This is a genomic window from Prochlorococcus marinus XMU1408 (genome assembly GCF_003208055.1).
In the GTDB taxonomy this organism is placed as follows: domain Bacteria; phylum Cyanobacteriota; class Cyanobacteriia; order PCC-6307; family Cyanobiaceae; genus Prochlorococcus_B; species Prochlorococcus_B marinus_A.
Window position 1 is genome coordinate 56,015 of record NZ_QJUE01000006.1, and the last position, 57,671, is coordinate 113,685.

Consider the following 57,671-nt stretch of genomic DNA (forward strand, 5'->3'; position numbering starts at 1 on the left):
AATACTTTAAATTAGGAATATTTTTGATAATCTTATGTATAAATTATAAGTTAATAGTCATTATCTGCGACACAAATACCTAGACATCTTATCCCGTTACTAGAGGTTCTTCCACAATGATTGCATAGGACTTTTTCTTGTTGATCTTTACTTTCATTATCATTGTGATTTTCTTCATTGCTATGTTTTTTTTCTAAAGAAGATTCTTGAAAGCTATTTAATTTATTCATGTAAGATAATGATATTAATTTTCTTTATTAGAAATAACTTTAATGTAGTCATGACTAAGAAAAAAATGGGAATTGGTTTTGGAACTTGGGCTTGGGGAAATAAGCTTGTTTGGGGCTACAAAGCTGAAACAGATGATATTTTACTTAAAAAAACTTTTTTTGATGCAATAGATGGAGGATTAGATCTTGTTGACAGTGCAGATTCATATGGGACTGGAAATTTATTTGGACAAAGTGAAAAACTTATCGGCGATTTCCTAGAAGAATTACCCAAAAGAAAGCTCAAAAAAATTACCATCGCTACAAAGCTTGCCCCCTTTCCATGGAGAATAGGTCGCAATGGTCTAAATAAAGCTTTTCAAGAAAGTAATCAGCGTCTGAAAGGGAATATGAAAAGAGTGCAGCTTCATTGGAGTACTTATCGCTATGCACCTTGGCAAGAAGAGCAATTACTTAATGGCCTAGGAGATTTATATGAAGAAGGTTTAATTAAAGAAATTGGGCTCTCTAATACTGGTCCAAGAAGACTCAGTTTTTTATTCAAAAAACTGAAAAAAAGAGGAATTAAAATTAATAGTATCCAAATGCAACTTTCGTTATTAACAAAACCATCTTTAGACGATGAAAATATCAAAAATATATGTGATGAAAATGAAATTGAATATTTAGCTTATAGTCCATTAGGGCTGGGAATCCTAACAATTCCACCTAATCAATCACCCAAACCGAACACATTCTTACGACAAAAATTATTCGAAAGAATACTGCCAAAAACTATAGAATTGAGAACATTGATGTCGAATATTGGAAAAAGATATTCAGCATCCCAGGCACAAGTTGCATTGAATTGGGTAAGATCTCACGGAGCTAAGCCAATAGTCGGGATTCGAAATCCGTTTCAAGCTAAAGATGCAGTATCTGCATTTAATTGGTCTTTAACTAAAAGTGAAAAAGAAAGTCTGGATTTTTACAGGAATAAATGTCTAGCAAATATGCCTCAAAATCCTTTCATTAGTCCCTAATAAAAATTCAAGTATCAGGACTGACAATCACTTTCATTGAATCTGAGGAAGTTGGAAGACTAATCACTTTTGCTGGTGGAATAGGCTGTGAATTTGTATTTTTTTCAATTATTTCTTTTTCAGGCTCTTTTTCATCTTTAGCACAAGCTTCTAATGCTTCTCGCAACAAAGAGTCAAAGGTTGCACCTGGCAATCTATGCCTAGCGACCTCAAGGAATGTGAGTGGTAAAGACTCTGAAGCCGCATCTTTTAATGCAGGATTATTTTTTCTATGTTCTTGTTCGTCCTGAATGGCTCGTATAAATCTGAGAGTTACTTCATGCTTAGTCGAAGCTTTTATCAAAGTATCGTTATCTCTTTGCCCATTAGTTGCTTCTTGTTCAAGGTCATTAATTCTACTCTCTAAACTTGTTAGCACTTCATCAGCTTCTTTCCCAATGTGTGAAAGTTGTCCGTCAGACAAATTTGGTAAATCCGCTACATAGACTTTTCCATGATCTCTAAGGGTTAAGAAAGTTGGTCTTGGGCCACCATTCTGTCGCATTCCCGAATCTACTTGACCTCCTAAAGGCCTTTTAGGAGGTGTTGGACCTGCAGAACTTCTCCTACGCGTTAGACGCTGTTGATTTTCAAAAGGCATAGAGCTAATTAAGATCTAACTTCGCATTACCCGAACTAATATCCGGCTTGCGTTTTTTTTACATCTTACTGTTTTTTTTCCGTTATAGAAAATCTTTTTTAACCTTCATTTAATTTGTTCAAAAACTTTACTTCAGAATTTTATAAAATTACGCTTAAAGCCTCACAAAGGTATTCCTAAAATCTCGAGATTGTTTGAATTATTCTGACTTTCAACAACTTGACCTATTTCCCAAGCTTCAAAACCATTTTTAATACATATTTCTAAAGCAGAGTTCACTTTATTTTTAGAGATAATTAAACAAAAACCGATCCCCATATTAAAAGTATTCCAAAGATCAATTTCAGGAATATCTCCAGTATTTTTTAACCAATTAAAGATTTCAGGTATTTCCCAAGTAGTTATATTTATATGTGGTGATAATCCGGAAGGAAAAATTCTAGGGAGATTCTCTGGCAAACCTCCACCTGTGATGTGAGTCATTCCATGAATTGGTAAATTTTCTCTCAACAATTGCTCAACAAGTTGAACATATATTGCGGTTGGTTCCAGCAAAGCTTGCAGCAAGTTCCTTTTGTTTTTCCCATAAAGAGTATTTTCATTCACATTAGCCATGGAAAGAACTTTACGAACAAGACTAAAACCATTGCTATGAACACCATTACTTTTAATCCCAATAATCTTATCTTCACAATTAATTTGCGTGCCATCTATTAAGTGATGATTTTCAACGATCCCAACACAAAAACCTGCTAGATCATATCTTCCACTTGGATAAAAACCTGGCATTTCAGCAGTTTCGCCTCCCAAGAGAGAACAATTCGATTGAGTACAGCCAGCTGCGATCCCCTCTATTACTTCAGCCAAAGCATCAGGAGTCAAAGTTCCACTTGCTATGTAATCAAGAAAGAATAAAGGTCGAGCACCATTTGTTATTACGTCATTGACGCACATTGCGACTAAGTCTATTCCAACACCAAAATGACAACCACATTGCTGAGCTAATTCTAATTTTGTACCAACACCATCTGTCCCTGATACCAAAACTGGACTTTCATAACCTTTTGGAATTCTTATACATCCTCCAAAACCTCCTAACCCCCCTATGACCTCACTTCTATGAGTTTTTTCAACGCATGATTTAATTCTCTCCACAAAGGCTCTTCCAGCAGTAACATCAACTCCCGCAGTTTTGTAATCCATCAGTAAAAAGCTTTCTTATTCAAAAGATATGAACCCTAATATGAAATCCATATGGGATCAGTATGCAATCAACCTATTTCATTTCAATCATAAGTTGATGAAATTAATTTATTTACCAACATAGTGGTACAAAAAATCTTCCAAACTAATGCTGAATTAAAAGATTGGCTTAGTGAACAAAATTCAGCAATAATTTTCATCCCAACAATGGGAGGACTTCACCCTGGCCATCAATATTTAATTGAGAAAGCAAAAGCAAGAAAAACAAAACCAAACCAAATTATTCTTGTAAGTATTTTTATAAATCCATTACAATTTGGAAAAAATGAAGACTTCAAAAAATATCCCAGGAACATAAGCAAAGATGCTGAATTAGCTTTTAATGCTGGGGCAGATGCAATTTGGACTCCAGATTATTTTGAAGTATTTCCTGGGGGAGAAAATTCACATTTTAAAATTCAAGTTCCTCAAACATTAAACAATCAACTATGTGGGGCTGAGAGACCAGGGCATTTTGATGGAGTTGCTACAGTTATTATTCGTCTCGTCAAAATCATCAGACCAGAGAAACTAATCCTAGGAGAAAAAGACTGGCAACAATTGATTATCATTAGAAGGCTATTTCAAGAACTATCTATACCTATAAAAATTGAATCCTATTCCACACAAAGAGACCAAAGTGGATTTGCTTATAGTTCAAGGAATTCTTATCTGAGCGATTCTGAAAGATTAAATGCTCAATCATTACCAAGTGCAATCAAAGTAGCAAAAACAGAATTTGAGAAAGAGAAAATAATAAATCTCAAGAAAATAGCTTCTATACTTAAAGAAAATCATTTACAAATTGAATACCTAAAAGTCGTAGATCCATTTTCATTAAAAGAAACAGAAAATATAAATGGTCTGTGCCTTTTAGCAGCAGCAGTAAAATGTGGATCCACAAGGCTAATTGATCACACTTTTCTTATGCAACGAAAACCAATTATTGCAATTGATGGGCCAGCCGGTGCAGGTAAAAGCACAGTAACTAAAGCATTTGCCAAAAGACTTGGTTTCATTTATTTAGATACTGGCGCAATGTATCGAGCGGTGACTTGGTTAATAATAAGCAATTCGATTAATCCAAGTGATCAAGCGCAAATCAAAAATATCTTGAAAGATTCAAAATTAGAATTTCAAAGCTCAAACTTTGTTGACCAAAAAATATTAATAAATAATATTGACGTAACAGAGAAGATACGATCCCCAGAGGTGACTTCAAGGGTTTCTGAAATTGCCAAACAACAATTTGTAAGAGAGTTACTCACAAAACAACAACAAGTAATTGGAGAGGGTGGAGGTTTAGTTGCTGAAGGAAGAGACATTGGCACAGCTGTATTTCCAGATGCAGATGTAAAAATCTTTCTAACAGCTACTCCAAAAGAAAGAGCAAAACGAAGATCTATTGATTTAGAAAAAAGGGGTTATGAATACTCAAGTATTGAAGATCTTGAAAAAGAAATTGAAGAAAGAGACAAGCAAGATAGTGAAAGAGAAATCGCCCCCTTAAAAAAAGCTCATGATGCTGTAGAGCTTTGTACTGATGGAATGAACATTGAAAAAGTTTTAGAAGAACTAACTTATATTTTCAGATCAAAGATTCCAGAAGAGGTATGGGCTACACCTAATCTATAAGACTATCTATTAATTCATCTATAGCATCATTCAATAAATCTAGAACCTGTTCAAAGCCGTTCTGTCCACCATAATAAGGATCAGGGACTTCTTCTAATTGAGAGTTTTTTGAATAACTTAAAATCAGCTTTATTTTAGAATTTACTGGATTCATATCATCTTTAGTTAATGATTTAACAGCATCAAGATTATCTTTATCCATAACAAGAATTTGATCAAATTCATATAAATCATTTTCCTCTATTTGTCTTGACCTACTTGTCAGCTCTATTCCTCTAGATAATGCTGTTGCACGCATTCTTTTATCAGGAAGGTTTCCGACATGCCAACTACCAGTACCTGCGGAATCAACGACAAACAATTTTTCTAAATCTCGTTCTTTAATTTTTTGATTAAAAATTCCTTCAGCTGCAGGAGAACGACAAATATTTCCCAAACAAACAAAGAGAATTTTTTGAACCATTTTTTTTCTTTACTTTATTTTATTTTAGGTCAAAAAGAATGTTATTTATATAGTTTTCAGTCCATTGCTCACCAAAAAAGCCTCTTAACATCCCTCTTGCAGGATCTTTTTCCGCTCGATATCGCATATATTTTTTCTGACCATTTAACAATTTAAAAGATCTTTCCTTAGAAATCATCTTTGCATCTCTAACTAAGTCTAAGAAACAATTCAAGTATTCATCAAAAGCAGGTTTAATTATCTGACTAATTAATTTGTCACCTTCATCTCCTAATGGAATCCTAGACCAAAGAAAAGCTGGAGAAAAGTATTGTCTAGCCTCAGAAGGAATATCACCTCCTGACGGAAGTTTAGATTGCCATTTAGCATGTATTGGTATTAATTTATCCCAAACATATTGAGTATGCTTTGCATCATCTTTTAAAGCAGGTTGAAGATCTAATGCAATAAGATGTCCATTTGGAAGTGTTACAAAATCAGCTCCAAAAAAAGGTAGATCATAATTATTTAACGGTGAAGCGACCAAATTCATGACGGAAGTGATTTCACCTGCTTGCAGGCAAGCACATCTAGCCTTTCGTATTTTTTCCGTCTTTAAACCCCATGTTTCCAAAATAACTTTTTTAGGATTAGAACTTGAACCAATCTCAGATTTTCTAAAAAGAAAATCATTTTCTATAGGATAAAATCTAGGCTGAAAAATAGAAAAGCCCTTAATAGTTTCATCTAAGAAATAAGACCAGCGCCAATTAGAAATTGAAATAGGCTCAAGACTATTATTTCGGTTGCTTTGCATTTAAAGACTAAAATAAAGAATTATTATTTTCTTGGCTTAATGGAAATAAAAACTCTTGCATATATTTTTCAGACCATTCTTTACCAAAAAAACCAGAAAATAAACTATGAGCAGGATCTTTTTCAGAACTGTATTTATCATAATCTATATGCAATAAACTGACCTCTTTAGATTTAATATAATTTTTATTAGCTTTAGATAAATCAAGATTTACCCAATAACATTTAAGAAAAGAGCTAAAAACCTTTGGTAAAATATTCTCTACTTCAAAATTACCACCTTTGCAAAATAGAGCCCATGGAGAAAAGTATTTACTTGGATCATATATATTACTGTTCATATCATAATTAAATTCATTAAAGTATTGTTTGAGGCTTTTTAAACCATCAAAGTATCTATCAAAATATTCTTTATCTTGTACAAGAGGCTGAAAATCAAGAATAGCAACTAGCTTTTTAGTTTTTTCAAACCACAAAAGATCAATACCCATAATTGGCATATCATTTTGATCATTAGGATAAGCAACTGAATTTAATACTTGAAGACGATCCCCTGCGTCCAATCTAGTCACTCTCCATCTTCGAAATTCTGGAACATCCCATAACCAGCTATTCAGTTTGCAATTACCGTTTTTAGAAACACGTTCACAAAATTCATTCGGAACAATCAAGTTTTTACCACCATGTTCAAGAATATTTGTTGTTAATTCACTTAAAAGATCATCAAACATATACTGTCATCTCCTTAGAAAATTTAATACTTTACTCACACTTAAAGTGATGAAATCAGTTAAAAACAATAAATTCAAAACTTTTGCACTATCTTAATAGATATTGAGCAATGGCTTTGTCCAAGTATGGATTTCATTACTCTGTACTACCTTTTCGCTTTTTGCTTGCAAAAAATCTAAATAAAACTTTTCCTATCGCTGCAATTAAATTTCCTTCCAATTCATTGAAAATATCCATATTATATTTAAAAGATCTATTAGCCTCTTCAATAATTGAATCTGCTATCTTTTGATCTATCGGAAGATTATCCAAAGTATTTCGATACTTAATTTTAAATTCTTTTTCATCTCTGATTTCCTCAAAAATATAAAAGCTCAGTCCCTCATCACCTGGAAGATTCATGGCTTTTTTAGTGATAGTTTTCAAAAGCTGTCCGCCAGACAAATCACCTATATATCTACTGTAATGATGCCCAATTAAAAGTTCAGGGTTATCTTTAGCAATTTCTCTAATTCTTGCTTCATATTCAACAGCTGGCTTAGAGGGTTTTACCAATTCAGACCACTGACTACCAAAGTAGAACGACAGGTCTTGTTCCAATTTTTCCTTCCTAAAAAGCTCTTTAAATCCAATCGGAGAAATTATCGGATGTGAGTTTTCACAAAGTTTTTCTATCTCTTCCTCCATCGCAGAGTAAACAAAATATAAATCAGCTAATAAATTTCTGTATGAGGACTTATCAACTACTCCCTTGAGAAAACAACTTATAAAACCTGTATTTTCAGCCATCGTATGAGACTTTTTAGTCCCTTCACGAAGTTGCCTAGCCAAGGCTACTGCCATGAGTTCAAAATCATTTAATCAAAACTTACCACTTAGACATAAGCTCAACATTAGATCTATTAATCGCTGAATAAAAATTATGGAAAATTTTGAAAAGCTTACTGCCCCATCCGAAGGCCAAAGAATTACTTTTGCTGATGGAAACCCAGTTGTTCCAGACCATCCAATTATTCCATTTATCAGAGGTGATGGAACAGGTATAGATATTTGGCCTGCTACACAATTAGTAATCGATAAAGCTATAGAAAAAGCTTATGGAAACAATCGATCCATTGAATGGTTCAAAATTTATGCAGGTGATGAAGCTTGCGACTTATATGGAACTTATCAATACTTACCGAACGATACTCTTGAGGCGATACGAACTTACGGGATAGCAATCAAAGGACCTTTAACCACACCTGTAGGGGGAGGAATTAGATCTTTAAACGTATCTCTAAGGCAAATTTTTGATTTATATTCATGCGTTAGACCATGCAAATATTATGAAGGGACTCCAAGCCCTCATAAAAAGCCGCAAGATTTAGATGTAATTGTATATCGTGAAAATACTGAAGATATATACATGGGCATTGAATGGGAATCTGATGATCCCGAATGCATAAAATTGATTGATCAACTCAATAATGAAATAATTCCAGCTAGCCAAAAATTAAAAAACAGGAAAATTCCTAACGGATCAGGAATAGGAATTAAACCAGTTAGCAAAAGTGGTAGTCAAAGACATATCAGACGAGCAATTAAACATGCTCTCAAGCTTGAGGGGAACAAAAGACATGTGACCTTGGTTCATAAGGGAAACATCATGAAATTTACTGAAGGAGCTTTTAGAGATTGGGGATACGATTTAGCAACCACGGAATTTAGGAATGAATGCGTAACCGAGAGAGAAAGTTGGATTTTAGATAATGTAGACAAAAATCCTCGAATCACACACGAGGAGAATGCTGAATTAATTGATCCAGGTTATGCCTCTTTAACGGAAGAAAAAAAGAAAGCTATTTGTGATGAGGTTTCTTCAGTTCTTACAAGCATTGGGAATAGTCATGGCAATGGAAAATGGAAAAGTATGGTGATGGTTGATGACCGAATAGCAGATAGTATTTTTCAACAAATTCAAACTCGTCCTCAAGAGTATTCCATACTTGCAACTCTCAATCTAAATGGTGATTACATATCCGATGCGGCGGCGGCAATTGTTGGTGGTTTGGGGATGGCACCAGGAGCAAACATTGGAGATAAAGCGGCTATTTTCGAAGCCACTCATGGAACAGCTCCAAAGCATGCAGGCTTGGACAGAATCAATCCAGGTTCAGTAATACTTAGTGGAGTAATGATGTTGGAATATTTAGGTTGGAATGAGGCAGCAAAATTAATTACAAATGGATTGAGCAAATCTATTTCAGATAAACAAGTTACTTACGATCTGGCAAGATTAATGGAACCACGCGTAGAGCCGCTTAGTTGTAGTGATTTTGCTAAATCAATTGTTGAAAGATTCTAATTAAATATTATTTAGAGTCTTTCAAAAATTAAGAATTTGACTCCATTAATCTAAATGATTCTAAAAGTGTGTTCTCATTGCCTAGGTTACCTGGGAAAGTAACTACTGGTAAATTATATTGATCAGAATTACTTGTTACTATTGACAACCCTGGTAATATTTGGCCTTTTAAATCTACATGATTAAAATTTAATCCTTTTTGTAGTAAAAGTTGTGTTGTAATACCTCCTTTACTAATAATGTAACCCAACTTACTAGTTTTTTTCCTAACTAGAATTGCCATAAACTCTGCAAGTTCAAGTCCAAACTTCATTCTTATAGAGTTAGATGAAAATTTTTTCTCTTCTCGAGTTGTATATAAAACAGGTATTTTTTTATTATCAAAAATATTATCTATTTTGGATAATAAAATGGCCTCCAATTCTAAAATTTCCTGTTGACCATCTTTCATAGCAAATATATCCGCTAATTTGCTGACAGGTATTTCCAAACCTTCACAGGAATTATCTTTCAATAAAACCTCTAATTGATCTGTTGCTAATTGCACATGAGAACCAACAATTATCAAACCTGGCTTATATTCAAACTCATTATTTTTTGATTTTAAAGATACTAAATCTGCAGGACTTTTATAATTAGGTGGTAAGCCTGATAGAGAATTGATAAAGCTTGCTGCTGTTCTAAAAAGAAATCTTTTTTCTTGAGAAACCACTTTAATAGCCTTAGCCAGTGTTTCTAAATGGCGGGGTAATTTAGCATCCACAACTACGGAAATATTGTTTTCTAATTTAGATAAAAAGCTTAAAAGAGATTTAAAACCGTCTTCATTATTAAAAGCCATATCTAATTGTTTGATTTCAACGTGCAAGATATTTTCAGCCTGTATCTCTCCCAAACTTTTTTCTTCAATCCATTTAGCTAAATCACTAGTAGAAAATCCAAAAATTTTATCACGGCCAAAATCAGTCTTATGAACTGGTATTCCATTTAGATAATGAATACCGTTTTCAGTTGTTCTTCCACCTTCCAAAAAAGCTGGAATGTGAAATGTTGCATGAAATGGTCCTAATTCTTCCGCAAGAATTGCAGGCTCCAAAACGCCATGACCACGTAATGTTGAATCACCTCTACTAATATAAAAATAATCATCTTTGGAATATCCTTGTCTTAAAAAAAACTTCTTAATAGATGAGCATATTTCTCTCGTTTTCTTCACAGCCAAAACTGAAGATAAAGATCTTGTGTTCGCAAGGATAAATATTAAAGGCGAAGATTTTGTAAAAGCTTTCTCTAGAGTTTGTTCATCCCAGTTTAATAATAATGGGCATCCATAAACAGTTTGAGATCCAGTTGGATCATCATCAAAAATAATTATTTTCATGAAAAGTTAATCTATTGTTTTTTCAACTTTTTATTCGAATCTCTCCCAACTTTCAGGAACTTGAATATAAGATTTATTTAAATCGGCAACAGACGCACATCCCAATAGTTTCATGGTTCTAACTATATCTGTTTGAAGAATTTCTATAGCTCTAGCAACGCCTTCCCCCCCTGCAGCAGCAAGTCCATATGCATAGGCTCTACCTATCAAAACTCCTTTCGCGCCAAGACATAATGCTTTAACGATATCACTACCCCTGCGAATACCTCCGTCTATCAAAACATCTATTTTCCCATCTACTGCAGCTAAAATTTCGGGAAGAACACGTATCGTAGGAGCAACACTATCAAGTTGCCTTGCTCCATGGTTAGAAATAACGATCGCATCAGCTCCTAACTCTGCCGCTTTTTTGGCGTCATCACCTATATGTATACCCTTAACAATAATTTTTCCACCCCACGCCTCGCGTATCCATTGAAGATCCTCCCAAGTAACAACCGATTGTTCTAAAGCAGGTCCAATTGCCGTGTATCCCATAGGGCCATCATCAAGTTGAACATTTGGAAAACTCATTAAACCGCCATCACTTAACCATTGAGTCATCCAGCATGGTTTTACTAATATTTGGGGAATATAAGGAAGCATCTCAAAAGGATTCATAGATAAAAGCTGTTGAGTTCCTGATCGCATATCTCTTTCCCTTAAACCAGACACAGGCGTATCAATAGTTACAACTATTGCCGAGAATCCAGCTTCTTTAGCTCTAGCAATTGTTTTTAAGGCGACTTCTTTACCACCCAGTAAATAAAGCTGATACCAAGCTGGACCGGTAGTAGCAGCTTTAACATCTTCTAGCAAACAACCTGAGAGAGTCGACAAAGTATATCCAGTTCCTGCTTTCCCTGCCTCTCTAGCTGCAACCACTTCTCCCTGGGGATAAAACATTCTGCTGCTACCTACTGGTCCTAACAAAAAAGGAAGTTGAAATTTCTGATCTAAAATAGATATTCCAAGATCACACGAGGGAACAGAGACTGCACATCTAGGTCTAAATAAAATTTCATTATATGCGTTGCAATTTTGTGCAAGTGTTTGTTCTCTATCAGCACCACTATCTATATAGTTAAAAACCATTGCCGGTAGACGTTTTTGGGCTCTAGACCTGAGGTCATCAATATTTAGTACGCCTGGAGAGGAAACATCTGCTCCTAACATTATTCATCACAAATTCATGAATGATGAATCTATTATATATTGATCATAGATGCAAAAACGAACAAAATATTGAAATACTTGTAATACAAAAAGTTATTAATTAAATTTAATTAGTTACAGATTATACTCATCAAAAACTTAAATAACTAAAAAGAATTATGCTTAAAAGTGGTAAATAATTCTACATATTCTTCTGATTTAATTTCAAGTTTTCTATCTCCAGTAACCAATGAATTCCTTGGGCTAGTCCAGGGCTCAAGACAAACCATTTGTCTAGGTGGATCAGTCCATATTACTGTTGTATCCATTGGCTCTTGATGAATTAATTCAATTAAATTTCTAGACAAACAATCGAAAAGTTTCACCGAACGAGAAGGGTAACAAAGAAAATCAACTCCTTTATCTAAAATTTTTATTTGGTCAGAGGCATTAGTAACTTTCATATTAGTTTGATCAATGCATTTTTCAGGCAACCCATCTATCTTTATTTTTTTTGTATTTGATACATGGAAATATGGATGCAAGCCAAAACTAAAAGGCATAGAATCTTGACTCTGATTATAAACCTTTACAGATATTTGAAGACTTTTTTCTTTCAAGCAAACATCCATCAATAGAGTAAAGAAGAAAGGAAAACAAGAACGTGAATCTTTTGTATCACTTAGTTTTAGCCTAATTCCTAATTCATCTTTTAATAAATCAATTGACCAAGGTAAATCTCTTGCGAAACCATGCTGTTTTAAAGAATGCTTCTTACCACCAATTAAATAGCTCTCAGATAAATCACCGCATATGGGGAATAGGATAGGTATTCCACCTCTGACACTTTTATCTTTATCTAAAAAACGCTCTAAATCAAAGTACAACAGTTCTTTCCCTTCGCTTTGCCATTCAGTAATCAATCCACCTCTCTCAGGGACAATTCTTATTAGTGAATCGAAATCAGAGTCTGAATATTCCCAGTGAGGATAAGGGTTTGTTTTCTTTAAGAAACTGACAGTCATTGATCAAAGCTGATCAATCCATTCTAAAAGAGCGGAATTAACCTGATCAGGAACTTCATCATGTGGACAATGACCAGCATCTAAAATAACTTCTTTTGTATTTTCAGGAGTGTGTTTTTTGTAAGTAGCTCTTTTACCAGGTGCATTCATCCAAGGATCTCGATTACCCCAAAGTAACAGCAATGGGGACTTCAACTGAGCGAATAACTCATCAAGTGGTCTTCCCTGGGGGCCAGCAGGATCAAAAACACTTTTGAAGACGTTAAAAGCACCTTTATCCAAAGAGGGTTTTCGGATGGCTTCCACTAGCTCATCATCAACGTTTGAGGTATCAATATAAACTTGATTCAAAGTACGTTTAATTGTTGAAGGCTGTCTAAGATTTTCAAAAATAATCCTTTGCAATAAAGCATTTTTTAGAAAGATTCCCGCAACAGTCTTTCTGGCTGTAGCCCAAAATCCTGTGGTTGTTTTTTTATCCTCACTAAAATAACCAGCAGCATTTAATAAAACAACACCTGCTGCATCAGCACCTAAATCAGCACCACTAGCAAGCGCGGCATATCCTCCTAGGGAGTTACCAACAAGTATTGTTGGTCGCCCAATCTTCTCTTTAACATATGAGACAATCTGATCTTTCCACAGAGGACCTCCATAGGCAAGACCACCAGGTTTAGAACTTTTACCAAAGCCAAGAAGATCTAGAGCATGAACTTCATACTGTTCTCCAAGTACTGGTAAGTTATGCCGCCAATGTGTTGTAGATGCACCAAAACCGTGAATTAAAAGAATTGCTGGTCCTTTTTCTTTATCAGTTTTATTTTTATGATCTTCGGGAATAATGCTCAAGCTATGAACAGAATGACCTAAGAATTTCCAATCAGAAAGATTTTTTTCTATTACTGAGGAAACCATTTAAGAATAGACTGACATTGATAGATCCTAGTAAATCATTGATACAAATAGATTAGTGATTTTATTTCGTTTTTTCGAAATTTCCTCACCTTTTTGAAAAAGAATTTTCAAATTTTTTCTAAACTAACCCAACTGGATCAGCTGCGACCTCGTCAGGAATAGAATTTCCACCTGAAGGGGGTTTATCTTTCAAAACCACTCTAAGTAAAACAGGCGCTAAAAAAGTAGTTCCAATAACCATTAACAATATTGCTGCCTCTAGAGAAGGGGTAAGCAAACCAGCACTTGTCCCTAATCCTAAAAATATTAATCCGACCTCACCTCGAGGCATCATTCCCAAGCCAACTACCAATCGATTTGTTGGTTTATCAATGACAAAGGACCAACCAGCCGCAATCTTTCCAACAATTGCCACAATAAATAAGAACCCAGCAACAATAAGAGCAGATCGACTCTCAGGATCAAGAGGATTGATTACTGACAGATCCATACCTGCTCCAACAAGAACAAAGAAAATTGTTGCGAACAGCGATACCAAAGGCAAAACAGATTGTTGAATTGCATGATTATTTTTTGAACTACTTAGTATCAATCCGGCTGCGAAAGCACCCAAAGCAGCTTCTAGACCAATAGCAGTAGCAACAAAACAGCTTAGAACTAAAATCACGAACGAAGCTACAACAACAGCTCCAGGAGCTTTAAGTCTTTCAAGCAACCAATCAAAGGCTGGAGCTGCTGTTCTACTCAAAGCAATTGCAGCAATAACAAAAACTGTTGCAGCTAGTACTAATTTGACAATGGGAGCAATTTGCAAAGATCCTCCCGTAGCAAGTGCAACTACAACGGCAAGAATTACAATTCCAAGTATGTCATCTAGTACTGCAGCGCCAATAACAATTTGACCCTCGCGAGTTTTTAAATATCCAAGTTCACCAAAGACACTCGCAGTAATACCTATACTTGTAGCAGTCATAGATGCACCAGCAAATATCGCAGGAATGATATCTACTTGGAAAATAAACATTAATCCAAAAGTTCCAAAAGCAAATGGCAAAATCACTCCTGCCATTGCAACAGTGAACGCCTGTGCTCCAACTGCTACAAGTTCCTCTAATTCACTTTCCAGACCGGTAAGAAATAACAACGCATAAAGCCCTAATGTTGCTACGGCTTGTAATGATGGAAAAGTTTCAAAATAAATATCTGGGACTGCTTCTTTAGGTACTGAAGCAAGAGTACTTATTAGAGATACAAAACCTTGATTTAATTCGGCATGAGCACTTGGTGGCAGTAATAGATGTAAACCTGAAGCACCAATTAAAACACCTGCAAGAAGCTCTCCGACAATTGTGGGTAAACTAAGCCGAACTAAGATTTCCGCCAAAGTCCTTGCAGCGACAAAAATCATCAAGAAATTAATGACACCTATTAAAGTTTCCGCGACCTCAACATCATGTGTATTTAGTGCTGAGACTAGAGGAGTTAATACCATCAGGTTTTTTAGAAAAGCCTTTTCTTTAAAACATAAATTACCTAATCACAGGGCATATTTGGCTTAAGTATCAAAGGTGACTTAATTAATATGGTGTGGATCTGAAGTTACTAACAGATTACTAAGAATATATTCGCTAGCGTCCAGAAACATTTGATGCCCTTATGAGCAGCTCCCAGTCAATAGATCTGCGTCTGCCCACCCCAGGATGCTATGCCGATCCTGTTAGGGCTGGCATGGATGCCGATGCAGTCTTCGATGGAATGACTGAACATCTCTTTTTCACACTAGGAAAACTCGCTACATCAGCCAGTCTTAGAGATCTGTACATGGCTTTGAGCTTTGCTGTTAGAGATAGGTTGATGAGTAGATATTTAACCAGTCAGGAAACAATTCGAGCTAGACCACAAAAAACCGTCGCTTACCTTTCTGCTGAATTTCTGATCGGACCACAACTAAACAATAACTTATTAAATCTAGGAATAAAAAAAGAAGCAGAAGAAGCTCTCAAAAGGTTTGGGATTGAATCTCTTAATGACTTATTGGAAGTAGAAGAAGAACCTGGGCTTGGTAATGGAGGTTTAGGGAGACTCGCAGCCTGCTATATGGAATCACTTGCAAGTCTTCAGGTCCCTGCAGTGGGGTATGGAATAAGGTACGAATTTGGTATTTTCAACCAATTAATTAGAGATGGTTGGCAGGTAGAAGTTACTGATAAATGGCTAAAGGGAGGGTGGCCCTGGGAATTACCACAACCTGATGAAGCTTGCTTAGTCGGTTTTGGTGGACAAACAGAGAGTTATACCGATGACAACGGTAACTATCGCTCTCGATGGATCCCCAGCGAACATGCAATAGGTGTACCACATGATGTTCCTGTTCTTGGTTACAGAGTCAATAGCTGTGATCGCCTTCGATTATGGAGAGCTGATGCAACAGAAAGTTTTGATTTCTACGCTTTCAATATAGGAGATTACTACGGTGCTGTTGAAGAGAAAGTAGCTTCAGAAACTCTCTCTAAAGTTCTTTATCCCAATGATGGAACTGATGAAGGAAGAAGATTGCGCTTAAAGCAACAACACTTCTTTGTAAGTTGTTCCTTACAGGATATGCTTCGAAGTTTAGAAAAGCGATCTATTGCTGTTGAGGAGTTTCCAAATCATTGGACAGTTCAACTTAATGACACTCATCCAGCAATTGCAGTAGCAGAGTTAATGAGACTATTAATTGATCAACATAGATTGGATTGGGATAAAGCCTGGGAAATCACCAATAGATCTGTTGCCTATACAAATCACACTTTGTTACCCGAGGCTTTAGAAAAATGGGATCTGAGCCTATTTAGAAATTTATTACCTAGACATTTAGAACTTATTTATGAAATCAATAGACGATTCTTGCAACAAGTAAGGCTTAAGTATCCAGGTAACGATGTGATTTTAAGGAAACTTTCAATTATTGATGAAGATGGTGGAAAAGCTATTCGAATGGCACATTTAGCGACAATTGGAGCTCATCATGTAAATGGAGTAGCTGCACTACATTCAGATTTAATCAAGAGACAATTATTACCTGAATTTGCAGAGCTTTGGCCTGAAAAATTTACTAACGTAACTAATGGAGTTACTCCACGCAGATGGGTTGCTTTAGCAAATCCTGAACTTTCTAAACTTCTTGACAAAGAAATTGGTCCTAATTGGATTACCAATATGGATCTATTACGTGAGTTAGAAAAAAAAGAAAATGATTCTAATTTTCTAGATCTTTTTGCTTCTGCGAAGCTTTCTGGCAAACGGAAATTAGCTGGTTATATTCACAGACAAACTGGAGTTCTTGTAGATCCATCGAGTTTATTTGATGTTCAAGTCAAAAGAATTCACCAATACAAAAGACAGCACTTAAATGCTTTGCAAGTTATTGCACAATATCTAAGAATAAAAAATGGAATAACCAAAAACATTGCACCACGCACGATAATTTTTGGTGGCAAAGCTGCGCCAGGTTATTTCATGGCAAAGTTAATGATTAGATTTATTAATGGAATAGCAGATGTAGTGAATGCTGACCCTGATATGGATGGATTACTAAGGGTTGTTTTTCTGCCTGACTACAATGTGAAATTGGGTGAACAAGTTTATCCCGCAACCGATCTTTCTGAGCAAATTTCAACAGCCGGTAAAGAAGCTTCAGGAACTGGAAATATGAAATTCGCCATGAATGGTGCTTTAACAATTGGAACACTTGATGGGGCAAACGTAGAAATCAGAGAAAGAGTGGGGGCAGAAAATTTCTTTTTGTTTGGAAAGACTGAATCAGAAATAATGGAATTAAGAGATCAAGGTTATTGCCCTAATAATTTTATTCAAGAATCCAATGAACTTCAAGAAACTCTTAAATTAATAGAAGTTGGTCATTTTAGTAACGGTGATAGTGAGCTGTTTAAACCAATAATTAATATTTTGACAGGTAATGATCCTTTCTTTGTTATGGCAGATTTTGATGACTACCTTCGTGCTCAAGATGAAGTTAGTCAAGCTTGGAAAAAGAGTCAGAAATGGAATCGCATGGCTTTACTAAATACTGCAAGATCGGGCTTTTTCTCTTCGGACAGATCCATTAGAGAATATTGTCAATCTATATGGAAAGTTAAACCTTTACCTGTTGAAATAAGTTGTGAAAAATAAGTTTCTATTTGTCAGGCAAATCTGGTGTTTGATGCAATAATCTATTCAATCTTAATCGATCAATATTTAATGGGTCTGGAGCTAATTCTCCAGAAATTTCTCTAAATTTATCTTCAATTTCTTCAGGAACTTTGACATCAAATATTCTTTCCATTAGAGCTTCAACCGAATATAGATGAGCATTAATATTCTCCAGATCAGAAATTACTTTTGTAAGAGATTTTTCTTTTTTCTCAATAGTTACCTGTCTAACAATTTCTTCAGGTTTATTGGATGAATTTGAATTCAGTTGCTTTTGTAAATCCTCTAAGACCCTGCCACATAAAGTTCTAAAAGACTGAAGAGCCGCCCAATTAATTTCTTGCTGTTGTCGCAGTGTTGGGAACTCTCGAATTAAACGGTCGTGTTCTCTATAAAACCTGAGGCAATCTGGACATTGGCATGGTTCTTCAGACACCTTCATTAAGGCAGCTTAAACCCATCATTGCATCTATTAGGCCGTCATAGGAGGCTCATCCTTAAAAGAGTCTTCTCCAGCATCATTTCCACCTAAATCAGAGCTTTCAGGTAAAGGTATTTCAATGCTCGAAACTACTTGAATTACATCACGCAATCTCATTGAATCCGCGAACCATCCCATTGCTTGTTCAGTATCACGCCTTCCCTCAGCATCATTAGCCTGATCCTCATGCGCCTCAGCTAGAAGTGTTAACCAACATAAACATCTAGCTTGCACAACTGATAAATCTAAATCATTTGGTTGCGATTCAGATATGTGTTCACTCTCTTGTTGAACAAGTAACCTTAAGCGAAGATCGTGAAGCTGGGCCATGTTGACTGATTCACTACACCAACGCTAGCGAGAGAGTAAGGATTTTGCACACCCACTACATATAGGACTAGATATTTTTATTTTTAATTCGCATTTAACACGGGGCTGGCGGGACTTGAACCCACGACCTACGGTTTAGGAAACCGTCGCTCTATCCAACTGAGCTACAGCCCCCTTTAATTAATTATGCCTTGAGGCATGATGGAGTTGAAAGCAGGGGAGGTAATCGCAATTGAACTTCAGCAAAAGCTGAAGAATTCTATTGAGGAAAGTCCGGGCTCCTATTTGGCCAAGCTTGCTGGGTAATTCCCAGTGCGGGTGACCGTGAGGATAGTGCCACAGAAATACACCGCCTAATGCTTCATGGGGAAATCCCAACAAGCATGGCAAGGGTGCAAAGGTGCGGTAAGAGCGCACCAGCAGCATCGAGAGGTGCTGGCTAGGTAAACCCCGGCCAGGAGCAAGGCGAGGAACATTGGATGGCCATAGACCAAGTTCCTAATGAGAGCCGCTTGAGGCTATCGGTAACGATAGTCCCAGATAGATGATTACCCATTCACTTTTTAAATAAAGAAGAATGAACAGAACCCGGCTTATGACCTGCTTTCACTTTCTTAATGTTCAATAAAGAAACTAGACTCAGAATTTTATTAATTTGTCAATTAAATCGTACGCCTTGAATAATTATGGAAATTTCAAATCAAAGAGTAGAAGAAATAATCAATTTTATCAAAAATTTAAATTTAGATAAAAAGTATCAAAAAGAATTTACTCATGAAAAAATCAAAAATCTTTCATACATTAATGAATCACTTACTCATAGTTCAGCAAATAATAAATTTAATTATGAAAATCTTGAATTTCTTGGTGATGCCGTCTTAAGACTCATTGCATCAGACTTCATAAAAAATCAATATCCTCATATGCAAGTTGGAGAAAGATCTGAACTTAGATCTCATCTTGTGAGTGACAAATGGCTAGAGCAGGTTGGGGAAAAAATAAATATTAAAAGCGTATTAATTATTGGCCCAAAAGCTCTTAGAGATAAATCAGCAAGCGCAACTATTCAAGCAGAAGCAACTGAGGCATTAATAGGAGCGTTATATGAAAGTATCAAAATTTTAGATCCTATTAAAAATTGGCTTAATCCATTCTGGGTAGATAAAAGTAAAAAAGTTTTAGCTGATCCTCACAAGCAAAACTACAAATCAGCCCTTCAGGAATGGACTCAAGCGAAAGGATTATCAATTCCCACTTACAAAACAATTGAAATCAATAAAAAGCACAATAATCCTAAGAGATTCTTTTGCACTGTTTACATTCAAAACATTTCAATAGCTGAAGGTTGGGGAAAGTCGATGAAACAAGCAGAGAAAGAAGCAGCTAATGAAGCATTAACTGCTGTAGAAAAGAATGTACTCAAGCTATAGTTAATGTCTCTTGAAAATAGTGATTAGCTTTTCAAAAGATCTTTCAAAGGTAAGGTGAGCAACTTATCCCAATTGCCTCCTTCAAAAAGCACTGCTGCTTTATCTCCACTTATTCTTTGAACAAATCCTACATAACCGTTATAAATTGACTCTTGATTGTTAACAGTGACTGTTGTACCAGGGAGAATCGGTTCTTTTAAATCAGTCATAATTGAGAATATTGAAATAAACTACTAGAAAAATTGTAATCATAAAAATGAACGAAAAAGATAAGTGGATTTCAATAGGTGAAATTGTTGCTCCCCAAGGTTTAAAAGGTGATGTTCGAATTAAACCTAGCAGCGACTTTCCAGAACGGTTTACCAAACCTGGAAAACGTTGGATTCAAAAAGCCAACGAATTGCCTATAGAAATCAAATTAATTAAAGGAACACTTATTCCCGGTAAAGCAATCTACGTAATTTCTATTGAAGGTGTATCAAGCAGGAGTTCAGCAGAAGAAATTATTGGTTGGAATTTAGTCGTCCCAGTTGATAGTAGACCATCTTTGAGAAATGATGAGTATCATTATTTCGATTTGATTGGTTTGGAAGCAAGAGAAGGGCCACAAAAGTCTTTAATTGGTCATGTCACTGACTTGATTAAAGGGGGTAATGACCTGCTAGAGATAGAGTTAGTAGAAGGTAAAAAAGTTTTGGTACCGTTTGTTAAAGAAATTGTGCCAGAAATAGAAATCAAAGAAAAATGGCTACTAATCAATCCACCTCCAGGTCTATTGGAACTTTAAATTCATCAAGATCTTTAATCTAATATACAAATATGAACAAAATTGTTCTTCAATGAGATGACTGATAACCCAATAATCCCAGTAATTCTTAGTGGTGGATCAGGAACAAGACTTTGGCCACTTTCAAGAGAAAGTTACCCAAAACAATTTTTAGCACTTGATTCAAGAACCAATAAAACTCTTTTGCAGAAAACATATGAAAGGCTTATTGGAATAGAGGGATTACAAAAGCCAATATTGATATGCAATGAAGATCACAGGTTTATAGTTGCAGAACAATTCAGAGAAATAAAAACAGATCCACAATCAATAATACTCGAACCCATTGGAAGAAATACTGCTCCAGCGATAGCAGTTGCAGCTCTTAAAGCAATTTCTTTAGGTAAAGATCCTTTACTATTAATTTTAGCGGCTGATCATTTAATAGAAAATATAATTGAATTTAAAAGAGTAATTCAATCCGCAAAAACTTATGCAAAACAGGGAAGATTAGTCACTTTTGGTATTGTGCCAACATGCGCAGAAACTGGTTACGGTTATATCGAAGCAAAAGAATCTACTCATGAAAAAGATACAATAAATGGTCTTGACATAAAAAATTTTATCGAGAAGCCAAATAAAGCTAAAGCTGAAGAATTAATCAAAGATGCACGTTATACATGGAATAGCGGTATGTTTCTTTTCAAAGCAAGTACTATAATCAATGAATTAGAGAAATTTGCACCAGAAATAATTAATTATTGCAAAATTTCTATTGAAAAAAATATAGTTGATCTTGATTTTCTACGATTAGAAGAAGAATCATTCAAAAAGTGTCCAAAGTTATCAATTGATATAGCTGTAATGGAAAAAACAAAATTAGGTACCGTTCTTCCTTTAAATGTTGGATGGAGCGATATTGGAAGTTGGAAATCATTATGGGATATTAGTCAAAAAAATAACGATGGAAATTATATAAATGGAAGAGTAGTAGCTGAAAAAAGTAAAAATTGTTATTTAAAAAGTGAACAGCGCTTAATAGTAGGTTTAGGGATAGAAAATCTAATAGTTGTAGATACAAATGATGCTATCTTAGTTGCAAATAGAGAACATTCTCAAAATATTGGAAATATCATTAAAAGTCTAGATTCATCTAATTTTCCAGAAGGTAAAATGCATAAAAAAATCTTTCGACCATGGGGGAATTACACTACAATTAGTGAAGGAAGTAGATGGCAAGTTAAGCTAATCGAAGTCAAGCCGAATGCTTCTCTTTCTTTACAAATGCATCATCATAGAGCAGAGCATTGGATTATAGTTAATGGAACTGCCTTAATTGAAAAGGATGGTGAAAAAGAACTTTTAAGTGAAAATCAAAGTACATTTATTCCCTTAGGTTGTAAGCACAGGTTAAGTAACCCAGGGTTAATGAAACTTGAACTTATAGAAGTACAAAGTGGTACTTATCTAGATGAAGATGATATCATTCGTTTTGAGGATTCTTATGGCAGAATAAAAAACTAAACTAATAATAAGTTCAAAGTTTAGTTATACAAAATTTCTAAAATTTTATTAGATATTTTTTAATTTTAGTTCTACTCAACAGTGACACTTTTAGCTAAATTTCTAGGCTGATCAACATCAAGGCCTTTATGCGCAGCTATGTGATAACTAAATAACTGTAAAGGTACAACGGTTAACAAAGGACTCACCCATTCACTAACTTTAGGAATAGAAAATAATTCATCAAACATTTCTGATTCTGGTCCACACGGCGCAACTCCTATTAGACGAGCATCTCTCGCCTTGGCCTCTTGTGAGTTACTCAGAACTTTTTCATAAACCACTCCTGGAACAGCAATTGATATTACTGGTACATGTTGATCTAACAGTGCTATGGGTCCATGCTTTAGCTCTCCAGCGGGATATCCTTGAGCATGGATATAACTTATTTCCTTAAGTTTGAGAGCACCTTCAAGAGCAATTGGGTAATTTATTCCTCGACCTAAGAAAATTACATCTTTTGTTTCAGCAAATAAATGTGCTATTTGCTTCGATAAAGCATCATGTTTTTTGATGAGGTCTGTTAATTGTTGAGGTACTAATCTCAAATCATTAGAAAGAGCTAGGATTTCTTGACTACTTCTTTTGTGATTATTAGACGCAAATAAAAGAGTCAATCCATAAAAAGAAAGCATCTGGCCTAGAAAAGTTTTTGTTGCAGCAACTCCTATTTCAATACCTGATCCGATATCAATAACATTCTCTAATTCACGAGCTAATGAGCTATCAAGTCTGTTAGTAATTCCCAATTGATGAAAAGAAAAATTAGCATCCTTAAAAGAATTTCTTCTTTCCTTTTCCATTCTCAATGCCGCTAAAGTGTCTGCTGTTTCTCCTGACTGACTAATTCCTATTGTCAAAGTATTAGGAGAAACTGGAGGGGGGGCATAACGAAATTCACTTGCGAAATAAACTTTAGTAGGAACTCCTGCAAACTGTTCCAGCAAATAGGCTCCAACCATCCCAGCATGTCTACTAGTACCACAGGCAAGAATTTGGATTTGCTCTATCTTCTCTACTAAAGATTTATCAATTGGCAAAGGAAATGAATTCTCCGATGACAAGTCCATAGGCAAATATCTATCTATCCATAATTGAGCTGTTTCTGGCTGCTCATAAATTTCTTTAAGCATAAAATGACGAAAATTTCTTTTATCCGCAAAAAGTTCAGTACCCTTTAAAAGCGATGGTGCTCTATGTTGTCTCATACCATCAGCATCATAAAGTTCAATTCCTAATGGAGTTAATAGAGCTATTTCATGATCTTTTAAAGGCAAAAATGTACGCGTAAATCCAACTAAAGCAGGGGTATCACTAGCACAAAAAAACTCGCCTTCACCAAAACCAAGAACTAATGGAGCTTGTCTTCTAGCAACTACCAAAGCATCAGGTGCCTTAGACCAAATTACTGCTATGGCATAAATACCCTCTAGTAAACAGAGAACCTTTTGAACAGCTTTTAATAATGTTTGTCCATTAGCATCCTGTCCTTTTTCTAAAAGATTTTCTATTTCTAAACCAATTAAATGTGGAATTATCTCCGTATCGGTTTCTGAGATAAATTTAATTCCCTTAGATTGAAGGCTTTTAGACAAATCCCTATGATTTTCGATAATACCGTTTTGAACTGCAGCAATTTGGCCTGTAAAATCAACATGAGGGTGAGCATTGATCTCATTAGGCTTTCCATGAGTAGCCCATCTAGTATGTCCAATCCCTAGGTGACCTTGTATTGGTTTTTTTTTAATTGAATTTGAAAGATTGATTAGCTTTCCTTTCGATTTTCTAACACTAAGTTTTCCAAATTGATCGTTCTTTGAATTTTGAATTGTTGCTAATCCAGCCGAATCATAACCTCTATATTCAAGTTTTCTTAGTCCATCAATAAGAATAGAGGAAACTTCTCTTGTTCCAATAACGCCAAATATTCCACACATGGTTTTAAATTGTTATCCCAAAATTATTTATATTTAACAATAAACCTTCGTTAAGAATAATAATAATTTTATTTAATATGCCAAACCCATACTTCTAGTTGTTTCATCTCCTAAATAAACCCTGATACTAAGGAAATCTGTTGGGCAAGCCGTTTCACAACGTTTACATCCAACACAATCTTCTGTCCTTGGAGATGAAGCTATCTGAGAAGCCTTACAGCCATCCCAGGGGACCATTTCAAGAACATCTAAAGGACAAGCCCTTACGCATTGGGTGCAGCCAATACAGGTGTCGTAGATTTTGACGGCGTGTGACAAATTTCTAACCCATATTTCCTTGATGTATAAAACTATACCTACGTTTCGCTACATAAAAAAAAATAGTTGCAATGCCGTCACTTTTGTTAACTCGACACTTGACCCCGTAGGATTGGAAGTCAGGTCTAAAAGGTTATGTCCCAGGAAGCAATCCTTGAAAAAGTTCGTTCTATCGTCGCAGAACAACTTAGCGTTGAAGCCGGTGAAGTAAAACCGGAATCAAATTTCCAAAACGATCTCGGAGCCGACTCTCTCGACACTGTCGAACTAGTCATGGCTCTCGAAGAAGCATTTGACATAGAGATCCCTGACGAGGCTGCAGAAGGCATTGCCACTGTCGGAGATGCAGTCAAATACATCGAAGACAAACAGTCTTGAGGTTTACATGATGGAGAAACTCCATCGAGTTGTTATTACTGGTCTTGGAGCCATAACACCAATTGGCAACGACCTCGAAAGTTACCTCGAAGGGCTTCAAAATGGGCGCAATGGGGTAGATCAAATAACACTCTTTGATGCATCATCTCATGCATGCAGATTTGCAGCAGAGGTGAAAAGTTTTGACCCAACTGGCAAATTAGAACCAAAAGAATCCAAAAGATGGGATCGTTTCTCAAAATTTGGTGTTATCGCAGCTAAAGAAGCCCTGAGAAATTCAGGTCTAAAGATTGACGATTCAAATTCTGCAAGAATTGGAGTAATTATTGGTTCTGGAGTTGGCGGTTTGCTGACTATGGAAACTCAAGCTCATGTTTTGAACAACAAAGGAGCTAGTCGAGTTAGTCCATTTACTGTTCCCATGATGATCCCCAACATGGCTACAGGCCTTGCTGCGATTGCACTGGGTGCCAAAGGGCCAAGTTCAGCAGTTTCAACTGCTTGTGCTGCGGGATCAAATGCAATTGGTGATGCTTTTAGACTTTTGCAATTAGGTAAAGCCGACGCAATGGTTTGCGGTGGAGCGGAAGCAAGTATCACGCCTTTAGGAGTTGCAGGTTTTGCAAGTGCTAAGGCGCTATCTTTTAGAAATGAAGATCCATCTACAGCTAGTAGACCATTTGATTCTCAAAGAGATGGGTTCGTAATTGGAGAAGGAGCTGGAGTATTAATTTTAGAAACTCTTGACCATGCATTAAAAAGAGACGCAACAATACATGCAGAAATAATTGGTTATGGAACCACATGTGATGCTCATCACATCACATCTCCTACCCCAGGTGGACTAGGAGGTGCAGAAGCCATGAAACTTGCATTAAATGATGGAAAAATCAATCCTGATCAAGTCGATTACATCAATGCTCATGGAACAAGTACTCCAGCAAATGACAGTAATGAAACTTCGGCAATTAAAACTGCATTAGGGAATCATGCATACCAAGTTCCCACTAGCTCAACAAAATCAATGACTGGTCATTTATTGGGAGGTTCAGGAGGAATAGAAGCCGTTGCTTGTGTTTTAGCAATAAAACATGAAATAATTCCGCCAACAATTAACTATTCCAATCCCGACCCAAATTGTGATCTTGATTATGTTCCCAACAAAGCAAGAGAAAAGAGATTAGGCGTCGTACTATCTAACTCTTTCGGGTTTGGCGGTCACAATGTCTGTCTAGCTTTTAGACAAATGATCTAATCAATTTCGTCTTAATTGTCCACTCAAAAATCTTTCCACTAAATAAAAATGGTTGCTCTGACTAATTCTCTAGACACGCTATGCATCAATAGCATCAGAATGCTCGCAGTTGACGCAGTTAATAAATCAAATAGTGGTCACCCAGGGCTTCCCATGGGGTGTGCACCTATGGGTTACGCATTATGGGACAAACATCTTCGTCATAATCCAAAAAATCCAAAATGGTTTAACCGAGACAGATTCGTTCTTTCTGCTGGACATGGGTGCATGTTGTTGTATGCCCTTTTGCATTTAACTGGCTATGACTCTGTAACGATGGAGGACATAAAACAATTTCGACAATGGGGTGCTAAAACTCCTGGTCATCCAGAAACTTTCGAGACACCAGGAGTAGAAGTAACTGCTGGACCATTGGGAGCTGGAATTTCAAATGCAGTGGGACTCGCAATAGCAGAAGCGCATTTATCAGCCAAATTCAATAAGCCTGATTCAACAGTTGTAGATCATTACACATACGTAATTATGGGTGATGGATGCAATCAAGAAGGAATAGCTTCAGAAGCCTGTTCTCTTGCTGGTCATCTAAAGCTTGGAAAATTAATCGCTCTATACGATGACAACAGCATCACAATTGATGGCAGAACAGATGTATCTTTTACAGAAGATGTATTAAAAAGATATGAAGCTTATGGTTGGCATGTTCAAGAAATACCTGAAGGAAATACAGATGTCGAAGGCATTTCTAAAGCTATAGAAAAAGCAAAAGCAATTACCGATAAGCCATCAATTATAAAAATTACTACAACCATTGGATTCGGATCTCCAAATAAAAGTGATACAGCTGGGGTACATGGAGCAGCTCTTGGAGCAGAAGAAGCAGAACTTACAAGAAAAGAACTTGGTTGGTCACATGAACCTTTTAAAATTCCTCAAGATGTATACGACCAATACCGTCAAGCTATTGAGAGAGGAGCCCAACTTGAGTCAGACTGGAATCAAACACTTGCTGATTACAGAGAAAAGTATCCTAATGAAGCATCTGAATTTGAACGAATGCTTCGAGGGGAGCTCCCTCAAGGCTGGGACAAAGATTTGCCTAAATATACAGCGGATGACAAGGGCCTTGCTACAAGAAAACATTCTCAAATATGTTTAGGTGCTTTGGGACCTAATGTTCCTGAATTAATAGGGGGTTCTGCGGATTTAACTCATTCAAATTACACAGATATCAAAGGTGAGACTGGGTCTTTTCAATATGAAAGTCCTGAAAAACGTTATTTACATTTTGGCGTAAGAGAACATGCTATGGCAGCCATCTTGAATGGTATTGCATACCACGATAGTGGTCTAATCCCATATGGTGGAACCTTTTTAGTTTTCGCTGACTACATGCGAGGTTCGATGCGTCTTTCCGCGCTAAGTGAGCTAGGTGTTATTTATGTTTTAACTCACGATTCTATAGGTGTTGGCGAGGATGGACCAACACATCAACCAATAGAAACCATTCCATCATTAAGAGCAATGCCAAATATGCTGGTTTTCCGTCCAGGAGATGGCAATGAAACTAGTGGAGCATATAAAGTTGCAATTAAAAATCGTAAAAGACCAAGTTCTTTATGCCTAAGTAGACAGGGCATGGCCAATCAGCAAAATTCATCAGTAGAAAAAGTTGCTTTAGGTGGATACGTACTTGAAGATTGCGATGGTAATCCTGATCTAATACTGATTGGTACTGGTACTGAACTTGATTTATGCGTGCAAGCAGCGAAAAAACTAACTTCAGAAGGTAAAAAAGTGCGCGTTGTTTCTATGCCATGTGTAGAACTTTTCGAAGAACAAAGCGAAAGTTATAAAGAAGAAGTTTTACCTTCTAACATCAGAAAACGCCTAGTAGTTGAAGCTGCAGAAAGCTTTGGATGGCATAAATACATTGGACTTGATGGTGACAGCGTTACTATGAATAGCTTTGGAGCATCAGCTCCAGGAGGAATATGTTTGGAGAAATTTGGATTTACAGTTGAGAACGTACTAGAAAAATCTAGAAATCTTCTCAATAAATAATATTCAATTTAACTACCATCAATTAATCGAAATATAACTAAGTTAAACAAAGAACTAATTTTCTTTGTTTAACTTAAGAGGTGTTAATTCTGCTGCACCTTTTAACTTGATTTGATTATCCAATTTATCCAGATCTTCATCTGATATTTTTGTATTCATTGGACAATGATTAGGACCACACATTGAACAAAATTCTGCCTTCTTGAAAATTTCTTCAGGCAATGTTTCGTCATGATATTGCTTAGCTCTCTCTGGATCCAGAGATAATTCAAACTGTTTATTCCAGTCAAATTCTTTTCTAGCCTTACTCAGTTCGTCATCTCGATCACGAGCTCCTGATCTATGTCTCGCGACATCTGCAGCATGTGCAGCAATTTTATAAGCAATTAATCCTTCCCTCACATCCTCAGGATTTGGTAAACCAAGATGCTCCTTAGGCGTTACATAACAAAGCATCGCGGTTCCATACCAACCTGCCATCGCCGCACCAATGGCACTTGAAATATGGTCATAGCCTGGAGATATATCTGTTACTAATGGACCTAGAACATAAAAAGGAGCTTCAGAACACTCCTCCATTTGCTTCCTAACATTAAATTCAATTTGATCCATAGGTACATGACCAGGCCCTTCGACCATAACTTGAACATCATGCTCCCAAGCACGTCTAGTTAATTCACCAAGGGTTTTCAATTCAGCTAGTTGTGCTTCATCTGAGGCATCATGCAAGCAACCAGGTCTTAATGAATCTCCTAAAGAAAAAGTGCAATCATATCGTTTAAATATTTCACAAATATCATCAAAACGAGTAAACAAAGGGTTTTGCTTGTAGTGATAAAGCATCCATTGAGCAAGTATTCCCCCTCCTCGACTAACTATGCCCGTAATCCGACCTTTAACTTTGGGTAAATGTTCAATCAATAAGCCTGCATGAATAGTTTGATAATCAACACCTTGCTGACAATGCTTTTCTATTATGTGTAAAAAATCATCCTCAGTTAGCCTTGAAATAGAGCCATGAACACTTTCTAATGCTTGATAAACAGGCACTGTCCCAATAGGGATAGGGGAGGCATTAATAATTGCAGTTCTTACTTCATCTAAATTAACCCCTCCAGTTGAAAGATCCATAAGAGTATCTGCTCCATACTTAACTGCTAATTCAAGCTTCTTTAATTCTTCATTTACATCACTTGCATTTGGCGAAGCGCCAATGTTTGCGTTGACTTTACATTTGGAGGCAATACCTATTGCCATGGGTTCTAAGTTCGTATGGTTAATATTTGCAGGAATAATCATCCGACCTCGCGCGACCTCTTCCATAACTAAAGACTCTGGAAGATTCTCACGTTTTGCCACATAAATCATTTCCTCAGTGATTTCGCCTTTGCGAGCAAAATGCATCTGAGAAACATTAGTTTTACCTTTTCTAGAAGCAACCCATGAATTACGCATGAACTAAAAAGCTATTGAATAAACCAAGGGAGCAATATGCAAAAGATCACAAGATTTCACTTTCCTTACGCTGGTTCAAACCAGATCAGGTTCAGAGGGTGTGATCTCAGCCATAAAGCAAAGCGATATGGCACCCCTAGTGATACATACAAATTAGCTCGAAATAGCGAACTAAACCCTAAAGTTTTTATTGATAAAAACTTTGCTCATTAAAATTTTTATTCATTCATATCTTTTTTGATTTCTTGAAGTAACATTCTTCTCCTTCTAAGTCTTCTAACTGTTCCATTCACAACCAATCCACCTCCAACTACTAAAGCAGGTATCGCTTGAATTTTATCTTTGCCCTCTCTATGTAAAAATCCTGTGATTGCTAATAAAATAAGCAAAGGTGCTGAAATCGAAATGAGAGGGTTACCTAGTCTTTTCATAGAAATAAATCAACTAAATGTTTTAAGAACTTTCAGTAGACATAATTATCGCTTGAGACAAAATTTTTATTCCTAATTCAAGGCTTCTTTCATCCAAAGAAAAATAACTGCTATGCAATGGAGCGCAACCTTTCTCTCCAGCCACTCCCAAGCGAAACATTGTTCCTGGAACATCTTGCAAATAGAAAGCAAAATCTTCAGCTCCTAATGAAGGATTTTCTAAATAAACAATATTTTCTTCATCGATAAAGGTCTTCGCACAAGAAGATAATAAATTAGTCAACTCTGGATCGTTATAGACTGGAGGTGCGATCGACTTAAAATTCATATGTACTTCAGCTCCGTAATTAGAAGCGATATTTTTTACTATTTTCTCAATCCATTGAGGCAATTGTTCATATAAATTACTATCAAGACACCTTACTGTTCCTAAAAGTTTTACCCTCTCAGCAATAACATTAAAAGCATTTCCACCTGAAATTTTTCCAAAACTAATAACTACTGGTTTAAGCGCATCTAAACGTCTACTAATAGCCTCTTGAATTCCACTAATAACTTTTGCAGCGACCCAAATGGAGTCAACGCCTTCATGAGGCCTGGCTCCATGCCCTCCTTGACCAATAATATCTATCTCCAATTCAGCAGCGGCGGCAGTAAAAGTACCACTTTTTATTCCGATTTTCCCAACTGACAAATCAGGATAAACATGCACGCCAAATAAAGCTTTTACATCTTCAAGAACCTTTTCAGCTCTCATCCAATTGGCTCCTTTAGCAATCTCTTCAGCAGGTTGAAAAATAATTCGGATTCTTGAATTTGTAAATTTTTTGTTTGCTAAAACTTTTGCCACTCCCAAACCGATACAAGTATGCAGATCATGTCCACATGCATGCATCAAGCCTTGTATTGAAGAGGTGTAATCTAAACCTGTTCTCTCCTCTATTGGCAAGGCATCCATATCAACTCTTAAGGCAACAACTGGTCTGTTTTTCTGCCCCATTTCAGCAACTACTCCAGTCCTACCAACTGCTTCTTTGACTTCCCAACCTGATTTTCTAAGCTCCCCTGCAACTAAAGCAGCAGTTTGATATTCCTGACCACTTAGCTCAGGATGAGCATGAAGATGACGCCGTAATTCAATCAAATCAGGCAGTATCTCTTTAGAAGAGACATGTATTTTTTCGCCTAAATCCTTCATTTATCCTCTAAAGCAAGAAATGAGATCAAATCATTTGTCGGACCTGGAGGCCAGCGGCGAATATTCAACAGCCATTTTTTGTCACGGTATCTTATATCTAGTCCAGCCGTTGCTGCCCAATTACTTTCAGCTTCACCTATAAAACCTTTTCGCCATAGAAGCGCTGTAAGTGCTGCTCTTGCATCTGCGAATAATGGGTATTTACGAATTAATATTCGAATTTTTTTTTCTGCAAGTTCTAGATCATCTAATTGATAGATTGCCAGTGCCTCACTCGACTTAGCCATCGCAACTCCATTGTTTGAAGAAGCAGCTTTAGAAAACAATCTCTTCGCTTCAATCCAATTATCCATAGATCCCATAACGTTGCCTAGGTTATATAGAGCTGAAACATCTTTAGGATTCTTCTTTAAAATGTAGTTGTAATCACTACTAGCCTCCTCCCAAAGCTTCAAGGCTTCCTCCGCAATTCCACGATTTAAGTATGGGTCCAAATCATTAGGAGAAATTTCTATAGCTTTGCTCTGATCTCTAATGGCACCTTCCGGATCTCCAAGAGCAAGAAGAATATTACCTCTGTTACTCAGAGCAGCCGCATCATTGGGATTTCTATTTAAAAATAAATTCCAATCTTTTTCAGCTTGAATAAAATCACCATCTTTACTTTCTTGAAGGGCTTTCTCAAATAAAAATTCAGGAAGTTCCTCAGCCTGAATTGCCAAAGGTTTAAATATCAAAAAACTCACTGTAAAAAATAAAATGAAAGCTTTACCGATACTTTTTTTGCTCATTTATCTATCTTTTTGGATGAAGTTAACAAGTAATGTTTTTCAGCTGCAGGAGTAACGACCCTGCCTCTAGAGGTTCTTTGTAAAAAGCCAATTTGCATTAAGTATGGCTCAACGACAGTTTCAAGAGTAGTTACATCTTCCCTAAGCGCAGCTGCTAAAGTTTCAACTCCTACTGGTCCTCCTCCATAGTCATTCACTAATAGGCCCAGATAAGATCTATCAGTAGCATCTAATCCTCTTTGATCTACGCGATACAAATCAAGTGAATCGTTCACAACTTTTACATCAATTAAGTTTGAGGAAGAATAAACTTCTGCAAAATCTCTAACTCGTCTTATAAGTCTATTAGCAATTCTGGGTGTTCCTCTACTCCTTCTAGCCAATTGCTTAGATGCATCTTCTGTAATTGATAAATTCATCAAACTTGAAGATCTTTTAATAATATTTTCTAGATCGAAATAGTTATAAAAATCTAATCTTTGTGTAATCCCAAAGCGATCTCGCATTGGAGAACTCAAAGCAGCTGGCTTAGTAGTAGCACCAACCAAGGTGAAGGGAGGAATTTCGATCGATCTCATTCTCGAAGAAGCACCTTTACCTACTGTTAGATCCAACCTTCTATCTTCCATCGCTGGATACAAAAGTTCCTGTGAAATTCGATTAAGTCTATGAATCTCATCAACAAAAATTAATTCACGCGGTTTCAAATTTATCAATAATCCAACAATGTCACGTGGTCTTTCCAATGCAGGTGCACTTGTAACCCTAGCTTTGACCCCTAATTCCTCAGCAATAACTAAAGCCATAGTAGTTTTCCCAAGCCCAGGTGGTCCATAGAGCATCAAATGATCAAGTGCTTCTCCTCTAGATAATGCTGCTTTGACTGAAATACTAAGAACTTTCTTCAATTCTGTTTGTCCGATAAAATCTTTAAAATATTTAGGTCTGAATGAATCTAGCTTCGAGAATTTTTTCTCCTCCTTTAAAAGACTTGAACCAACCAATCTTTCTTCTCTCTTATCATTAGGAAGAGAAGAATCATTAGTAGTTGAAGACACAATTGCCATGAATGAAGGTTAGTGGCATCTCAACAAAAATGGAGCTAAATAGAAAAATGAGCAAAAAAGGAAAAAAAAAATCCAAAAAAAATTCATCAATTGATGGAAATCGTCGCTTAGCTGAAAATCGACAAGCCAGATATGAGTACGAAATCCTAGAGACACTTGAAACTGGTTTAGAGCTGCTTGGAACCGAAGTTAAATCAATTAGAGCAGGGAAAGTAAACTTAAAAGATGGTTTTTGTCTAATTAAAAAAAATCAAATTCAACTTCATAATGTACATATATCACCACATAACCATGCAGGTAAATTCTTCAACCATGAACCTCTACGTATCAAAAAACTTCTTGCACATAAAAAAGAAATCGAGAAATTAAAAGTCTATATAGATAGAAAAGGATTAGCACTAATACCCTTAAATCTTTACCTAAAAGGCTCTTGGATTAAATTAAAGATAGGGGTTGGGAAAGGCAGAAAGCTTCATGACAAAAGAGATCGAGAGAAAATAAATGACTCCAAGAGAGATGCAGCTAACGCTCTCAAACGTTTATAACATTGCAAATATTAAATATTTTCCTAATCAAAATTCATATAAATATTATTACTTTTAAAATATTTATCAAGAAGGATCCAAGCTAACATTTTCAGGAGGAGGAGTTGGATCTGGGTCAGCAATTAGCATGTGTTGTAAAACAATTTCAGGTCGTTCACTATCTCTCCATCTAATTCGATAAGCAGGCATTTTTGTGCCCCTACTTGTCGTTTGCTCAACAGGTTCCATTACCCAGCCGCGTCTTGAACGCCCCTGGGGATTTCGCTTCACAACCGCATCTGCGTGTTTGAATCGAAATCCAACTCTCTCGCCACTCATCTGAACAAAATTCTTACTCGCCTATTATCCACTGTGAAGGGTCACTTTCCAGTTTGTTTTAAATTTGATTCTGGCCTTAGCAATGGAAAAGCTATTACATCCCTTATTGAAGGACTGTCAGTTAATAACATGACGAACCTATCAATTCCTATTCCAAGTCCTCCTGTTGGAGGCATCCCGACCTCAAGAGCATTAATAAAATCTTCATCTATGCTATGTGCTTCAAGGTCTCCTGCATCTTTTTTTTCTTGCTGCAAAAGTAAACGTTCTTTTTGATCTATTGGATCGATTAATTCACTAAAGGCATTAGCAGTCTCTCTTCCCACAATGAAAAGTTCAAATCTTTCAACCAAGCCTTTCTTAGTTCTATGTTTTCTAGCTAATGGAGAAATCTCAATTGGGTAATCAAGAACAAATGTTGGTTGGACAAGCTTTGGCTCAACGACTTGCTCAAAAGCTTCATTTAAAAGTCTCCCTACACTATTAGCCTTATCTGGCACTTGAAGCCCTTCACGAAGCATTGCAGCTTTAGCATCTAAAACTTTGTCTCCAAAGACATTAAAGTCAATTCCAGTAAACTCTTGAACTAATTGGTGCATAGTGGCCCTTCTCCAAGGAGGTTTAAGATCTATTTCTTCCTGTTGATAGATAATTTTGGTCGATCCACAAATCTTTTCGCAAACTGAAGAAAGTAATTTTTCTGTTAAGTCCATCATGTCAAAATAATCTGCAAAAGCCTCATAAATTTCCACGGATGTAAATTCTGGATTATGACGAGTGCTAATTCCCTCATTTCTAAAAATTCTTCCTAATTCATAAACTCTTTGGAATCCTCCGACCACCAATCTTTTTAGATGTAATTCTGTTGCAATCCTCAAATACAAAGGCAAATCAAGTGTGTTGTGATGAGTAATAAAAGGCCTTGCATCAGCCCCACCAGACTCAGACTGTAGAACTGGTGTCTCGATTTCTAGAAAGTCTTTTTCATCTAGCCATCTTCGAATTGAACTAACCAATAAAGCCCTAGTTTTAAAAGTTTTTCTTGTATTCGGATTAACAATTAAATCTAAATATCTTTGTCTATATCGCTTCTCTACATCTGCAAGTCCATGCCATTTGTCTGGTAGAGGTTGAAGAGATTTAGACAGCACTGTCCATTCTAAAACCTTTATGGAAAGTTCACCTCTATCAGTTCTTCTTAATATTCCACTAACACCTATCCAATCCCCTGAGTCAACGAGGGAGGTAAGATTTTCAAAATTTTTTTCTTCGTTCGGGCAATTTTCATATTGATTTAACGTGGCCTTTTCTAAAAAAAGTTGAATTGTTCCTGTTTCATCGGAAAGGGTAAAAAAAGCAAGCTTTCCCATCACTCTGCGAGAAGTTACACGGCCAGCAATTGAAACTTCATCTTTATTTTCTTCACCTTTTGGTAAGTCCTCATATTTTTTCTGTAAAACAATGGCAGTGTGACTAGGTCTGAAATTCAAACCATAAGGACCTTTTCCAATGCTTTGAAGTGCTTTTGCCTTTTCAAGGCGGGTATCTCTTAATTCAGACAAGGCGATTCATACATACGGCAAGAACGAGATTTAAAGAAAACCTATCAATATTTAACTATTAATCTCTAACTGGCAATAGCAGTAGGAAATTCTCCCATTCTTTGAGAAGCATAGCCAATACCCCTAACGGTTAAAATTAGCTCTGGATTTCTTGGATCTGGTTCCAGTTTGCCTCTTAAACGAGCTACATAAACATCTACTACTCTTAAATCTGCCGCTCTTCTCGGTGGATACCCCCATAGTTGTTCAAGAATTTCTGCTCTTGGGACTACACGACCAGGGTCACGAAAAAGCAATTCAAGTAAACTAAACTCAGTGTAAGTTAGGCCTATTCTTTCCCCTCCTCTACTTACTTGCCTTCTATTGGTATCTACCACAAGATCACCAAGCTTCATTACCCCTTGCCCCGATGGCACCTCTCTAGGCTCATCAACAGTTGGCGCAGGTCCAACTCTTCTCAATATCGTAGCAATTCTTGCCTCTAGCTCTTTTGGACTAAATGGCTTAGCTAAGTAATCATCTGCTCCTAAATCCAAGCCCGCAACTCTCTCAGAAATCGCCTCAAGCGCAGTCAAGAATATTATTGGTACACAAGATTCTGCTCTTATTCTTCTACAAACTGCAAAGCCATCCATCTTTGGAAGCATTACATCAAGTACAACCAAATCTGGTGCTTCTTTGTGAAAAACTTCGAGTGCTTGCTCTCCATCCTGTGCAGATAAAACCTGATAGCCAGCAAGATTTAGCCTTGTAACCAAGACTTTCAATACTGCTGGTTCATCATCTACAACCAAAATACAGGTCATGAGATTAGTTGTTGCCTTAGTGACAGGGCCATCAAAATCTTATGTCAAAAAGGGCTCTTTGTTAAATGAAGATATCATCTTCGAGCTATGTAAATTGTTAATTTTGCTAATTTAAGTGATTCAGTCCCCACTAATAAATAAGTATTTATTCTATTTTTTAAGATTTAAAAACTTTCTCATTAGTTTTTTTTATAAGCAATGAGAAGCCAAGATGAAAAGAATGGGGCAACTAATCCAGTAATTATCGCATTGGATATCAACACATAAATTGACCAAGAGTGAAACCAATTATTTCTCAAAACACTATGTAATATTATTTTTTGAATCCAAATAGATATATCAACCAAAGCAGTTCCAAAGATAGCCATTAAACCAAGACCTAGAAATAATTCGATCTTCTTATGACGTAAACCATATTGACTCCAAAATAAAGATAAGATTAACAAAGAGGGGATATAAGAAACCTCACTAATTATAAATGAGTCCATATAAAATCCCAAAAAAATAGAAGCAATAACAGCTCTCCAAGGTCTATTCTCAAGAGAAAATGGCAATAAAAAAATGACAGGCCAGCATGGAGATATTCCATTTATTTTAAGCCAATCTGGAGATATAACTATCAAAGCTGGTAAACAGATTGAAGTGAAAAATATTAATATTTTTTTTTTATTTCTAATCATTATTTTTAAAAACTTGAACCCAATCAATAGCCTCAGGAGATGCAGTTAACTGAACTATTGCGTATGGCGCAGGTAGAGCTTTTTCATCAACAAATTGAACAATTCCTACTATTAAATTTGGGGGCAATAATGTACTGGCTGGAGATGTAGTTACAGCATCTCCAACATTAGCCAAACTATTTTTATTTAAAAAAATTAGTTTTGGTCTATTTGTACCCATACCAGTCAAAATGCCATGACGCTTAGTTCGACCAATCCAAGCCCCTACTTGATGTCCAGGATCAGTAAGCAACCTAACTCTTGCTGTAAAAAGGGTTGTGCTATCTATTAAGCCAATTAAACCTCCTGGGCCAATAACGGCTTGTCCTTTCGAAATCCCATCTTTTGCTCCCTTATTAATTTCAAGCTGTTGCCACCAACTTTTAGAAGATCTAGAAACGACTGCTGCTGAAACTCTTTTATCGGTATTAAACTCTTTTAAAGACAGCGCTCTTCTTAAACGAACATTATCCTCTTCAAGTAATTTCAATCGAATATTTTTTTCAATATTATGTCCCTCTTGAATCCACTCTTTTTGTGATTTACCAGGCAAGATTGGTTTAACTAGAAGAGAGTAGAAATCTAAATACCCTGCTCCTTTTGTCCAACGAATACCAAATATTAAAGAGCACAGTAAAAATATTCCCCAAAACCCACTTTTAAAAAACAAATGAAACCCTATGTTTCGTCGGGCTTTAATCATTGTTTAATCTCTAATTACATTTCTAGCAAAATCAGGGGTGTCTAAAACTCTTCGCATTGTTTTAAATTCGTCTAAAACCTTACCGCATCCATTTACTACGCATAACAAGGGATCCTCAGCAACGTGAGTAAAAATGCCTGTTTCGTGACTTAAAAGATCGCTAATTCCTCTAACTAATGCCCCTCCACCTGCAAGCATTATCCCTCTATCAACAATATCTGCAGCAAGCTCAGGAGGAGTTCTCTCTAATGTTCTTTTGACAGCATCAACAATCTTATTTAAAGGCTCAGACATTGCTTCACGTAAATCACCTGCTTTTAAATTTATAGAACGAGGCAAACCAGAAAGTAAATGCAAACCCCTTACATCTATAGAGAGCAAATCAAATTCATTAGATGGAAAAGCTGATCCAATTTTAATTTTTATCTCTTCAGCTGTTCTTTCACCAACGACTAAATTATGTACTTTCTTCAAAAACATAGCTATAGACTCATTAATTTCATCACCCGCAACTCTGACAGATTCACTTAATACTGTTCCACCAAGACTTAGAACAGCTACTTCCGTGGTGCCACCACCAATATCAACAATCATTGTCCCAATAGGCTCTGTCACTGGCAAAGATGCTCCAATTGCAGCAGCTACAGGTTCATCAATCAAATGTACCTCTCTAGCACCAGCAAGACCAGCTTCTCGAACTGCGCGCCTCTCTACACCAGTAACTCCACTAGGAATACCAACAACTAATCGAGGAGCAATAATCCCGCGGCCCTCATTACACTTTTGAATAAATGTCTTCAACATTTGTTCGGCTGCATCAAAATCTGCAATAACACCATCCCTCAGAGGCCTGACGGCGCGAATATTACCGGGTGTCCGACCTAACATTAGTTTTGCATCATTGCCTACAGCTAAAGGAACACCCTCCTCTAAGTCCATTGCTACGACTGAAGGTTCTTGAAGTACTATTCCCTTGCCAGAAACATAAATCAAGGTATTAGCTGTACCTAAATCAATCCCAATATCCCGGGAAAATTTGAAACGGTTAAAAAACACGGATTTCAATCATTTGAGCAATCATAAAGAGAGTTGAACTAAGATAAGTACATTATTTACCAACCAATAAACAAAAGAGGCAATAATGGCAATAAATTCAGTCACTCTTGTAGGCAGAGCAGGAAGAGATCCTGAAGTTCGATATTTTGAATCTGGAACAGTAGTAGCGAATCTCACAATGGCTGTAAATAGAAGAAATCGAGATGATGAACCAGATTGGTTTAATCTTGAAATTTGGGGCAAGCAAGCTCAAGTTGCAGCAGATTATGTAAAAAAAGGTTCTTTAATCGGTATAACTGGAAGCTTTAAATTGGATAGTTGGAAGGATCGAAATACAGGAGAAGATAGAAACAAACCAGTAGTTAGAGTTGATCGCCTTGACTTATTAGGTTCAAAAAGAGATTCAGAAAATAGTAATTTCCAAAGAAACAATTCATTTAATCAGCAACCCAATAATGACGAAATCCCTTTTTAAATACTCTTTTTAATTGATAATTAGTTTACGGAGAGTCTTATAAATCAAAATTATAAAAGCTAAAAATATAATTAAAATAATCATTGTCTTAAATACACTGGAAAAAGGACTAATCCATTTTTCAATATTTCTATAACTATCTCCTAAATAAAAACCTGTAATTGTTAAGAACAAAGTCCAAATCATGCTGCCTGCAGTAGTCCAAATGAGAAAGGGTGTGATGGGCATCAACTCCACCCCTGCAGGTACTGAAATCAAAGTTCGTATTCCTGGTACTAATCTTCCCCAAAAAACCAAAGATACTCCATACTTATTAAACCATTTACGACTTCGAGCAAGATCTTGAGGGTTAATTCCAATCCAACGTCCATTTTTTTCAAGCCATTGTTCAATTCTCTCTTCATTAACTAATCTTCCAATTCCATACCAAGGCAAAGCCCCTATTACAGTTCCTACTAAACCTGCTAAAACAACTGGTAAAAAATCTAATTGGCCTTGGTGCACATAATAGCCACCAAGTGGCATTATTAATTCCGAAGGAATTGGTGGAATTAAATTTTCTAAAAACATTGCCAATAAAATTGCTCCATACCCTATCCATTGATTAGCTTCGACTGCATTTCCTATTAGTACTGGTAGAGAAGATATAAATTCTGAGATTTCCATTTTCTTTTGAATAGTTTAAATAACGTTAGTAGCGATAATGTTCTGTTTTATAAGGACCTTCAATTGGAACGTTGATATATTGGGCTTGTTTTTCAGTTAACTTAGTTAACTTTGCTCCTATCTTCTCTAAGTGAAGAATGGCAACCATTTCATCTAAATGCTTTGGCAAAACATAAACTTTATTCAAATATTTAACTCCATATTTAAATAATTCAATTTGAGCTAATACTTGATTAGTAAAGGAATTACTCATTACAAAACTAGGATGACCAGTCGCACATCCAAGGTTAACTAATCTTCCCTCTGCTAAAAGAATAATCTTGTTGCCGCTTGGAAGAGTGATGTGATCAACTTGAGGTTTGATATTTTCCCACTCATAAGACTTTAAAGAAGAAACTTCTATTTCATTATCAAAATGGCCAATATTACAAACTATCGCCTCATTTTTCATCCTAATCAAATCGTCATGACAAATAACTTGAAAGTTTCCAGTCGCAGTAACAAAAATATCAACATCTTCAACCACTTCATCAAGTCTAACGACTCTAAAACCTTCCATTGCTGCTTGAAGAGCACATATTGGATCTATCTCCGAAATCATCACTGTAGCCCCTAAACCTCTCAAAGATTGAGCAGATCCTTTCCCAACATCTCCATACCCCATAACAAGCGCAACCTTTCCGGCTACCATTACATCTGTGGCTCTTTTAATCCCGTCGACCAGTGATTCCCTGCAACCATAAAGGTTGTCAAACTTACTTTTGGTAACGGAATCATTTACATTAATTGCAGGAAATACTAGTTCTCCACTTTTTTCCATTTGATATAGACGAGCAACGCCGGTTGTAGTTTCCTCAGTAACCCCCTTTATAAAAGATTTAGCTTTGGAGTAAAAAGTGGGATCTTGAGAAAGTTTTTTCTTAATAGAAGCGAATAATGCTATTTCCTCTTCATTTGAAGGATTATCAAGGACTGATATATCCTCTTCAGCTTTACTCCCCAAAACAACTAATCCAGTCGCATCACCTCCATCATCAAGAATCATATTCGCAAATTTCCCATCACCCCATTCAAAAATCTTATGCGTATATTGCCAGTATTCATCAAGTGTTTCACCCTTCTTAGCAAAGACTGAAACACCTGATTTTGCTATCGCTGCTGCTGCATGATCTTGAGTAGAGAAAATATTACAAGAAGCCCATCTCACTTCTGCACCAAGCTCAACCAAGGTCTCAATAAGGACTCCTGTTTGAATAGTCATATGAAGACTCCCAGCAATAAAAGCTCCTTTTAATGGCTTTTCCGATCTGTATTTTTTTCTCAATGCCATTAGTCCTGGCATTTCCGTTTCAGCTATGGAAAGTTCTTTGCGTCCGAACTCGGCCTCTGATATATCGTTAACTATATAATCAGCATTTTTATCAATACTGTTGAGATTTGATTTGGTTGCTGCAAACATGAATTTAAACTTTATGGGAGATTGTGAAAAAAGATTCTGAAGAAAAATTCGAGGTTTTTAATTCGTTTAAACAGCAAACAAATAATTTCTGCTGGACTTTAGAGAAACCTGAATCAACAATGTCATTAGGTTCAAGATTAACAAAAAAATTTCCAAAAATAAGAATTCTCCTTTTAAATGGTCCACTTGGAGCTGGAAAGACCACATTAGTTAAAGGAATTGCAAAAAGTTTAAAAATTAAAGAACCAATAACTTCTCCCACTTTTCCTTTATCCCAACATTATCCATTGGGGTCCCCTCCATTAATTCATCTAGATCTTTATCGAATTGATGAACCAAGTACAGCAAATGAATTTTTTCTACAAGAAGAAGAAGAAGCCAAAGCCATGGGTGCATTAATGGTAGTTGAATGGCCAGAAAGATTATCTTTACCAATGAATGATGCCTGGAGAGGGAAATTAGAATATTGTTCTGAAAATAAATCCCGGTTTTTTCAGCTCATCCCTCCATTGGAAAAGGATAGTAATTTATCAATATCTTCTATGTAAGGTTGTGGATCTATTGCTCCTGCTCCTTTGCATACATGTGCACCACATGCAATAGCAAATTGAATTATTTCTTCAGCCATTTGTTTACTTATTTTGTCCAACTCAACAGATAAGAGTTTATAAATTAATCCTGCCATAAATGCATCTCCAGCTCCAGTAGTATCCACTACATTGGAGAGAGCCATCGGTAATGATTTACCAATATGATTGTTGATTAACCAAGAAATAGGATTTGATCCATCAGTAATAATTACAGATGGTCTATTAGTCAAAGATAGTGAGACTTCAATTGGATTAGAAGTATTAAAAAAATATTCTGCCTCCTCTTTCGCAAGTTTTATTAATGAAACGTTTTTTAAAATAGAAATTATTTCATTTTTTTCTTTAATAGAAGGTTCCAATACATTAGAAACTTTGTTTCGCCAAAAAGTTGGGCGCCAATTTAAATCCAGAGCAATCTTTATTCCTGAATACAAAGCATTTTCAATACACCATAAAAGAGCTTTAGATGAGATTTCTGAGGCGAGTGGAATAGTTCCAATAACTAACCACTTGGTATTTTCTGCAACTGCAGGCCAGTCATTGATAATCTGATCACGTGATATCGCTTGATCGGCAAATCCCATTCCTCTGTCTCCATCAAATCCCTCAAAAAATCTTTCTCCAAAATTATCTCTTCGAACCAATACAACCCTTGTAGGGCGTAAATTATCTTGCTGTAGTCCAGCTGTATTTATTCCTCTACGAATTAATAAACTCTTAAAGTTTTCACCAAAAATATCATTTCCAAGAGATCCAACAAAAGAAACATTTGCTCCCAAACGACTTAATCCACAAGCGACATTAGCCGGAGCACCACCAAAACAATCAATTACTGGCATATCGACAGAAGGATCTCCTCCAGGAGGACCAAGTCGATCTATCAAAGCTTCTCCTATTGCTATTACATTGGCAGATTTCATTTTTGCTTATTTATATATAAATTTATTATCAGTGATTTAAAGTTATTTATTTCCTATACCAAGATGTTTGTGTAACTCAGAAATAATTTTAGTATTTGCAGCAGGAAAAGGAAAATTCCAAAGTTTTTCTGGAGAAACCCAAAGCAAGTTTTGACTAGCTAAAGGTTTAGGCAAACCTGATTTCCATTCACATAAGTGAACAGTAAAATAAAGTTTCATATGGGAATATGCGTGCTCAAAAGATAAAAGCTTTGCTCCAACTTTTACAAAAATTCCAAGTTCCTCTTGTATTTCTCTCTCAATAGTCTGCTCTATAGATTCGTCAGGAGTTTTTTTCCCTCCTGGAAACTCCCACATTCCTCCCATACTAGAATTTTCTAGACGCTGATCAATAAGTAATTCTCCATCTTCGTTAAAAACAAGACCAATCCCTATTTCTTGCAAAGGATTTATTTTTTTCATCTCTCTTTTTGGAAAGTCTTTTGGATCGTACTTTATATAAGCAATACAAAACTTTTTGAGAGGGCAAAAAGAACAATTTGGTTTTTGAGGCGTACATACAATTGATCCAAAATCCATCAAAGCTTGATTGAAATCCCTAGGACGATCAACTGAAAGCAACACAGCGCTAAGTTCCCATAATTTTTTCTCATATTTTCTGGATGTTTGTTCACTTGCTAACAACCTAGAAAAAATTCTTTTTACATTTCCATCTAATATTGGAGCAGGTAAATCAAAAGCAGATGAAATAATACTGCCTGCAGTACTTCTACCAATCCCTGGAAGAGCCATCCATTCATCTATTCCAATAGGCCAAGAGTATGGGTCATAAACTCTATTTTTCCCAATATATTCAAGTAAAATTTTTGAAGATTGATGTATTCGTTTTGCACGAGAGTAATAGCCTAGACCCTGCCATATCAAAAGGACATTCTGTAAATCAGCCTCTGCAAGATGACTCAAATAAGGGAAAGTCTCCATCCATTTTTCCCAGTAAGGAATGACCACCTTCAACTGAGTTTGCTGAAGCATTACCTCTGCAATCCAAATTTCATACGGCGGTAGCCTTTCGCCCTGATTTGGAATGGAACCATCTTTCTTTAATTTCCAAGGTATCCAATGTCTTCCATTTTCACTAAACCATAAAAGAAGTATCTTTTGGATATCTTGAGAAAAATCAATTATATCCATCAAAATTAATCAATATTTTTAGAAAAAATTTATTAAATAATATCATGATTTTTATCTATACAAATTAAAACTTTTTAAAGAACTATTTAATATAATAATATAAATAAAAATAATTTACTTTACCAAAGATATGCCTTTAAATAAAAATAATTTATGTTCTTCTATAAAATTATGAAGCAATTCTGGAATTGGGAGAATTATCAAATTGCATGGCAAGTTGAGGAGGAAAAAAATAATACCGACATAGCAATCGTTTTAATTCATGGTTTTGGAGCATGCAAAGATCATTGGAGATTCAATCAAAAAAATTTGAGCTCCATAGCACCATGCTATGCATTAGATTTAATAGGATTTGGAGACAGCAGTCAACCAGATTCACAGCTATTGTATGAGAAAAAAACGTCTAAAAATTTTAATTACTGTTTCGATAATTGGAGTCAACAAGTTTTTGATTTCTGTAACGAAATAGTTAAAAGACCTGTCTTATTAATAGGAAATTCGATTGGCGGAGTTATTGCATTAAATACATCAAAAAAATTATCGAAAAAATGCTTAGGGATAATATTAATTGATTGCGCTCAGAGAACAATGGATGATAAAAGATTAGTCGAGCAATCCTTATTAATGCGCTTTCTAAGACCAGTCATAAAAACATTAGTAAGACAAAGATTTTTAAGCTCAAACCTTTTCAAAAATGCAGCTAATCCAAATTTTATTAGTAAAATTTTAGAAGTAGCTTATCCAAGTGGTGGAAATATTGATGAAGAATTGATAGATATACTTTTTAAACCAACTCAAAGGTTAGGAGCACCAGAAGCTTTTCGAGGGTTTATTAATTTATTTGATGATTATCTCGCCCCAGATTTACTGAAAGATTTAAGCAAACCCGTTCATTTAATATGGGGAGAAAAAGATCCATGGGAGCCTGTACTAGAGGCAAAAAAATGGTTTGATTCTTTTGAATGCGTAAAAAGTTTAAAAATAATTCCAAACGCTGGTCATTGTCCTCACGATGAAATGCCTGAAAAAGTTAATCCGATTATAAAAAAAATTATTCAAGATGCCATATAGGCCACGACTGATTCACCTGCTTTTCTAAGACCTCTCAATCCATCCCTTTCTAAATTTCTTACTCTATCTCTGCTAATACCAAGAACTCTACCAATACCTGTAAGGCTCATTGGATCATCACCATCCATGCCATAACGCATTCTCAAAACACGATTTTGCAGTTCAGGTAATTGCTCAAGCAAAGTCTCCAAATCGCCTTTCATACAATCACTCTCTATTTGCTCAGAGGGCATATCAATTTCATTAGAAAGTAAATCTAACAGAATAGTATCTTCACCATCACCAATTTTTGTTTCCAAGCTAACTGGCTGTCCAGCTCTACTCATTAAATCTTTAACATCTTCTTCAGGCATATCAACATAATCAGACAACTCTTTTATAGTTGGAGTTCTGGAAAGTTCTTGACTAAGTTCTCTCTGACCTTTTTTTAATTTATTTAGCATTTCTGTGATGTGGATAGGAAGTCTTATGGATCTACTTTTTTCGGCAATAGCGCGAGTAATTCCCTGGCGAATCCACCAGTATGCATAAGTTGAGAATTTATATCCGCGAGTTGGATCAAATTTTTCAACTCCTCGAACTAAACCAATAGTTCCTTCTTGTATTAGATCTAATAATTCCATATTCCTTTTTGTATATTTCTTAGCAACACTTACAACCAATCGAAGGTTTGCAGCAACCATTCGTTCTTTTGCTCTCCTTCCGCTTTTCAACTTTTTTCTCAATTGATTTACTGATATTCCAGCTTTTTCAGCAAATAAATCAATATCCGGCTTTTCTCCAAGATCACTTTGAAGTTGAGATTCAATAGACTCTAGAATCATTAAATCTTGCACCTGTCTACCTAGAGTTATCTCTTGCTCATGAGACAACAAAGGTACTCTTCCAATATCTCTCAAATAGGAACGAACTAAGTCAATATCCGATAGTGACCTAGCAGTATTTACAGCAGATGAATTACTGATCTGAGGAACCTCTACTGCCGTTGTCATAAGTTTGTTGAGTTTTGTAAAGCTTACTACTAAGAATTGTAAAGATCAATTAAGTAGAGCTCGGCTTTCCTCACTTTGAGTAAAAACACTCATTCGGCTTCTACGCCAGACTTCCGAGGAGCCAAGAAGCTGTTTTCAAATAAATCAATACTCCTGCAACATCAGTAGCTGTAGTTATAAAAGGAGCTGACATTAACGCAGGGTCTAATCCCATGCGATCAAAAAGCAATGGTAATGAGGCTCCAGCAGTTGCAGCCAAGGTTGTAATAGACATCAAACTTATACCCACAGCTGTTGCAACCAAAGGTCCCTCACCTTGCCACCAAGCAAAAGGTACAACAAATACAGCCATCAAAATACCTAGCAAACATCCTGCTAATGCTTCACGCGCAATTGCTCTGAATAGGCCAAGTCGTTGTATTCGTTGAGTACTCAAACCTCGAATAACAACCGTTGAGCTTTGTGCCCCGACATTACCCCCTGCACCAATAAGTAATGGGATAAAAGCAGCCAACAAAACTACTTGTTTTAGAACCTCATCATTCCTTGCGATCACTTGAGTTGTTAATCCATTAGCCAAAACCAAAACAGCAAGCCATACAATGCGACGTCTAGCTACGACAAATAAATTACTTTGAAAATAATCATCCTCGTCTCCTGCTTGAACTGCACCAGCTGCATAAATATCCCTTGTAGCCTCTTGCTCAATAACATCTATAACATCATCCACAGTAACAATACCCACTAGTCTTTTTTCAAGGTCGACTACTGGTAGAGCTAAAAAATCATATCTTTGAATTGCTCTTGCAACCTCTTCTTGATCAGTATCTGTTCGGACATTTACAACCTCTCTTGTCATAACCTCTCCAATTAGAGATTCAGGATCAGCCACCACTAAGTCCCTCAAAGACAAAATTCCGGTTAGATGCCTTTCTTTATCAGTTACATAAAGGCTATAAATAGTTTCGGAAAACTTGGCTCTTTGTCGGACTAATTTCAATGCTTGAGAGACGCTAAGAAATTCTTTAAGATCTATAAATTCCGTGGTCATCAATCTGCCAGCTGTTTCAGATTCATACCCCAACAGTTGAGCAGTTACGCGTCTTTCTTCAGGACTTAGTTCTGAAAGCAAACGCCTAACTACTTTTGCAGGCAACTCATCAAAAAGACGGACACGATCATCAGGAGACATCTCCTCCACCAAGTCGAGTACTTCATTTGATCTAAGGCGATCTAAAAGATTTTGTTGAACTAATGGATCTAAATATTCATAAACCTCAATCGCTTCATTTTTATTTAGCAGCCTAAACGCTAAAGCTTGCAAAATCATAGGCAAAGTACCAATAGCTTGAGCTATATCGACTGGCTGAACAGGGGTGAGCAGTGATTTAACACCGTCATAATTCCCTGCAGAAAGCATTGCTTCTAATTGCTGAGCAACTGCCTCAGCAACTAAACTGCCATTTGCTAAAGATTGAGTATCACTAGATGCCCCTAATTTTTCTTCCATTTTCGGAGCAGCAAGCCTTTATTATTTTATGACTAACATCCATTTTTGTTACCCCCCCATATCCATGTCCGTAAATATCAGCAAAGTTGAAGTCTTCACTTTCGAAAATCAAAAAATAACTCTTGATCATTTCAAAGGAAAGGTCTTATTGATTGTCAATGTAGCCAGCAAGTGCGGATTTACTAAGCAATACAAAGCTCTTCAAAATCTTCAAGACACTTATGAATCACAAGGCTTCCGTGTTTTAGGCTTTCCTTGCAATGACTTTGGGAACCAAGAACCAGGCGAATTAGAAGAAATAAAAGAATTCTGTTCAGTATCTTTTGGAGCAAGTTTTCAACTTTTCCAAAAAATTCATGCAAAAGGTAATACAACAGAACCATTTTCAACACTGAATAAAGTCAGTCCTGCTGGTGACGTTGAGTGGAACTTTGAGAAATTTCTAATTGATAGAAAAGGAGACGCTGTAGCAAGATTTAAAAGTTCAATAGAGCCAGAAAGTATTGAAATTAAACAAGAAATAGAAAGGTTACTCAACTAATTTATTATTTTCTTGGCAAGAAAATGTCCTATTGCAACACTAAATAGTCCAAATATCACAATTAATATTGAATTAAAAAAAAATAGTTTATAAAAACCTTGATTTATTAATTGAACTAATTTTAAAGACCATCCACTAAAAGTAGTTAAAGATCCACAAAATCCAAATCCAAAAATTAATTTATATCTCTTTGCAATAGGTAATGAATTAATAAACCCTAATAGGAAACATCCAATTATATTTACTATAAGAATATTATCTATTTGCCATCGTATTATTGCAGAAGGCACAGCACCAATCGAAATCAAAAAGAAACTATTTTTTTTTAAAAGTTCAATCATTTATTGTTTCCCTAATAATAATCCAAATACCAAACCAGCCATTCCCATGGTCAGGGAAATAATAAATATATTGAATGATCTATTAAATTTGGATTGTGTAAAAAGCTCAAAGAGATCATAAATGAACGTAGAAAAAGTGCTTAAGCTTCCAATAAAACCGATTGAAAAAAATAAGCCAAATTGATAATAATCCGTTGCAAAGCTAATATCTGGTAAAATCGAGAAAAACAACCCAAGCAAAAACGAAGAAAAAATATTAATTAATAAAATTATTAAATCTTTTTTTAATTGTATTTTTTCAAGTTTTCTATAAATTAAAAACCTCAAATTAGCTCCTAAAATAGCACCAATTGACACTAATATTATGTCTAGTAAATTTTCAATTAATCTAAATATTAACCCATCCTCTCTTATAAAATAATTGACAAAAATTTTGAGTTATTACACTAACTAATAACCATTTACCATTTTCTTTGCCATCCCAAACTTTCAGAATATTTACAGGGGTTCCAGGTTTGACACTTGTTAAAATAGATGAATTATAAGAGGCTGAAGAAAGTAAGTTAAATTCTCTTAAAGAAATTAATGGCGATCCCAAGTTGTTTTCACTTTGCTGAATGATTGATTTTTGAGCACCTCCAGCAGGCAATGTAGTTGGAACTACCAAAGAAATCCCTAAAAGCCAGGTCCAAACAATAAAAGTACTAATTAAATTCATTAAATATCTAAAGTTGCAAGATCAAGATCAACACTATGAGTTTCAATAAACTCTCTTCTAGGAGCAACTTTATCACCCATTAAAATTGTAAATATTCGATCAGCTTCAAGAGCATCCTCTATTTCAACTCTTTTCATCATTCGAGTATTAGGATCCATAGTAGTTTCCCATAATTGTTTTGGCATCATTTCTCCTAACCCTTTAAATCTTTGAATTGTATAGTTAGCTTTTTCTCCAAAACTTGCAAGAGTTTTTTGTAAATCTGATTCGTTATAGCAATATTTATGATTCTTTCCTCTTTCAACTTTATAGAGAGGAGGACAAGCAATATAAATATACCCACCTTCTACAAGAGCCTTTTGATATCTATAAAAGAAAGTCAAAAGTAAAGTTCTAATATGAGCACCATCAACGTCAGCATCAGTCATTATCACTACTCTGTGATATCTAAGATTCTTAACTTCAAAATCTTCTCCTTTGATACCTAAACCAAGTGCTGTTATTAAAGATTGAATCTCAGTATTTTTATAAATCTTCGCATCATCAGTTTTTTCAATATTTAAAATTTTTCCTCTTAAAGGTAAAATTGCTTGGAACTTTCTATCTCTTCCTTGCTTCGCTGAGCCACCAGCAGAATCTCCCTCAACTATATAAATTTCTGATTCTGAAGGATCTCTTGAACTGCAATCAGCCAATTTACCTGGCAATGTAGAACTTTCTAAAACACTTTTTCTGCGAACAAGCTCTCTGGCTCTTCTTGCAGCCTCAGCAGCGTTAAAAGCTTGAATAGCTTTCTCTAAAATTAAGTCAATCACACCTGGGTTGAATTCTAAATATTGACTTAGAGACTCTCCTACCAAACTATCAACAATTCCCCTTACTTCAGTATTGCCTAATTTAGTTTTTGTTTGCCCTTCAAATTCAGGATCAGGAACTTTCACAGATAAAACTGCTGTTAAGCCTTCTCGAATATTTTCACCGGCCAAGTTTGAATCCCCCTCTTTTCTTTTACCTCTTTTCTTTGCAAATGAGTTTAATGTTCTAGTCAATACTGTTTTTAATCCCTCAATATGAGTCCCACCATCTATGGTGCGAATATTATTAGCAAATCCAAGAATGCTATCTGAATAAGCATCAACGCACCATTGCATTGCAGCTTCTACTTGTACTCCATCTTTTTCTGAATTAACGTAAATGATCTCTGGATGTAATGAGTCTTTTTCTTTAGTCATATAATCTACGTATTCTTTGATGCCCCCTTCATAAAAATAAACCTCTTCATATGGACTTTGTTGAGAATCTTTTGACTTATTTCTTTCATCACGAAAAACAATACGAACTCCTCCATTTAAATAAGCAAGTTCTCTAAGTCTTGACGATAATATTCCGTATTCAAAAGTTATACCATCAGTAAAAATTTGATTATCAGGTTTAAAACAAACGGTAGTACCTGTTAAATTTTGGTCAGCTTTAGAAAGATCCTCAGATTTTAAGTTTCCAATAGATGCTCCTCGTTCGAATCTCTGGAAATGAACTTTTTTTTGTCGACGAACCGTAACTTCTACCCACTCACTCAAAGCATTAACTACTGAAATTCCTACTCCATGCAATCCTCCTGAAACCTTATAACCACCACTTCCGAATTTTCCACCAGCATGCAAAACAGTTAAAACTGTCTCTAGCGCACTTTTACCAGTGCGAGGATGAATATCTGTTGGAATTCCTCGACCATTATCCGTAATAGATGCCGAGCCATCTTCGCAAAGTAAGATGGTAATTTGATCGCAGTGGCCAGCAAGAGCCTCATCTACAGCATTATCAACAACTTCATATACAAGATGATGCAGCCCTTTAGACCCTGTTGAGCCTATATACATCCCAGGGCGCTTCCTAACAGGTTCCAAGCCTTCCAGGACTTGGATCTGCTCAGCACCATATGCCGCTTGAACTTTTGAATCTTTACTCATTCGGATTAATGCAAACAGGCAAGGTTGTATTTGATGCGAGTATTAGTCGAAACCGTTCCTGAAATTTCAATTTAACATTGGTATAAAAGAAAGTCTTAGGAAAATTTCAAAACCAAATCAAAAAAATTAATTGTCATGCAATTACTGCTAATAAACCTTCTGAAAGCGAATTATGCAACCCAATAAGCCTCTTGTAATAGCTCTTATGGGTCCAACTGCAAGTGGAAAAACGGAACTTGGAATTGAGATCGCTGACAAAATCAATACTGAAATTCACAATGTTGATTCTCGACAGGTATATATCGATATGAATATTGGTACTGCAAAACCAACTCTAGAACAACAAAAACAAGTTCATCATTTTTTGATTGATTTGTGCTTACCTTCAAAACCAATCAATATCCATGATTTTCAACTGATCGCAAGTACTTCAATTAAGAAAGAATTAAAAAAACGAAAAATAATATTACTTGTTGGGGGAAGTGGACTGTACCTTCAAGCTTTGGTTAGAGGACTTACGCCCCCACCCGTATCACCTCAAAAATTCTTAAGAGATCAACTTATCAAAATGGAAAAGAACGAAAGACATAATTTATTAAAAACTTGCGATCCTAATGCTGCAAAAAAAATACATCCAGCAGACTCGACTAGAACAATACGTGCTTTAGAGGTTTTTTATGCAACAGGAAAGATGTTTTCTCAACAAAAAAACTTTACGGCTCCTCCTTGGAGCGTTTTGGAACTTGGATTGAACCCAGGCAATTTAATCTCAAGAATCAAGCATAGAACTGAGAAAATGTATAAAAATGGGTTAATTGAAGAAACAGAAAATTTGATTAATAAATATGGAAATGATTTACAGTTACTTAAAACTATTGGATATGGTGAAGCAACGTCTATTATTAATGGAAAGATTAATTCTGAGGAGGCTTTAGAAATAACTATCAAAAGAACATGCCAATTTGCCAAAAGACAAAAGACTTGGTTTAGAAATAAGCATAATTCTAAATGGTTAAATTATGAGAACGCACTATCGGAAGCTTTATCTTGCATATATGAGGTTCTAGGTTGATTACTTCAGATATGCTTAGAATTAACCCAAAAGTTACTTTCCACATAAATTATCACTGAATGCCACCACGTCCCCGTTTTGATCGTCGCGCTCCAGAAAGAGAGCTGCCCAACATTAATGAAAGAATCAACTATGCCAGCTTGAGAGTTGTTGATTCAGATGGCACTCAGCTTGGTGTCATAAGTAGAGAAGAAGCTCTTGAAGTTGCCAAAGACAGGGAGCTAGATCTTGTTTTAGTAAGCGAAAAGGCCACTCCGCCAGTATGTCGAATAATGAATTATGGAAAATTTAAATTTGAACAAGAAAAAAAAGCTAAGGAAGCCAAGAAAAAATCTCATCAAACTGAGGTTAAAGAAGTAAAAATGAGATATAAAATTGATCAACACGATTATCAAGTAAGGATTAGCCAAGCGACTCGCTTCCTAAAAGCTGGAGATAAAGTGAAGTGCACCGTTATTTTTAGAGGTCGTGAAATTCAACATACTGCTCTTGCTGAAACTCTTTTGAAAAGAATGGCAAAAGATCTAGAAGAAAAATCAGAAGTTCAGCAATCCCCAAAAAGAGAGGGAAGAAATATGATTATGTTTTTAACTCCTCGTAAAACTCCTTTAATAAAAAAAGAAGCAGATTCAACTGAACCTAAAAAAGCGTTGAGAACAATCGATTAAATTAAACAAAGTTGACAATGGACAAAGATTTAATTGTCACTAGCCATTCTATTTATTAATGTAGCCTCATAAAGCCTGGCCTAATAGAGCGTGCGATTCCATATTCAACAAGATAGTGAAATACCTGCATCTAGTCAGCTATACAACCAGATTTGTTTTGCTATTGCGGCTAGGCACTATCCTCCTGGTCATAGGTTGCCTAGTACCAGACAATTAGCTATGCAAACTGGATTACATCGAAACACAATAAGTAAAGTTTATAGGCAACTTGAAACTGATGGGGTAGTAGAAGCTATTGCGGGATCAGGAATTTATGTTCGAGATCAACAAAAGCAAAAAGATTTAAGAAGTGGATCTCCCTCTTTGCGAAAAAAAATCATTAAAGATGTAGACCTTGAAGTTCGCAAAAGTATTGATGAACTTTTAAATTCAGGATGCACATTACAGCAAACTAGAGAATTATTCACACGTGAAATTGACTGGAGACTAAGGTGTGGTGCTCGTTTATTAGTTAGTACTCCAAGAGAAGATATTGGAGCATCATTATTGATAGCTGAAGAGTTGGCGCCTCATCTAGACGTTCCTGTTGAAGTTGTGCCTATGGAAGAACTAGAAAGTGTTTTAGAAAATTCAAGTCAAGGCACTGTTGTTACGAGTAGATATTTCTTACAACCTCTAGAAGAATTAGCCAGGCGTCATGAAGTCAGGGCAGTAGCGGTAGATTTAAGTGATTTCCAAAAAGAGTTAACTATTTTAAAAAAGCTTCGTTCAGGAAGTTGTGTAGGAATTGTCAGTATAAGCCCAGGGATACTAAGGGCAGCAGAGGTAATATTACATAGTATGCGAGGTAATGAAATTCTTTTGATGACCGCAAATCCTGATGTGGGAAGCAGATTAATTACATTGCTAAGAACAGCAAGTCATGTCATTTGTGATAATCCTAGTCTGCCTGTGATTGAGCATACTTTGAGGCAAAATAGATCTCAATTAATGAGAATGCCCCAAATTCATTGCGCACAAAAGTATCTAAGTGACTCTACAATTGAAGAGTTGAGTAAAGAGATTGGCCTTCAAGAATAAATATTGCATTAGGAATCAATGTTTCGATCACTAAGATCTGATTTCTCAATAATCAAAGAAAGAGATCCAGCTGCTAGGAACGTTTGGGAAATTATTTTTTGTTATCCAGGCTTTCAAGCTTTGGCTATTCATAGACTTAGCCACAAACTTTGGAAATATAAGCTTCCACTTTTGCCAAGGTTACTGAGTCACATAACAAGATTTTTAACAGGTGTAGAGATTCATCCTGGTGCAAAGATTGGTAGAGGTGTTTTTATCGATCATGGGATGGGAGTAGTGATAGGAGAAACAAGTGAAATAGGAGATAGATGCTTGCTTTACCAAGGTGTAACTTTAGGAGGCACTGGAAAAGAAAGTGGAAAAAGACACCCTACCCTTGAATCAAATGTCGTTGTAGGTGCTGGAGCGAAAGTACTGGGGGGTATTCGTGTAGGAACTAACACAAGAATTGGAGCAGGATCAGTTGTTGTTAAACATGTAGAAGCAAACAGTACAGTTGTTGGGATCCCAGGAAGAGTAGTTCACCAAAGTGGAGAAAAAATCAATCCCCTAGCACATTCTGCTTTGCCAGATACAGAAGCCAATGTTCTTCGTAATCTTATGGAAAGAATTGATCAATTAGAAAGTGATATTTTAGGCTTGCAAGATCTAGTCATTAAGATACAGACGAAACGAAAAAAAGAAGATATTATATTTGGTGAATCACAGAGTCTAAGAGATAAAGAAATTATTGAATTTATAGGAGATGAAATAAACGAAACAAATAGTTAAGTTATAACTTTTAAAGACTATTTACAGCAAAAAAGGTAGTCTTTTACTCTCCAAATCAAGCAATCTAAAAGTAATAAAAAGACCGACAAAATTAAAACTTAAAATTAAAATTGAATTCTGGTAGTTAATTGAACCATTAATAATACTTAGCCTTAAAGGATCTAAAATCTGATAAATAAAATTTAAATTTGTAATCCAAGATAAAGAACCTAAACTTTCTTTTGTATACAAAATTGGAGAAGTCAGAAAAACCAACTGAAGAACAATAGGAACTAATTGAGCGATATCAGTAAAACGAACACTAATAAGGCAAACAATTACAGGGAACCAGTATATGAAAATTAAAAAATTAAAAAATGGTATCCATGAATAAATTAATAGATTACTTATTAATGATAATTTGAAGAAAAGAAATACCAAAAAAACTAATATAAATGACTGAATGAAAGTTTGTACTTGAAAAGACCATTCCTCTAAAGTATAAAAAATAGGCTTAAGATTCATATTCTTTATATTTGATGAATTATGTACAAATAAATTAGGTGAATTAGAAATTGATGAACTAATTGTATTCCATATAACTAAGCCAAATCCTAGGTATATAAAGTAAGAACTAAAATTATCTACTGAAAAAACAGTACCATAAACAACTCCTAAAGTTCCTATGGATAATAAATTAGATAAACCTAACCAAAAGCTACCAAGGGTAGTTCTAGCAAACCTTGCTCTAGACCTAGAGGTGGCTGTATACCACCAAGCCTTTCTAGTCTTAAAGGCAAATTTAAAATTATCCAATAACATTTTTACGATAATAATCATGTGTATGATAATAATTCAAAGCAGCATCTAAAGGACCATCATATGCAATTGAACCATGACTAAAAACAATACCTCTATTACAAAACTGTTTTAAAAGTTCTTCAGAATGACTTGCTAAAAACAATGTTGCTGCTGATTCCATAAATTGTTTCATTCTTTCTTCAGCGCGATCACAAAAATCGGCATCACCAGTACCAAAACCTTCATCTATTGCTAAACAATCATGCGGACTGGAAGTCAGAATTGAAAAAATTAATCTTGCAGACATACCCTCACTATAGGTTTTAATTGGTAAAGAGATATATGATCCGAGTCCTGAAAATTCTATTATTTCATTTAAGAAAGTTTCAAAACCTTTTAAGGTATGGTTTTTCAATAAATAGTGTGCTTTACAAGCATCGATTCCTGAAAGTTCTGAACTAGTTAGAAAAGTCTTTTGCAGCATCGGATAAACATCTACTAGAATTTTTATTTTTCCACTAGTAGGTAAATATATGCCAGAAATAAGTCTTAGAAAACTACTTTTACCAGAGCCATTATGACCAATCAATGCAACTCTCTCTCCTTTCATAATCTTTAAGTTAATATTATTTAAAGCAATAATATTAGTCCTATTCTTTGATTGATCTAAGGCCCCACCTGTAATATTAATAACCTTCTTTGCAACTCTCTTTGTTAAAGATCTATTCTCTAAATAATAAATAGGAATAGAAAGAGAAACACCTTTAATTTCAATTGCCGACTTAGTAAGTATATTTAACGAATCATCAGATAAAGAACTTATAAAGTCTTTTACATTTTCGTAAGAAACCTTTTCATGCGTAATATTAGCAAGAAAATTAGATACTCTAATAAATGATTTTCCCGAGAGCCAAGGAGTAATTGAATCAGGTTTATACAAATTAATCAAAGTAATACTTTTACTTATTTGTTTAGTGAATATTTCTGAAGCAGAAGTTTTATTTTGGATAATATTAATATCTTTTTCCTCTTGATTGATATCAATTGAATAAGGTTTATTTTTAACGTATAATAAGTTATAGACAATATCAGAAATTTGATAGTCTTTATTATTAACCATATCAATCCAATAATTCAAACCATCAAAATCAGCTTTCCTATTAAATAAATTTAAATATATTTTATTGATCTTAAATTCAAGAGATTTTTCATGAGCAACATACTTTGTATATTCATCTTGCCTAGATAATTCATTAGATATCTCTCTTAATGTAATTGATTCATTAGATCGTGAGAGCCAATAATTGATTCCAGATGGATCTCCAGGTCTTCCAAAATATGCTATGTATAATTTTTGCAAATCATTGGTATCAACATTGATCATAAAAAAAATTAATTATTTAATTTATACTTCTACTTTTTTTTGAGCTGGCTGAAACATAAACATCGAATAAATTACATTCCTTCTCATATTTATCATCATATCTAAGAACATATCATATCCTTCATTTTTATATTCTATCAATGGATCTTTTTGACCATATCCTCTTAAGCCAACTGATTCTCTCAATGAATCCATTGACTGTAAATGATCTCTCCAAAGAGTATCTAATTGTTGAAGTATAAAGAATCTTTCAGCTTGCCTCATTATTCCTGGATGAGTTTGCTCTACTTGAGCTTCTTTAATATCATAGGCATTTCTTAACTGTTCTTTTAAAAAATCTTTTAATTCATTTTTATTTAATCCAAGTAATTCTTCAGATTTGAGATCACTTAATAAATAAATAAATTCTTTCACTTTAGAGACTAAATTGACCAAGTCCCATTCCTCAGGTGGTAAATCTTCATTAACATATGCTTCAACTATTTCT

General features: G+C 35.6%; 60 protein-coding genes, 1 tRNA gene, 1 other RNA gene and 1 riboswitch (1 of these 63 cut by a window edge). Of the genes, 20 read left to right on the top strand and 42 right to left on the bottom strand.

All coding sequences use genetic code 11. The features are described 5' to 3' along the window. Positions 1–50 precede the first annotated feature (50 nt). Entirely contained in the window at positions 51–230 is a 180-nt protein-coding gene (locus tag DNJ73_RS08795) for a hypothetical protein (RefSeq protein WP_158467336.1), read from the bottom strand. 50 nt (positions 231–280) lie between these two features. Between DNJ73_RS08795 and DNJ73_RS08800 the strand changes: the two genes are divergently transcribed. Continuing rightward, positions 281–1,252, top strand: coding sequence for an aldo/keto reductase (locus DNJ73_RS08800; protein ID WP_158467337.1), 972 nt, complete (start codon positions 281–283; stop codon positions 1,250–1,252). A 7-nt stretch (positions 1,253–1,259) separates the two neighbouring features. Here DNJ73_RS08800 and DNJ73_RS08805 read toward each other — a convergent pair whose 3' ends face one another. After that, positions 1,260–1,892: a histidine phosphotransferase gene (locus tag DNJ73_RS08805; RefSeq protein ID WP_158467338.1), complete on the bottom strand. Its 633-nt coding sequence runs from the start codon at positions 1,890–1,892 to the stop codon at positions 1,260–1,262. Positions 1,893–2,054: 162 nt separating this feature from the next. After that, positions 2,055–3,095: a phosphoribosylformylglycinamidine cyclo-ligase gene (gene purM, locus DNJ73_RS08810; protein ID WP_158467339.1), complete on the bottom strand. Its 1,041-nt coding sequence runs from the start codon at positions 3,093–3,095 to the stop codon at positions 2,055–2,057. Positions 3,096–3,218: 123 nt separating this feature from the next. On the opposite strand from purM, the gene DNJ73_RS08815 reads away from it, so the two are divergent. Beyond that, positions 3,219–4,769 (top strand): bifunctional pantoate--beta-alanine ligase/(d)CMP kinase, encoded by a 1,551-nt coding sequence (locus tag DNJ73_RS08815; protein ID WP_158467340.1) that lies wholly within the window; start codon positions 3,219–3,221, stop codon positions 4,767–4,769. On the opposite strand, the gene DNJ73_RS08820 is transcribed toward DNJ73_RS08815, so the two are convergent. The 4 genes from DNJ73_RS08820 to DNJ73_RS08835 all read right to left on the bottom strand — a co-directional run bounded on the left by DNJ73_RS08820 (position 4,759) and on the right by DNJ73_RS08835 (position 7,602). Beyond that, complete coding sequence (locus DNJ73_RS08820; RefSeq protein WP_158467341.1) at positions 4,759–5,232, bottom strand: low molecular weight protein-tyrosine-phosphatase; 474 nt, start codon at positions 5,230–5,232, stop codon at positions 4,759–4,761. The genes DNJ73_RS08815 and DNJ73_RS08820 overlap by 11 nt on opposite strands. A 19-nt stretch (positions 5,233–5,251) precedes the next feature. After that, positions 5,252–6,028 carry a phycoerythrobilin:ferredoxin oxidoreductase gene (locus DNJ73_RS08825; RefSeq protein ID WP_158467342.1) on the bottom strand — a complete coding sequence of 259 codons (777 nt, stop codon included), beginning with the start codon at positions 6,026–6,028 and terminating at the stop codon, positions 5,252–5,254. 7 nt (positions 6,029–6,035) lie between these two features. Continuing rightward, positions 6,036–6,758: a 15,16-dihydrobiliverdin:ferredoxin oxidoreductase gene (locus tag DNJ73_RS08830; protein ID WP_158467343.1), complete on the bottom strand. Its 723-nt coding sequence runs from the start codon at positions 6,756–6,758 to the stop codon at positions 6,036–6,038. 136 nt (positions 6,759–6,894) lie between these two features. After that, on the bottom strand, positions 6,895–7,602 hold the full coding sequence (locus DNJ73_RS08835; RefSeq protein ID WP_158467345.1) for a heme oxygenase (biliverdin-producing): 708 nt from the start codon (positions 7,600–7,602) through the stop codon (positions 6,895–6,897). A gap of 79 nt (positions 7,603–7,681) precedes the next feature. Here DNJ73_RS08835 and DNJ73_RS08840 point away from each other — a divergent pair, with 79 nt between their 5' ends. Further along, the gene (locus DNJ73_RS08840; RefSeq protein WP_158467346.1) at positions 7,682–9,106 is read left to right on the top strand and encodes an NADP-dependent isocitrate dehydrogenase; all 1,425 of its coding nucleotides are present in this window, start codon (positions 7,682–7,684) and stop codon (positions 9,104–9,106) included. A gap of 28 nt (positions 9,107–9,134) precedes the next feature. On the opposite strand, the gene DNJ73_RS08845 is transcribed toward DNJ73_RS08840, so the two are convergent. The 5 genes from DNJ73_RS08845 to DNJ73_RS08865 form a co-directional block, all read right to left on the bottom strand. Further along, positions 9,135–10,487, bottom strand: a complete 1,353-nt coding sequence (locus DNJ73_RS08845; RefSeq protein ID WP_158467347.1) for a four-carbon acid sugar kinase family protein — start codon at positions 10,485–10,487, stop codon at positions 9,135–9,137. A 30-nt stretch (positions 10,488–10,517) separates the two neighbouring features. Further along, entirely contained in the window at positions 10,518–11,702 is a 1,185-nt protein-coding gene (locus DNJ73_RS08850) for an alpha-hydroxy acid oxidase (protein ID WP_158467348.1), read from the bottom strand. A gap of 146 nt (positions 11,703–11,848) precedes the next feature. Continuing rightward, positions 11,849–12,706 (bottom strand): galactose mutarotase, encoded by an 858-nt coding sequence (locus tag DNJ73_RS08855; RefSeq protein ID WP_158467349.1) that lies wholly within the window; start codon positions 12,704–12,706, stop codon positions 11,849–11,851. A 3-nt stretch (positions 12,707–12,709) separates the two neighbouring features. After that, positions 12,710–13,621, bottom strand: coding sequence for an alpha/beta fold hydrolase (locus DNJ73_RS08860; protein WP_158467350.1), 912 nt, complete (start codon positions 13,619–13,621; stop codon positions 12,710–12,712). A 118-nt stretch (positions 13,622–13,739) separates the two neighbouring features. Beyond that, positions 13,740–15,113: a cation:proton antiporter gene (locus DNJ73_RS08865; protein ID WP_158467351.1), complete on the bottom strand. Its 1,374-nt coding sequence runs from the start codon at positions 15,111–15,113 to the stop codon at positions 13,740–13,742. Positions 15,114–15,277: 164 nt separating this feature from the next. On the opposite strand from DNJ73_RS08865, the gene DNJ73_RS08870 reads away from it, so the two are divergent. After that, on the top strand, positions 15,278–17,797 hold the full coding sequence (locus tag DNJ73_RS08870; RefSeq protein ID WP_158467352.1) for a glycogen/starch/alpha-glucan phosphorylase: 2,520 nt from the start codon (positions 15,278–15,280) through the stop codon (positions 17,795–17,797). Between the two features lie 4 nt (positions 17,798–17,801). Here the strand turns inward: DNJ73_RS08870 and DNJ73_RS08875 are convergent, their stop codons facing one another. The 3 genes from DNJ73_RS08875 to DNJ73_RS08885 form a co-directional block, all read right to left on the bottom strand. Further along, positions 17,802–18,254, bottom strand: a complete 453-nt coding sequence (locus DNJ73_RS08875; RefSeq protein ID WP_187152641.1) for a hypothetical protein — start codon at positions 18,252–18,254, stop codon at positions 17,802–17,804. 36 nt (positions 18,255–18,290) lie between these two features. After that, positions 18,291–18,629 carry a hypothetical protein gene (locus DNJ73_RS08880; RefSeq protein WP_158467354.1) on the bottom strand — a complete coding sequence of 113 codons (339 nt, stop codon included), beginning with the start codon at positions 18,627–18,629 and terminating at the stop codon, positions 18,291–18,293. A gap of 100 nt (positions 18,630–18,729) precedes the next feature. Next, positions 18,730–18,803: transfer RNA gene (locus DNJ73_RS08885), tRNA-Arg, on the bottom strand. Positions 18,804–18,838: 35 nt separating this feature from the next. Between DNJ73_RS08885 and rnpB the strand changes: the two genes are divergently transcribed. After that, an RNA gene (rnpB, locus tag DNJ73_RS08890) (RNase P RNA component class A) lies at positions 18,839–19,241 on the top strand. 74 nt (positions 19,242–19,315) lie between these two features. After that, the gene (rnc, locus tag DNJ73_RS08895) at positions 19,316–20,059 is read left to right on the top strand and encodes a ribonuclease III (RefSeq protein ID WP_158467355.1); all 744 of its coding nucleotides are present in this window, start codon (positions 19,316–19,318) and stop codon (positions 20,057–20,059) included. A gap of 23 nt (positions 20,060–20,082) precedes the next feature. Here the strand turns inward: rnc and DNJ73_RS08900 are convergent, their stop codons facing one another. Then, entirely contained in the window at positions 20,083–20,268 is a 186-nt protein-coding gene (locus tag DNJ73_RS08900; RefSeq protein ID WP_158467356.1) for an NAD(P)H dehydrogenase subunit NdhS, read from the bottom strand. A 47-nt stretch (positions 20,269–20,315) separates the two neighbouring features. On the opposite strand from DNJ73_RS08900, the gene rimM reads away from it, so the two are divergent. Next, entirely contained in the window at positions 20,316–20,846 is a 531-nt protein-coding gene (rimM, locus tag DNJ73_RS08905; protein WP_158467357.1) for a ribosome maturation factor RimM, read from the top strand. Between the two features lie 57 nt (positions 20,847–20,903). Then, entirely contained in the window at positions 20,904–22,349 is a 1,446-nt protein-coding gene (locus DNJ73_RS08910) for a mannose-1-phosphate guanylyltransferase/mannose-6-phosphate isomerase (RefSeq protein ID WP_158467358.1), read from the top strand. Positions 22,350–22,420: 71 nt separating this feature from the next. On the opposite strand, the gene glmS is transcribed toward DNJ73_RS08910, so the two are convergent. Together glmS and psaC are read right to left on the bottom strand one after the other, a co-directional pair. Then, positions 22,421–24,325: a glutamine--fructose-6-phosphate transaminase (isomerizing) gene (glmS, locus tag DNJ73_RS08915; RefSeq protein WP_158467359.1), complete on the bottom strand. Its 1,905-nt coding sequence runs from the start codon at positions 24,323–24,325 to the stop codon at positions 22,421–22,423. A gap of 72 nt (positions 24,326–24,397) precedes the next feature. Continuing rightward, complete coding sequence (gene psaC, locus DNJ73_RS08920; RefSeq protein WP_011295528.1) at positions 24,398–24,643, bottom strand: photosystem I iron-sulfur center protein PsaC; 246 nt, start codon at positions 24,641–24,643, stop codon at positions 24,398–24,400. 135 nt (positions 24,644–24,778) lie between these two features. Here psaC and acpP point away from each other — a divergent pair, with 135 nt between their 5' ends. Genes acpP through tkt form a run of 3 tightly spaced genes read left to right on the top strand, consistent with a single transcriptional unit; the run spans position 24,779 to position 28,337 of the window. Next, entirely contained in the window at positions 24,779–25,021 is a 243-nt protein-coding gene (gene acpP / locus DNJ73_RS08925; protein ID WP_158467360.1) for an acyl carrier protein, read from the top strand. Between the two features lie 7 nt (positions 25,022–25,028). Further along, positions 25,029–26,276 (top strand): beta-ketoacyl-ACP synthase II, encoded by a 1,248-nt coding sequence (fabF, locus tag DNJ73_RS08930; protein ID WP_158467411.1) that lies wholly within the window; start codon positions 25,029–25,031, stop codon positions 26,274–26,276. Positions 26,277–26,324: 48 nt separating this feature from the next. Then, a complete protein-coding gene (tkt, locus tag DNJ73_RS08935) occupies positions 26,325–28,337 on the top strand; it encodes a transketolase (RefSeq protein WP_158467361.1) in 2,013 nt (670 codons plus the stop codon). A gap of 54 nt (positions 28,338–28,391) precedes the next feature. Here tkt and thiC read toward each other — a convergent pair whose 3' ends face one another. The 5 genes from thiC to ruvB all read right to left on the bottom strand — a co-directional run bounded on the left by thiC (position 28,392) and on the right by ruvB (position 33,279). Further along, a complete protein-coding gene (gene thiC, locus DNJ73_RS08940; RefSeq protein ID WP_158467362.1) occupies positions 28,392–29,792 on the bottom strand; it encodes a phosphomethylpyrimidine synthase ThiC in 1,401 nt (466 codons plus the stop codon). Between the two features lie 44 nt (positions 29,793–29,836). Further along, positions 29,837–29,940, bottom strand: a riboswitch (TPP riboswitch). Between the two features lie 70 nt (positions 29,941–30,010). After that, a complete protein-coding gene (locus DNJ73_RS08945) occupies positions 30,011–30,223 on the bottom strand; it encodes a DUF3188 domain-containing protein (protein ID WP_158467363.1) in 213 nt (70 codons plus the stop codon). 22 nt (positions 30,224–30,245) lie between these two features. Continuing rightward, entirely contained in the window at positions 30,246–31,421 is a 1,176-nt protein-coding gene (locus DNJ73_RS08950) for an amidohydrolase (RefSeq protein WP_158467364.1), read from the bottom strand. Next, positions 31,418–32,212, bottom strand: coding sequence for a tetratricopeptide repeat protein (locus DNJ73_RS08955; RefSeq protein ID WP_158467365.1), 795 nt, complete (start codon positions 32,210–32,212; stop codon positions 31,418–31,420). The genes DNJ73_RS08950 and DNJ73_RS08955 overlap by 4 nt, the downstream gene beginning before the upstream one ends. Then, positions 32,209–33,279 carry a Holliday junction branch migration DNA helicase RuvB gene (ruvB, locus tag DNJ73_RS08960; RefSeq protein ID WP_158467366.1) on the bottom strand — a complete coding sequence of 357 codons (1,071 nt, stop codon included), beginning with the start codon at positions 33,277–33,279 and terminating at the stop codon, positions 32,209–32,211. Before ruvB ends, DNJ73_RS08955 begins: the two co-directional genes overlap by 4 nt. A gap of 47 nt (positions 33,280–33,326) precedes the next feature. Here ruvB and smpB point away from each other — a divergent pair, with 47 nt between their 5' ends. Then, positions 33,327–33,824, top strand: a complete 498-nt coding sequence (gene smpB, locus DNJ73_RS08965; protein ID WP_158467367.1) for an SsrA-binding protein SmpB — start codon at positions 33,327–33,329, stop codon at positions 33,822–33,824. A 66-nt stretch (positions 33,825–33,890) separates the two neighbouring features. Here smpB and DNJ73_RS08970 read toward each other — a convergent pair whose 3' ends face one another. The 6 genes from DNJ73_RS08970 to DNJ73_RS08995 all read right to left on the bottom strand — a co-directional run bounded on the left by DNJ73_RS08970 (position 33,891) and on the right by DNJ73_RS08995 (position 38,988). Continuing rightward, the gene (locus DNJ73_RS08970) at positions 33,891–34,142 is read right to left on the bottom strand and encodes a hypothetical protein (RefSeq protein ID WP_158467368.1); all 252 of its coding nucleotides are present in this window, start codon (positions 34,140–34,142) and stop codon (positions 33,891–33,893) included. Positions 34,143–34,183: 41 nt separating this feature from the next. Further along, positions 34,184–35,704: a lysine--tRNA ligase gene (gene lysS / locus DNJ73_RS08975; protein ID WP_158467369.1), complete on the bottom strand. Its 1,521-nt coding sequence runs from the start codon at positions 35,702–35,704 to the stop codon at positions 34,184–34,186. A gap of 65 nt (positions 35,705–35,769) precedes the next feature. Continuing rightward, positions 35,770–36,510, bottom strand: coding sequence for a response regulator transcription factor RpaB (gene rpaB, locus DNJ73_RS08980; RefSeq protein ID WP_158467370.1), 741 nt, complete (start codon positions 36,508–36,510; stop codon positions 35,770–35,772). Between the two features lie 179 nt (positions 36,511–36,689). Then, a complete protein-coding gene (locus DNJ73_RS08985; protein WP_158467371.1) occupies positions 36,690–37,190 on the bottom strand; it encodes a hypothetical protein in 501 nt (166 codons plus the stop codon). Then, positions 37,183–37,932, bottom strand: a complete 750-nt coding sequence (gene mreC / locus DNJ73_RS08990) for a rod shape-determining protein MreC (RefSeq protein ID WP_158467372.1) — start codon at positions 37,930–37,932, stop codon at positions 37,183–37,185. The genes DNJ73_RS08985 and mreC overlap by 8 nt, the downstream gene beginning before the upstream one ends. A 3-nt stretch (positions 37,933–37,935) precedes the next feature. Beyond that, entirely contained in the window at positions 37,936–38,988 is a 1,053-nt protein-coding gene (locus DNJ73_RS08995; RefSeq protein WP_158467373.1) for a rod shape-determining protein, read from the bottom strand. Between the two features lie 85 nt (positions 38,989–39,073). Between DNJ73_RS08995 and DNJ73_RS09000 the strand changes: the two genes are divergently transcribed. Beyond that, positions 39,074–39,463, top strand: a complete 390-nt coding sequence (locus DNJ73_RS09000) for a single-stranded DNA-binding protein (RefSeq protein ID WP_158467374.1) — start codon at positions 39,074–39,076, stop codon at positions 39,461–39,463. A 9-nt stretch (positions 39,464–39,472) separates the two neighbouring features. Here DNJ73_RS09000 and DNJ73_RS09005 read toward each other — a convergent pair whose 3' ends face one another. Next, positions 39,473–40,129 carry a DedA family protein gene (locus tag DNJ73_RS09005; RefSeq protein WP_158467375.1) on the bottom strand — a complete coding sequence of 219 codons (657 nt, stop codon included), beginning with the start codon at positions 40,127–40,129 and terminating at the stop codon, positions 39,473–39,475. 25 nt (positions 40,130–40,154) lie between these two features. After that, positions 40,155–41,588, bottom strand: a complete 1,434-nt coding sequence (ahcY, locus tag DNJ73_RS09010; RefSeq protein WP_158467376.1) for an adenosylhomocysteinase — start codon at positions 41,586–41,588, stop codon at positions 40,155–40,157. A 23-nt stretch (positions 41,589–41,611) separates the two neighbouring features. Here ahcY and tsaE point away from each other — a divergent pair, with 23 nt between their 5' ends. Continuing rightward, complete coding sequence (gene tsaE, locus DNJ73_RS09015) at positions 41,612–42,136, top strand: tRNA (adenosine(37)-N6)-threonylcarbamoyltransferase complex ATPase subunit type 1 TsaE (RefSeq protein WP_158467377.1); 525 nt, start codon at positions 41,612–41,614, stop codon at positions 42,134–42,136. On the opposite strand, the gene DNJ73_RS09020 is transcribed toward tsaE, so the two are convergent. After that, positions 42,082–43,098, bottom strand: coding sequence for a carbohydrate kinase family protein (locus tag DNJ73_RS09020; RefSeq protein ID WP_158467378.1), 1,017 nt, complete (start codon positions 43,096–43,098; stop codon positions 42,082–42,084). The two genes, tsaE and DNJ73_RS09020, sit on opposite strands and share 55 nt — an antisense overlap. A gap of 42 nt (positions 43,099–43,140) precedes the next feature. Then, positions 43,141–44,289, bottom strand: a complete 1,149-nt coding sequence (locus tag DNJ73_RS09025) for an A/G-specific adenine glycosylase (protein WP_158467379.1) — start codon at positions 44,287–44,289, stop codon at positions 43,141–43,143. Positions 44,290–44,460: 171 nt separating this feature from the next. Between DNJ73_RS09025 and DNJ73_RS09030 the strand changes: the two genes are divergently transcribed. Next, on the top strand, positions 44,461–45,360 hold the full coding sequence (locus DNJ73_RS09030; protein WP_158467380.1) for an alpha/beta fold hydrolase: 900 nt from the start codon (positions 44,461–44,463) through the stop codon (positions 45,358–45,360). Here DNJ73_RS09030 and DNJ73_RS09035 read toward each other — a convergent pair. Beyond that, positions 45,345–46,352 carry an RpoD/SigA family RNA polymerase sigma factor gene (locus DNJ73_RS09035; protein ID WP_158467381.1) on the bottom strand — a complete coding sequence of 336 codons (1,008 nt, stop codon included), beginning with the start codon at positions 46,350–46,352 and terminating at the stop codon, positions 45,345–45,347. The genes DNJ73_RS09030 and DNJ73_RS09035 overlap by 16 nt on opposite strands. Before the next feature lie 100 nt (positions 46,353–46,452). Beyond that, a complete protein-coding gene (mgtE, locus tag DNJ73_RS09040) occupies positions 46,453–47,862 on the bottom strand; it encodes a magnesium transporter (RefSeq protein ID WP_158467382.1) in 1,410 nt (469 codons plus the stop codon). A gap of 64 nt (positions 47,863–47,926) precedes the next feature. Between mgtE and DNJ73_RS09045 the strand changes: the two genes are divergently transcribed. After that, positions 47,927–48,403 (top strand): glutathione peroxidase, encoded by a 477-nt coding sequence (locus DNJ73_RS09045; protein WP_158467383.1) that lies wholly within the window; start codon positions 47,927–47,929, stop codon positions 48,401–48,403. Here the strand turns inward: DNJ73_RS09045 and DNJ73_RS09050 are convergent. From DNJ73_RS09050 to gyrB, 4 genes are read right to left on the bottom strand one after another with little or no spacing between them, the layout of a single operon-like run. Further along, on the bottom strand, positions 48,400–48,744 hold the full coding sequence (locus DNJ73_RS09050) for a fluoride efflux transporter FluC (RefSeq protein WP_158467384.1): 345 nt from the start codon (positions 48,742–48,744) through the stop codon (positions 48,400–48,402). The two genes, DNJ73_RS09045 and DNJ73_RS09050, sit on opposite strands and share 4 nt — an antisense overlap. After that, on the bottom strand, positions 48,745–49,101 hold the full coding sequence (locus DNJ73_RS09055) for a fluoride efflux transporter FluC (protein ID WP_261792598.1): 357 nt from the start codon (positions 49,099–49,101) through the stop codon (positions 48,745–48,747). Positions 49,102–49,132: 31 nt separating this feature from the next. Then, the gene (locus tag DNJ73_RS09060) at positions 49,133–49,462 is read right to left on the bottom strand and encodes an SH3 domain-containing protein (protein WP_158467386.1); all 330 of its coding nucleotides are present in this window, start codon (positions 49,460–49,462) and stop codon (positions 49,133–49,135) included. Next, positions 49,462–51,429, bottom strand: coding sequence for a DNA topoisomerase (ATP-hydrolyzing) subunit B (gene gyrB / locus DNJ73_RS09065; RefSeq protein WP_158467387.1), 1,968 nt, complete (start codon positions 51,427–51,429; stop codon positions 49,462–49,464). Before gyrB ends, DNJ73_RS09060 begins: the two co-directional genes overlap by 1 nt. Positions 51,430–51,601: 172 nt before the next feature. Here gyrB and miaA point away from each other — a divergent pair, with 172 nt between their 5' ends. From miaA to cysE, 4 genes are all read left to right on the top strand, one after another. Next, positions 51,602–52,501, top strand: coding sequence for a tRNA (adenosine(37)-N6)-dimethylallyltransferase MiaA (miaA, locus tag DNJ73_RS09070; protein ID WP_158467388.1), 900 nt, complete (start codon positions 51,602–51,604; stop codon positions 52,499–52,501). Positions 52,502–52,560: 59 nt separating this feature from the next. Beyond that, entirely contained in the window at positions 52,561–53,169 is a 609-nt protein-coding gene (gene infC / locus DNJ73_RS09075) for a translation initiation factor IF-3 (protein ID WP_158467389.1), read from the top strand. Positions 53,170–53,259: 90 nt separating this feature from the next. Next, the gene (locus DNJ73_RS09080) at positions 53,260–54,249 is read left to right on the top strand and encodes a GntR family transcriptional regulator (RefSeq protein WP_158467390.1); all 990 of its coding nucleotides are present in this window, start codon (positions 53,260–53,262) and stop codon (positions 54,247–54,249) included. 18 nt (positions 54,250–54,267) lie between these two features. Continuing rightward, on the top strand, positions 54,268–55,020 hold the full coding sequence (cysE, locus tag DNJ73_RS09085; protein WP_158467391.1) for a serine O-acetyltransferase: 753 nt from the start codon (positions 54,268–54,270) through the stop codon (positions 55,018–55,020). A 21-nt stretch (positions 55,021–55,041) separates the two neighbouring features. Here cysE and DNJ73_RS09090 read toward each other — a convergent pair whose 3' ends face one another. The 3 genes in view from DNJ73_RS09090 to secA are tightly spaced (at most 21 nt apart) and all read right to left on the bottom strand, a layout consistent with a single transcriptional unit that may run on beyond the window. Beyond that, positions 55,042–55,821 (bottom strand): ABC transporter permease, encoded by a 780-nt coding sequence (locus tag DNJ73_RS09090; protein ID WP_257473445.1) that lies wholly within the window; start codon positions 55,819–55,821, stop codon positions 55,042–55,044. After that, a complete protein-coding gene (locus tag DNJ73_RS09095; protein ID WP_158467393.1) occupies positions 55,808–57,184 on the bottom strand; it encodes an ATP-binding cassette domain-containing protein in 1,377 nt (458 codons plus the stop codon). The genes DNJ73_RS09090 and DNJ73_RS09095 overlap by 14 nt, the downstream gene beginning before the upstream one ends. Positions 57,185–57,205: 21 nt before the next feature. After that, positions 57,206–57,671, bottom strand: partial view of a preprotein translocase subunit SecA gene (gene secA, locus DNJ73_RS09100; protein ID WP_158467394.1) — the end only. It continues 2,369 nt past the right edge of the window; 466 of the gene's 2,835 nt are visible here — the last part of the coding sequence; its start codon lies beyond the right edge, outside the window — the gene reads right to left on this strand; its stop codon occupies positions 57,206–57,208.

Coding starts and splice junctions, on each gene's coding strand:
- DNJ73_RS08985 (WP_158467371.1), bottom strand. CDS start 37,190: ATGATTAGAAATAAAAAAAAAATATTAATATTTTTCACTTCAATCTGT.
- DNJ73_RS09090 (WP_257473445.1), bottom strand. CDS start 55,821: ATGTTATTGGATAATTTTAAATTTGCCTTTAAGACTAGAAAGGCTTGG.
- DNJ73_RS08950 (WP_158467364.1), bottom strand. CDS start 31,421: ATGAAGGATTTAGGCGAAAAAATACATGTCTCTTCTAAAGAGATACTG.
- DNJ73_RS08835 (WP_158467345.1), bottom strand. CDS start 7,602: ATGGCAGTAGCCTTGGCTAGGCAACTTCGTGAAGGGACTAAAAAGTCT.
- DNJ73_RS08900 (WP_158467356.1), bottom strand. CDS start 20,268: ATGACTGATTTAAAAGAACCGATTCTCCCTGGTACAACAGTCACTGTT.
- DNJ73_RS08855 (WP_158467349.1), bottom strand. CDS start 12,706: ATGACTGTCAGTTTCTTAAAGAAAACAAACCCTTATCCTCACTGGGAA.
- DNJ73_RS08870 (WP_158467352.1), top strand. CDS start 15,278: ATGAGCAGCTCCCAGTCAATAGATCTGCGTCTGCCCACCCCAGGATGC.
- rimM (WP_158467357.1), top strand. CDS start 20,316: ATGAACGAAAAAGATAAGTGGATTTCAATAGGTGAAATTGTTGCTCCC.
- mreC (WP_158467372.1), bottom strand. CDS start 37,932: ATGATTAAAGCCCGACGAAACATAGGGTTTCATTTGTTTTTTAAAAGT.
- DNJ73_RS08825 (WP_158467342.1), bottom strand. CDS start 6,028: ATGCAAAGCAACCGAAATAATAGTCTTGAGCCTATTTCAATTTCTAAT.
- miaA (WP_158467388.1), top strand. CDS start 51,602: ATGCAACCCAATAAGCCTCTTGTAATAGCTCTTATGGGTCCAACTGCA.
- DNJ73_RS08880 (WP_158467354.1), bottom strand. CDS start 18,629: ATGGCCCAGCTTCACGATCTTCGCTTAAGGTTACTTGTTCAACAAGAG.
- DNJ73_RS08910 (WP_158467358.1), top strand. CDS start 20,904: ATGACTGATAACCCAATAATCCCAGTAATTCTTAGTGGTGGATCAGGA.
- acpP (WP_158467360.1), top strand. CDS start 24,779: ATGTCCCAGGAAGCAATCCTTGAAAAAGTTCGTTCTATCGTCGCAGAA.
- tkt (WP_158467361.1), top strand. CDS start 26,325: ATGGTTGCTCTGACTAATTCTCTAGACACGCTATGCATCAATAGCATC.
- glmS (WP_158467359.1), bottom strand. CDS start 24,325: ATGTGTGGAATATTTGGCGTTATTGGAACAAGAGAAGTTTCCTCTATT.
- DNJ73_RS09060 (WP_158467386.1), bottom strand. CDS start 49,462: ATGAATTTAATTAGTACTTTTATTGTTTGGACCTGGCTTTTAGGGATT.
- DNJ73_RS09020 (WP_158467378.1), bottom strand. CDS start 43,098: ATGAAATCTGCCAATGTAATAGCAATAGGAGAAGCTTTGATAGATCGA.
- rpaB (WP_158467370.1), bottom strand. CDS start 36,510: ATGACCTGTATTTTGGTTGTAGATGATGAACCAGCAGTATTGAAAGTC.
- fabF (WP_158467411.1), top strand. CDS start 25,029: ATGATGGAGAAACTCCATCGAGTTGTTATTACTGGTCTTGGAGCCATA.
- DNJ73_RS08840 (WP_158467346.1), top strand. CDS start 7,682: ATGGAAAATTTTGAAAAGCTTACTGCCCCATCCGAAGGCCAAAGAATT.
- infC (WP_158467389.1), top strand. CDS start 52,561: ATGCCACCACGTCCCCGTTTTGATCGTCGCGCTCCAGAAAGAGAGCTG.
- DNJ73_RS09095 (WP_158467393.1), bottom strand. CDS start 57,184: ATGATCAATGTTGATACCAATGATTTGCAAAAATTATACATAGCATAT.
- DNJ73_RS09030 (WP_158467380.1), top strand. CDS start 44,461: ATGAAGCAATTCTGGAATTGGGAGAATTATCAAATTGCATGGCAAGTT.
- DNJ73_RS08955 (WP_158467365.1), bottom strand. CDS start 32,212: ATGAGCAAAAAAAGTATCGGTAAAGCTTTCATTTTATTTTTTACAGTG.
- DNJ73_RS08805 (WP_158467338.1), bottom strand. CDS start 1,892: ATGCCTTTTGAAAATCAACAGCGTCTAACGCGTAGGAGAAGTTCTGCA.
- ruvB (WP_158467366.1), bottom strand. CDS start 33,279: ATGGCAATTGTGTCTTCAACTACTAATGATTCTTCTCTTCCTAATGAT.
- rnc (WP_158467355.1), top strand. CDS start 19,316: ATGGAAATTTCAAATCAAAGAGTAGAAGAAATAATCAATTTTATCAAA.
- DNJ73_RS08970 (WP_158467368.1), bottom strand. CDS start 34,142: ATGAGTGGCGAGAGAGTTGGATTTCGATTCAAACACGCAGATGCGGTT.
- DNJ73_RS08850 (WP_158467348.1), bottom strand. CDS start 11,702: ATGTTAGGAGCAGATGTTTCCTCTCCAGGCGTACTAAATATTGATGAC.
- DNJ73_RS08865 (WP_158467351.1), bottom strand. CDS start 15,113: ATGGTATTAACTCCTCTAGTCTCAGCACTAAATACACATGATGTTGAG.
- cysE (WP_158467391.1), top strand. CDS start 54,268: ATGTTTCGATCACTAAGATCTGATTTCTCAATAATCAAAGAAAGAGAT.
- DNJ73_RS09000 (WP_158467374.1), top strand. CDS start 39,074: ATGGCAATAAATTCAGTCACTCTTGTAGGCAGAGCAGGAAGAGATCCT.
- mgtE (WP_158467382.1), bottom strand. CDS start 47,862: ATGGAAGAAAAATTAGGGGCATCTAGTGATACTCAATCTTTAGCAAAT.
- DNJ73_RS09050 (WP_158467384.1), bottom strand. CDS start 48,744: ATGATTGAACTTTTAAAAAAAAATAGTTTCTTTTTGATTTCGATTGGT.
- DNJ73_RS09035 (WP_158467381.1), bottom strand. CDS start 46,352: ATGACAACGGCAGTAGAGGTTCCTCAGATCAGTAATTCATCTGCTGTA.
- DNJ73_RS08820 (WP_158467341.1), bottom strand. CDS start 5,232: ATGGTTCAAAAAATTCTCTTTGTTTGTTTGGGAAATATTTGTCGTTCT.
- thiC (WP_158467362.1), bottom strand. CDS start 29,792: ATGCGTAATTCATGGGTTGCTTCTAGAAAAGGTAAAACTAATGTTTCT.
- DNJ73_RS08795 (WP_158467336.1), bottom strand. CDS start 230: ATGAATAAATTAAATAGCTTTCAAGAATCTTCTTTAGAAAAAAAACAT.
- DNJ73_RS08830 (WP_158467343.1), bottom strand. CDS start 6,758: ATGTTTGATGATCTTTTAAGTGAATTAACAACAAATATTCTTGAACAT.
- purM (WP_158467339.1), bottom strand. CDS start 3,095: ATGGATTACAAAACTGCGGGAGTTGATGTTACTGCTGGAAGAGCCTTT.
- DNJ73_RS09005 (WP_158467375.1), bottom strand. CDS start 40,129: ATGGAAATCTCAGAATTTATATCTTCTCTACCAGTACTAATAGGAAAT.
- DNJ73_RS08845 (WP_158467347.1), bottom strand. CDS start 10,487: ATGAAAATAATTATTTTTGATGATGATCCAACTGGATCTCAAACTGTT.
- gyrB (WP_158467387.1), bottom strand. CDS start 51,429: ATGAGTAAAGATTCAAAAGTTCAAGCGGCATATGGTGCTGAGCAGATC.
- DNJ73_RS08800 (WP_158467337.1), top strand. CDS start 281: ATGACTAAGAAAAAAATGGGAATTGGTTTTGGAACTTGGGCTTGGGGA.
- DNJ73_RS08945 (WP_158467363.1), bottom strand. CDS start 30,223: ATGAAAAGACTAGGTAACCCTCTCATTTCGATTTCAGCACCTTTGCTT.
- DNJ73_RS09025 (WP_158467379.1), bottom strand. CDS start 44,289: ATGGATATAATTGATTTTTCTCAAGATATCCAAAAGATACTTCTTTTA.
- DNJ73_RS09045 (WP_158467383.1), top strand. CDS start 47,927: ATGTCCGTAAATATCAGCAAAGTTGAAGTCTTCACTTTCGAAAATCAA.
- ahcY (WP_158467376.1), bottom strand. CDS start 41,588: ATGTTTGCAGCAACCAAATCAAATCTCAACAGTATTGATAAAAATGCT.
- smpB (WP_158467367.1), top strand. CDS start 33,327: ATGAGCAAAAAAGGAAAAAAAAAATCCAAAAAAAATTCATCAATTGAT.
- DNJ73_RS08860 (WP_158467350.1), bottom strand. CDS start 13,621: ATGGTTTCCTCAGTAATAGAAAAAAATCTTTCTGATTGGAAATTCTTA.